The following is a 56723-nucleotide window of genomic DNA, read 5'->3' as shown; positions in this document are numbered from 1 at the left end:
TCTCGTTTTGTGTAAAATTCATTTGGGATGACCTCCGTTATTTTGATTGGATTCTGTTGGCCAACAGTCCTTTCAAATTGTAACGTGAGGTCTTCTTTTTGACAAAGCTCATTTTTGACTACTACAGGAATGCTCCTCGAACTCTTCGGGAGTAAGAGGTCCCCTTTTGTTAAGAATTTCAGGCGGAACCTTGATCTTCCCCACGTCATGCATGAGGACACCCATACCCAATTCCAGCAGTTTAGTGTTGGGCCAGCCCATAGAAATAGCCATAATCAAAGCGATGATTGTGGTATTCAAGGAATGATGAAAAGTATAATCATCATAACCTTGTATATCTATAACATTTCCCAGCATATCCTTGCTATAGAGAAGATCGCTGATAATATCCTGAACGGCTTTTTGAATCTCATGCAGATTAACGACATGAGGTTGGGACTCATTGATGTTTTTGCTGAGGTTTTTGATTGAGTCATAAGCAATTTCCCTAGTTCTCGTTGATACTGCCGAATAAATCTCCACATCTTGAAAGTCATCATCGATGATGAACATAGTATCAAAACCTAAGCTGGATAATTTATCTATATAGCTACGAGTGAGCTTTACTCCTGCCTGCAATAAAACTCTACCGTTAGGGCTTACCAGTGGCCTAGCAAGCACTTCTCCATCATCCACATAAGCAATATTGACTAAACGCATACGACAACTCCTATTTGTTTTATGACATCATCTTCTGGTATCGTAAAGTAATCCAAAAAACTTTATAGTTTTTCGACTAAATCCCCCCATATCCTCTTCAATTTTCACCACAAAAAATATTTTCCCTTTAGTCCTATGACCTGCGTTATCTCTGCTTCCAACAATCATGCAAGGAAAATTAGAGACTGAGTCACATCTGATCCGAATATTTTATTGACAATCATGCTCGGTTTGCATATAATAATCATGTTACGCGGTCGTGGCGGAACTGGCAGACGCGCTAGGTTCAGGTCCTAGTGCTCGCAAGGGCATGGAGGTTCAAGTCCTCTCGACCGCACCATATTTTTATTTAGCTAGAAGTTGTAAAGGGTTAATATAAGCGGGTTTCAGCAATTTATAATCTGAGGGGCATGGATAATTTATTAAATAAGTACCCGTAAATCACCCGAAGTATCCGTAAGAATTCCGTCAGAATTCCGTCAAAGATAAATTATAGCGACCGTTATAAAGCGAAAAAGTTCGTTTTGTGACGGTTGTTTTGTTTATGTTTAAAGAATCTTCATTGAACATTTTAAAGAAAAAAATTCCGTCCTTAATTTTTGCTTTACAACCTAAGTAATTGTAAGCAATAAAACCTTCAAAGCAGTTTGATCTTGAAGGCTTTATTGCTTACAACTAGCTGTTTCTTCTTCCTTTATACTGTAATACCTTACGGCTTTATCAGCTAACACTTTGATTTCTTCAAATTTTTTGCTTGTAAGTTTTTGGCGTGACGTCAGCGGCGAGGGGTTACTATAATCTCCTATGATCAGCTGGTACTTATCAAAGTGCCGGCTAGTTTAGCGCTTACGTTTATACTGGCCGCATCGGAGCTTTCCAGTCTCTTCCCTGATCTGAATTCTGCCCATTTCTGAATTATAAAAAGAACCAATAGAATCAGACCCTTTTCCATATATCCATTCTATAAGATTCCCTTTCGAGACTGTATACATTTTAGATTGTATACAATGCCCTGAAAGTTGGTTATGCTCTGCTTCCAGACAAAGCTCATCAAACATGGAGACAATTCTGGGCTCGTCTTTGAGCATTTCAAATACTCCGATTTACTAAGAACAAAGAGACCTTAGCAAAATGATAGGTCTAAAATATCATTCTGGCAGGTCTCTTTGTCCATATATAAGTTGTAGGAGGACGGAAGCATGTTGATCTGCTACGCACGCATCTACCATAGCTTTTACTTCGCCATCATTTTGCATATCCATGTATTTAAAGATTGCCTTACCGCCTGCGGCGTTGATCATTTTAACAGGATAACTTCTCGGAAATTATAATCCGATCATTATGGGTATACCCTAGGCTGGTACTGTCCACAATCAGGGATCAAGTGTAATCATGGACTGAAGCAACTATAAGCTCATCGAAATATGTGAATTGTTTGCGCTATGTCCTTCAACATGCTGTTAAGCTGCCTTCTTGCCTCTATAAACCTCAGCCGGTGTATGACTTTAGATTCCATCTCACGGTGGACACCCTTGCCTTAAGCTAATGGTTGGTCGCTACATACCCCCATAACGGACTTTCACCGTCTAGTTAATCGCCATGCGTGGCGCACTAAAACACGAGGCTGTTAGCGAATCGCTTTCAGCCTCGTGTTTACCTTAACATCTCTAGGGCTTGGTTGAAATAAGTGAATCTAATAAATAGACTCTTCCTCAATCTAGGGAACCTTGAATAACATCTTCTTGAGCTTGAGTGATTGTCCCGGCTGTGACCAGACTATCTAAAGCCGTTTAACCATGGGTGGAATGAAGATAAATGGGGAGTGGAAGGTATACGACTATATACCTTTTCCAATGTGACTCTTAACCCTTCGTCTATGGTAAATATGACATGACGATGGTTAACCTGCAGAACGTCTTCGGCCATCATCCGGCTCCATTCTTCAGTCTCACCACTGGAACACGTCGTGCAGAATCTTCCCTTACAACGGTAAGGTACTCTAATCCATATGTCATGACAGCCCTCACAGACTAAAAGCTTGAATCCATTTTTGGGATTACCACAATTATGAAACTTCTCGATCTCTTTAACCACAATGGGTCTTATACGAGTTCCGTACTTCTTAACAAATCTATCCCAGTGCCTATGCTCATCGAAAAATATCTGTCTCAATATGTTTGTTTCCATAACTCCATCATACCAAATCCGCAAGTAAAGGGGAAACACCTAAAACTTATACTTTCTGATACGTCAAGAAAGGGCGGGTTACTTTGATAATCCGCCTATTTCATTTAGAAATATCCATTAAAAATAACGCTTGTTCAAAAGATTTGACAGAGCCACTTTATGATTCGCTTGGTTTCGTTTTACGATTTCTGTGTTAGCCCCAAATGCCTCCGCAGCATGATAACATCCCGGGTAGACATGAAGTTCTGCCTGTACTCCGGCTTGTTGAAGCGCCTGCACATAATTAATTGTCTCATCACGGAATAAATCTAATTGCCCGACAGATACAACCGCCGGAGGTAAACCCTTATAGTCTTTTAACAAACTCGGAGATGCATATGGCGATACATCATCAGGCGAAATTTCCCCCAAATACATCTTCCACGAATTTACAGCCATTTCATAATTGTATGGAAAATGCTTATCTGAGATTGCTAAGCATGACGGTGTATTACACCGACAGTCAAGCATAGGGCACAATAAAGACTGTGCCGCTATTTTAGGTCCGTTTTTGTCCCTTGCCATTATAGTCGTTGCAGCAGACAAACATCCTCCGGCACTTCCGCCGTCTATGATAATATTGTCAGCATCAACATCCAATTCTGTTGCGTTTTGAGCAAACCATATCAGAGTAGCATAACAATCGTTGACTGCTGCCGGGTATTTGTGTTCTGGAGCAAGCCTATACTCCGGTGAAATTACCGTACAATTCAACGTGCTTGCATACTCCACACAGTGGTACTCCTCACTTTCCGTGGAACCCATTACCAATCCCCCGCCATGTATATGCAGGATACCGGGCATTCCCGTCTTGTACTTAATTGGTTGGAAGATATATATAGTAACATCAGGATCGCCCGGCAATCCTGGAATACTGCGCCTTGATACCGTTACGTTTTCATTCTTAGGTAATAATGCTTGTATCTTCTTAAGTTGCTCTAATCTGGCGGCTCTTATCTTTTGGATATTCTCTTCTGAGTTTGAAGATTCCGGAAATAGTAAAAACGCTTCCTTTAATTCCGGGTGTATTTGATCGATTATCATATAACATCCCTCCTTGTAAGATAAAGATAGGGTTCAGGTTCTAAAACCAACCCGAGCGTTCTTTGAAAATCTAATCCTTATTGTTCAGATGGATCATTTGACATACTATCCAAAGAATGACCACTAAAAAATTCATAGTAGTCATTCTTCCTTCCGTGATGTTTGAAATGAAGCTATTTTGTTATCATTTACCCATAAATCCCCATTTGGAAACCTATAATAATTCTCAGGTTATATCTTCAAGCGATCTGCCTCCAGTCTTGGTTCCTAATAATAAAATCGATAAACCAGTCACAAACATTAATCCGGCAAATAAAGTGAATACCCCTGAAAATTTATATGCGGTAAAGACTAACGGTATTAAGGGTTGAAATACTGCCGTAAAAAAACGTGCTACGGCGTTGATTCCACCCGTTGCTGTATTGCGCATTCTAGTCGGGTATGATTCAGCTTGATAGGAATAAAGTGCATTACATAAACAGGTCATTAATCCCCCCTGGGCAAAGTAAACAATGCCGATTATTAGAATACTATTTGTTGTCAAATTTGCAAAAAGCAAGATGAATACTGCTGTCGAGAAAGCATAAATAATAAGCGGAATTTTTCGACCGCCTTTATCTGATGTTAAAGTATTTAACAAACCGCCAAATGGAGGAGCAAATATACCTATTGTAGTAATAGACAATGCTGCCGTAAGTGAAAATCCCTTGGCAGTTAATAAAGTCGGAGTCCAATTGCTCATTGACATCATTGCTATTGTTATACAAGTTAGCGCAATAAGAAGCATAACGGTTCTTTTAATGTACTGAAGCTTAAATAGCTCAATAATATTTTCCCAAACGGATTCTTTGGGAGCTATAGTTAGATCGCTTAAGTCAATCTTCTGCTTTGATATTTCTTCAACGATCTTCTCCGCTTCTGCTATTCTTCCTTTCGAAACCAACCAACGTGGGGATTCTTTCATTGTAAATATGCCTATAATAAACGGGATGATTCCTAAGGCACCAATATAGAAGAGAATACGCCAAGCGTCTGGGCTTAGTGGAATAACAAATCTGGATATAAGGCCAACAAGCGGAACGGAAAACAAACCGCACATTGCTACTAACCCTTGCCATTTACCTCTTACTTCTGCGGGAGCCATCTCTGAAATGTAGGTTATGCTGACAACCATCATCGCAAATACACCAAAACCCGTAAGTGCCCTGGCAATAATGAAAAAGTTGAGACTGGTACCTGGCAATGCATTCAAAAATGAGCCGAGTGAAAACAGTAAAACGCTGCCTAAAAATGTCTTTTTACGACCGATTTTATCTGAGACCAGACCGCCCAAAAGTGCGCCGAGCATCATTCCTATAAAATACCACGATGTTATTTGGGGAATAACGTCCATAGTTACGCCCCAGGATTTGATTAGTGCGGGAGCAACAAAACCAAAATTAGTATTATCAAATTGTTCAAAGAAAAAAGCACTCATTACAAATATGAATACTAACTTGTGGTCTCTAGTGAGTTGCATACCGTCAAAATAATTATTCTTTCTTTTTATATTATCCATTATTTACTTCCCCTTCAACGAATTATTGTATATAACCGTTTTCAGTAAAATGTGCAGTCTTACATAACACCATCTGTTTGTCAATAGTAGAGTGGAGATTTTTGACGAATGAGAAAATCTCCACTTTACCTTGCTCAGCCTGACCTGCTGCCTCGAGGACATAACCCTTCAGTGCTTTTATCTGGCTTACATGATTTCTGCATTCAGAGTATGGATAATCCTCCATTATTTCCGGAAACTCCTCGATGTTTGGAAAAAGGAAGCTTCCTTACAATTGAGGTGCGTCTAGGAGCTAGCCAGCCTTAATACTCTTCCTCCAAAATTTGATATACGGGAGCACCTTCGCATTGAGCAGGCATTCTGACACCACCGAGCACAGCCATTGTAGGTGTAACATCCACTTGCCGTATGACCCGATCCGTTTTATAGTTTTTCTTAACACCCGTCCCAGCTGCAATAAAAATTGGAGATACAGAAGTATCTGCGTGACCCCAGTATGTTGACATGGAATCACCATGCATACGGTTAACCCCTTCTTCGAGGAAATATATGATATCCCCACACTCTGGACCACTCATACCAATAACAGCAGCTTCCTTGTTTCTCATAGCGATAGAAACGACTCTTTCACCATGATAACGATAGTTGTATAAATCAGAGATGATTTTCTTCTCTAATTCATATCTTTCGGATGGATCTACTATCCCGTTTTCATTCCTCCCTTTCAAACTAAGATATATGTGGTTACCCCTTGGAGCTGTTGCTGTGGTTTTAGTCCAGTCTATTTCCCGTGTTTCCTTACCATTTTTATCACGTACCATTACGGTATAGCCTAATTCACGCAATATTTTTGTATTTACACCAAAGCCATCCCCTAAAGCTGGTTGGATATATTCTTTCTCTTTGCATAATAACCCATGGTCAGAGGTTATTATAACTGTCCATCCATCATCAAGGAGATGTAAGAAATCACCTAAATAGCGATCTGTATCCACATAAGCCATTTCCATTAAGCGTTCAAATTCATTTTCTAACTCCTGGTCTTGTCCATACTGATTAGCCTGTTCGTACCAAACATGCCCAAAGTTGTCCAAATTATGATAATGGCTAAACACCACCTCATAGCCATGCGTTTTTATCAAATGATTCATAGCTGCGGCTTGCCAATCTCCATAATAACGCCAGCTTTTAAGCATAACTTCTTGAATAAAATCTGCTCGTTTTCCAGGATTTAAAACTAGATCAATGCTTTTGACATAGCCAACATTTTCTACAACTTCTTTATATAATGATTTTGGACTAAAGAGAGTATCACATTCCATATCCATAGATCCCCCAACCCAAAGGTTGGCTTTGCTGCCATCTTCAGATATGTCATAGGCGATATAGCTACGAGTTCCGATTTTCTTTTCACCCTTAACTAAAACTTCATCGACAATATCAGCCTTATACTCTTTTTCATGTAAAACGACGATTGGTTCCAAATCCTTTTTTGATTTGTATACCGCTACACGATCATACTTGCCATCTGTGTTTTTAAGGATTAAACAGGGTCTGCGAACCTTTCCATCACAGGTATAATAAACAAATTCCTTTGCTCCTTCTGGCGCATTTGACCAACCTGTTGCTTCGGTTATTGGAACGCTATTAAAAAATGGCGGCTTCCCGTGAGCTTGACATTCGCCTTCATTTTCTTTCATCAATATTGGTCTTGCTTCCTTGCCCTGTATACTCGACATTGTATCTTCGGTTTCTTCTACTTCCATATCGGTCATGACACAACCGGCACCAGAATCACTCACTTCAATTTCAGTGTTTTGTTCCTTTTGGGTAGCAGCGTCAGCTTCTATAAATTGTTCCCAGTCAAACTGGCCAATGCCAAAATTAATGGAGGATGGTTGGGTTCCTTCAACAACATGCAATAATGGACTATCCGAAGTTGGAGGCCAAGACGTTCCTGGCCAATGCCATACTAGTGTTTTCTTACCGGCTTCTACGAATACATTCCACAAGTGTTCCGCTTTGCAATTACGAGAATCATTTGCATAAACAAATGTATCTATTTTAGTTGGATGTTGACTCCAAAAACATGTAATCCCATGTGTATTGGGATAAGCCCCTGTTGATAATGTGGTCCACATTGGTGGAGTTATGGTAGGCATACCTCCCAATAAGACTAGATCATCTCGAGAAGAACCTTTTTTCACATATTTAGCTAAATTAGGCATCACTCCTTTGTCTAAATATTTTTTCGTTAATCTTGGATCCATACCATCCACACCGAGAACAATAATTTTGTTTGTTAAAGCTTTTCTTTGCATACTTAACCTTGTCCTCACTTTCATTTAGTTATGGCAGTTAACACTCAGTTAACATATCCTTATTATATGGTCATAATCATTTCTTGCATATGACGATAAAGTTTCTGCTTGCCATATCAACTTATAGTTGATATGTTCTAATTAACTATTAAAATAACATCTATACTGGGGTGATTAAAATGCGATTTGAGGACTTAAATTATTTTATTGATCTTTCTGAGACCCACTCAATTCACCGTACTGCAGAACATTTTTTTATATCACCGCAAGGTATTAGCAAGTCTATGAAAAGCATAGAAAAAGAATTGGGCGTTATATTATTGAATCGTTCTAACACAGGGATAAGCTTAACTCCGGATGGAGAGTATTTCTTAGATATTGCGAAATCAATTACGGAGACCTATAAGAAAGCAATCGATCATTTTCTTTCAACAATTAAGTATTCCCCTGTTCTTAATGGAAAACTGGATATTATTTGTACGCCCAGAATCCTTGATACCTTTTTATATCGTATAATTAAGGATTATGAGAAATCTTATTCTCAGGTTAGCTTATCTTTAAAAACCCTTAACTCTTTAGAAGCTTTAGAAGAAGTCTCAAGTAATCAAGCAGATATTGGTATAATTTCTGTTGATGCTAAATACTATGAAGCCTCCTTTTCTCAACTGCTTAGTAAAAAAGGTCTTCAATTTAAGGTGTTATCTCTGGAAAAACTTTTTATATGTTCGAATAAAAATACTCCCTGGGCAAAAACAAGTGTGATAAGTGAAGATAAACTTTATAAAATTCCTAAGATCGTATTGAAATATAATTTCTTCACACCTGAGGATTTTAAAGCTTTTAAAAGCAATAACCTGATCTACGAAGTCAATTCTATGGATGCATGTAGAAAAATGACTGAAGACAAATTAGGAATTACTTTTATTACAAAAAGAGAGTTTGATCAATTTTTCTCAAAAGGTAAAAGTTTCATTTTATTAGAACAAGATAACCCAACGGATTATTATTTTGGTTATGTTATCCCAGAAAACGTTGAGATATCACCTCAACTTAATAAATTTATTGAGTCTCTTAAAAAATACTTTCAAATTATTCCTACCTGACAAGATATGAGTTTAAAACAGTTAAATGGGATAATTAAAATTAAATTCCGTGTTAATGCCATCCTAATTGTCTTAAATTCAGTAATAATTTATTAAAATTAGGTATGCCTCGCCTTATTACCAACAACTATGAAAACACCAATAACCGCGAAATTTTAAAATTTGTCTAGTTTCAAAACTCGTAATTCCGTACCAAATTATTTTAAAGACAATGGCAGTTCAGCCATCTGCCAAAAGTGGCTTAGCAAATCGTTAAAGCAAGTGTTAATTTCTCCATACCTTGCGACTTGTTAGTGTATTCGACGTGGTCTAAACTGCCCAACCATTATCTGTAGATGTTTAATCTAACTTCCTCTAGTATTTGATAGATAGGAGCACCTTCACATTGAGCAGGCATTCTGACACCTGTTAAGACTGCAACGGTTCGTGCAACATCAACTTCACGAATCACACGGTCGGTGGTAAAGCCCCGCTTAATACCCTTACCGGCAGCAATAAAAATTGGTGAAACCGAGGTGCCACGATAACCGGTCATTGTACTTGTAGCATCACCGTGTAAGCGGTTGAAACCTTGTTCGACAAAGTAAATAATGTCACCACACTCCGGTCCACTCATTCCAATAAGTGCTGCATCCCTGTTACGTAAGGCATGGGATATCACACGTTTTCCGGTTTCAGGAGCTCTATAGTTATAGAGTGCGCTTATGATTTAGGTTACCAGTTCATCCTTATCGGCGGGGTCAACACTACCGTTTGGATATCTGCCCTAAAGATTAATATAGATGTGATTCCCAAGAGGTACAACCGCCTTGGTCTTCTCCCAACATTGATCTCCTTAAGCGTCTTACCATTGTTGTCTTTCTTCATTACCGTATACCCCAACGTTCCATTTCATATGACTAAAGACAACCTCGTAACCTTCTTGTTTAATTAAATGATTTATGGCGTCGGCTTGCCATTGCATGTAGTTAGCCCAGCAGGGTATCATGGCCTTTTCTACCAGTTCCGGATCAACACCGACTGTACCGAATTGGGGAATTTGACCGACATTTCCAATGACATCCTGATAAAGATGCCGTGGATGCCAGACGTCTGCGATACCAATTTTTGGGGCGCCATTCATATAAACCCTAAAGTTGGAGCCTTCAGGTTCAATACTTAACAGCCTGTAGTTGCGTATTGCCGGGAAAAATTGCTCCCCAACCTGAACCTGGTCCAAAACGAGGGGAAACTCCCTTTTTTTAAGAGTTAATTCTATATTCAATTACGCAATAACATCGTCCTTTCCGTGCATTTGTTTTATCTGCATAAAGGTGCGCCGTCCGTAAACTTATAGAAACAAACACAAAATGCCAGAGATCAAACTCTGGCACTATTAATTAATAACCTAATAACATGTTTCCTCGGACTACTACTCCAGCCCAAGGGAACATCTCTTTTTTGCGTAAAAATATTAGATATAGTGTCGCCTTCACTGTCTTAACACTACATTTAGTGGGTGTGTTTTCTTTTTCAGGAGAATCACTGTCTCCACGTGAGAAGCCTGTCTAAACATATCAATAGTATATAGGGGGTCTTATCAAATACAATTACGCAAAAAATCAGTTACTTCCGCGTTAATGTATATTTGCGCGGAAAGGTATTACCCCCTTACAAAAAATTTCCCTCAGACCACGTCCAAGGGAACATAAAACACACTATTTAATTATCTCAAAACACCGAAATCCCTTGATACCAGGCTACCTCACGTTCTATCACGACGACCGTCTCAACGTGCTGCGTTCGCGGAAACATAAGAATCGAAATCTTTTTCAACAAATCAGAGCTATACCTTTTAACGATTCCTATACTTTTTAATGGAGGTAGCTTTCACTCTAAAAAGGGGTGCATCTTTCAACGATTAGGTACAAAAAACAAAAAAGCACCGTCAAAAACAGAAGTTATATTAACCCCCAAATGCGAAAAAGCCCAGTATTACTGGACTTTTATTTGTATAAATTGCTGAGTTCTTATTTAGTGAGGCGAGGGGGTCGTAACCCCTATAATACAAATACACAAAACCCCATCTTTTCCGCGTTAATGTTTGTTTCTGCGTATTTGTACGCCCCCCTAAACAAAAAATTATCCCGTAATATAAGTCCAAGGAAACATAATTCATCGATTTATTTCCCTGCCTTCCGAGAAAGTGAAATTTATTAACGATGCCTATACCTTTTGCGGTTAGATAAGTAACCACTTGGTAGATTATGTTTTCTATATCTAAAACTCTTATTTTACCTAGCTATTTCTTGTTCATATGTGGTCTTCCATCCGGAAGCATGGCTTGTTTTTACTGGGCGGCACCATCACTGCTGGAATAATGGCTCTTTTGAACTGTAATTTTCATGGTGGTGTATCAAAGCATCATAAGTTGGTAGATAGGCATTAAGTAAGTTCATTAATTGTGTTAGAATAATTATTTATGTAAATGAGGGTTTCCCCTCATTTTTTTCTTCTCAATTTTACCTCAAATCTAATACCCACCTTATACCCGTTTTTACTGGCGAGTCAGTTGGGTTATCCACCATGATCTCGGAGAAGATTGGATATACCTCTAAACCTTTCCCCACTGTCACTAGATGCCCTCTTACCAGTATAATTGCCTTTGTAGCAATATAGTTTGGGGCGACCCCAATGCAATCCAGTAAGACCATCTTACCGTCAGATAAATGTCCGACAATTGCAGTTTTTAGAGCATTATGATTTGTATTGCCTCCGACCTTTAATGTTATTTTACTTCTGATAGAATTATTCTCCATCACTAGTCCTCCTTCATCATCTTAATAATTTGGGTATGCTTGAAGTGTATTTAAAGATTTTTCATGATTTCAAGTATTTTTTATAAAAAAATTTTAATAATTGACTTGATTATCTAGAAAATCATTTATTACAGTAAAAATGTGGTTAACACATTTTTCAAGATAATGAAGGAGGTATGATATTTTCAAAATAACGAAGGAGTTTATTTCTATCCTATTTGTACTGTTGAAAATTACAGTATTCTTTTTGGGCTAAGCTATTAGCCTAGCACACAATATCGTTCTTATATCTAGGGCGGAGGAACGTGCGTGTATTTTTGTACTGCGATGTCATCGTAGTATTTTATCTGAACAGAAGGAGCCCTATTTTTTGTACTCTTTTTATATTTATTTGTCTGGTGTCCGTATTAACGGGGCGACAGCCCCGTTAATACGGACACCCCATTATGCCAAAAAAGGAGGTGATAATATGGCCAGACACAATTTGGGATATCAGTTTCAATCGGCTATTGATTCGGCATTTAGGCCGGGTCTAGATAAACACGCTGCAAAGCATACTGGTGAATCTATGGATAAAGTTTGCAGCTTTAGCGAAAAAAAGAACTTGCAAGAAGTATCTTATCAAATAGCGAAGTATATGAAAGATCATTATCCAGATGTCAAAAAGGTCAAGGATATAAAACCAGATCATATTCAGAGCTATTTAAATCAAAAAAGTTCAACATGTAGTACAGCAACTCTGGGAAACTTTGTTTCACGCATTAATAAAATTGAAAAACTATGTCAGAGCAAATTTAAGATATCAACAAATTGGGAAAAGAACATTCTCACACCACAAAGTCAAAAAACCGTGAGGAACGAGAAGTTGAGAATCCAAACGATGGAGAAGAAGGATTTGGACAAGATATTAGATTATGGATATCGATATAGCAAATCTAAGGCAATCGTAGCCATTGATCTTGCCTATAGATATGGGCTAAGAGATGCCGAAATCGCAAATCTGAAAGTAAAAAATGTGAATTGGGAAAAGAGTACTCTCGAAGTAATAGGAAAAGGTGGAAGGCGGAGAGAGTTAACGATAAAACTCGAGGATACGGAATTCATAAAAACGCTATGTGATAATAAGAAATCCGAAGATAGATTAATCGGAATCCGTAAGGATTCGATTAATAAACAGCTATATCGGATTATGGAGAAACTGAACTTTAAGAAAAAGTATCCCGTGACAGGAATACATGCTATCCGTAAACTTAAAGCACAAGAACTATGGGATTTGAGAAGAGCTCAAGGCTTCTCCAAAAAAGAGGCCATGGATTACGTAAGCAACTACTTGGGACACGGCAAGGGCCGATATGATGTGTTAAATACGTATGTTCAAAAGCAAAATTAGAGATTGTTTTATTTACACTCCAAAAAAGGCAAAAGGTATCCAAATAATTTTGGATACCTTTTGCCTTTTTTCATTAATTTAAAGTAGTTTTACTATGAAGATAACAAGTAGCCCAATCCTCTATTTTTTTGATATGAGCGATAAATTCATTCAAGCGAACATCTCTCTTAGCCCAGTTACAATGCTTACAGCAAGGAACAACATTTTCAGAGATATAGCCTCTTGACGAATTTATGCGGTCTAGCCCATTAGTCATCACTCCATTAGCGAATCGGTTGTTATAGGAACCACAGTAATGACAGGGTTACTTTATCAAATTACTTGGACCACTGTCTGCCGTAATTCTCGATTTCGAGATGCTAGTTTAGAAATATTCTAAAATTTGATTTCCGTAGACTTTATCTGTAATCTAAAACTCATAAAGGATTTATTAAAATAAATACTTGATTTCTATAAAAATGATTTTTAGTATACCAATAATCCGAACACTATGAATAAGGAGATGATGACAATGAAAAGGAAAATTCCCATAGATGGCTTAAACAATTTCGTTCCGGCGGATAGAAAAGAACTAAAAAAGCCGAAACTTAAAAAACCACCACAGATTGAAAAGAAAGTCCACTACCGAAAATGGGGTGATGCGGGAGTGGGAATTGAAATATCGAACTATTGGGTTTTTAGATTAGAAATTAACGGGATAACCATCGATGAAAAGGATTTTGAGAAGCTGTTTCCGACCGTATATAAACAATTCAATATACGAACAGAACTAAAAACGAATCCCAAAACAAATGATTTCCAAAATTCCGTTTATCTTTATTTCCCACGGCCGATGTTAGAAGATATGCAAATCAAAATAATCTATCGCGACCTGAGGAAAAAGATGCTTCAACATATTTATGACTTAACAGTAGACAAAGATGACATATAACGGTTACAGTTCATAACTTTGTGGTTGGCGGTTTAAAACTAAGCCGCCAACCCCTACCAAGTCCTTATCTGTACATAGCAGAGTGCACCTGCTTTTTTTAAATGATAAGGAGTGATTCTATGCTTAATAACTATAAAATGGTTCATTGCTATACAGTGCCTCAGGTGGCGATCTTACTACAGGTCAAAAAGACCTACGTCTATGATCTGATTAACTCTAAACAACTGCCTGCAATAAGATTGTCCGAGCGAAGATATAGAATTTCCGAACAGGCTCTAATGGAATATTTAAAGGAAAAGTCAGAGTGGGTGGAGAATACTAACAATGTTATCCATGCCCCTTACGAGGGGGTAAAATAAATGCCAACAATTCGACCACGCGGTAAGAACAAGTACCAAATAGAATTTTTCTTGACGATGCGAAAGGATGGTGAAAACAGAAAGGTCCGCCATTATGAGACTTTTCTCGGCACAGAAGCCAAAGCGAGAGAATATTCTTATAAGCGCCAGGCAGAACTTAAAAGTAAAAACCTGCCTAACTCTTGCGGCATGACTATGGGGGATCTTTTTCAACGATTTTTACTATATAAAAAGTCGCGAATCGAGCTTAGTACGTATGAAAAATATGAAAGCCACATACGAAGGTTAACCGAGCTTTTGGGTCACCTTTATATAGCTTCATTGGATTCAATGCAGGTTGACGAGAAACTCCTTCTTTTGGATCAGGGCAAGCTTTCTCCACGGACCATCAAAAATTATTACACTACTCTGCGCACCATTACAAAATGGGGCCTTAAGAAAAAATATCTGGCGGAAGATGTCATGGATGGGCTTGAACCACCAATGGTTAGGCACAAAAAAAGGGACATACTAAATGCGGAAGAGCTTAAACTCTTTATCGAAACCGCGAAGAATTACAAGCTTTATCTTCCAATCAAAATACTGGCCATCACAGGAATGCGTGTTGGTGAAGTGATGGGGCTAAAGTGGCAGTCTGTATCTTTCGTAGACAGCCAGATAAAAATTGTCGAGGCAGTCAGCTCAAATTCTGGGTATCTCAAGGATACAAAGACTCAAGGCAGCAAAAGAGAACTTGTGTTGGATGCTGAAACGATGGCCGAGTTAAAAGAGCATAAATTGACGATGACAAAGTGTAACAGAGCAAAAGATGATGACTTTGTTTTCCAACGTGAGAGCTCAAAAGATTTTATTGGCTATGAAAGTCTTTTCCGAACAAAAAACAGGATTCTAAAAATGGCTGGCCTTAGGAGTATACGTATCCACGACCTGAGACACGGAGTCGGCTCGATCCTGCTGGATAAAGGTGCTTCCATTACAACGGTCGCAGAACAATTAGGACAGGTTCCAGCAACAACGGCAGGTAACTATAGTCACTCCTTGAAAAAGGGCCAGAGTATTTTGGGTGTCTTGTGATTTTCGACGAAAGAAATTCCGTCAAGATTCCGTCAGGGTCCCGCAAATCCAGTGATACCAAGGGTTTAGAGGATGGGGTATATAGGTTCAAGTCCTCTCGACCGCACCATATAAGAATTTAACTCCTTGAATATTCAAGGAGTTTTTTAATTATTCTGCGATAAGGTACCCTGAGTGCACTGACATGGGTTACCCGGTTTGACAGCTCAGCGAATTTTATTGATCTCCTGCTTTGCCCTTTCTTTAAGCTCATCATAAACATGCTTAAGCGGCTCCCCTGACAGCTGGGCAAGCTTACGACAATCCTCATATTCCGGGCTTATTGTGCAAACTTTTCCTTCTAAAGATGCAATTTTTGCTTTAGCAGAACCATATTTTGTTTCTAATGTGATAAACTCATAAGGAAGCATATATTTCTTAATTGGGTAGACCCGTATGCCTAGGGTTGTCGTCTCGGCAAAGAGAATCTGACGAATTGCGGATAGCTTGTCTGGTGGGATTTGCACCGTCAACATCACTGCAGGGCGATTCTTTTTCATCTGGATGGCTTGCATATAGACATCCATGGCGCCAGCTCTAAAGAGTTTCTCATAAAGATAATCATAAAATTCAGGGTTCATATCATCAATATTGGCCTCAACAGTCATGGCCTTCCCCTCTTTGACCCCGTGGTACGTCTCATTTTCACTCACCTCGAGCTCGCCGATGGTCAACCTCAAGAGGTTGGGAATGCTCAAATCTTTTTCTCCCGCCCCATAGCCTATTCGATCTACCTTGACTAAAGGAATCGAACCAAAGTCCTGACAATAAGCTGTCAACAGGGCAGCTCCGGTGGGGGTAACAAGTTCTCCCTCGATATCACGAGAGTAAATCGGCACTCCCCGCAATAATTCCAGTGTTGCAGGTGCCGGTACAGGTAAGAGTCCATGAGCAGCATTGACAAAGCCTTTTCCAACATGGACAGATGAAGAAAAAACCTTTTCTATTCCTAAACGCCAGAAGCCTATGACGGCCCCGACGATATCCACAATAGCATCCACTGCTCCAACTTCATGAAAGTGGATCTGCTCGACGGTGGTTCCGTGGATTTTTGCTTCTGCTTCCCCTAAGTGTGTAAAGATTGCCAGACTTTTGTCTTTAACCGGATTTGGCAAGGAGCTTCGTAGAATGATGTCTTGGATATCTGTTAGGTGCCGATGGACATGTCCCTCCAAGGACAGGACCTGCACCTTAGTACCGCTGATTCCCTGCTTAATCACTTTTTGCTCATAGAGCTCATATTCGTCCAAGCCTAAACCCGCTAAATCTCTTTGCAAAAGCTGAAAATCCAATCCTACATCTACCAGAGCTCCTAAGAGCATGTCGCCGCTAATTCCCGAGAAGCAATCCAAATATGCTACTTTCATATCAAATCTCCTTAGAAATTTTCTTGCAATTTGTATTTCGCTACACTATACTAGGTCAGGCTGATAATATTCTGCCTTCTTAAGGTCGAATCCTCCCATTTTTCTTTCTTTTTTATTAAAGAGGAGTGGTCACGTCAATGAATGTCGCATTTTTTTTAATACCAAAACAAGATGTGGTATACCTAAAAATCGATTCTACCATGCGCCAAGCAATCGAGAAGATGGAATTCCACCGTTATTCAGCAATCCCTCTAATCGATGAGCAGGGCTGTTATAAGGGAACGATCACTGAAGGGGATCTTTTATGGAAGCTCAAAAACACTCCCGGTCTTGAGTTTCATAACACCCAAACGATTCGACTCACCGCTGTCGAGCAACATACTCAAAACCAACCCGTATCGATCAACGCCCGTATGGAAGACCTTATCTCTCGGGCTGTGGAACAAAACTTTATTCCTGTGGTGGATGACCAGCAAATTTTCATTGGCATCGTACGCCGCCGGGAAATCCTTGAATTTTGCTCTAAAGCCTTGGGTAAGCTGGAATCATATGAACCAAATGATATGTAGCTACAGATGAATAGTATTAGCGAAAAAGGCATCCCTCATTGTGTAAAACAATAAGGATGCCTTTTTAGATACCTTACAAAAAGCAAGAACAGAGCCTACGAGCATCAGATAAAGTTGCCTCCATCGACCACCCAGGTTTGTCCAGTAACAAAGCCTGCTTGAGCGATCAGAGAATAGGCAACTTCTGCCACATCTTCCGGGGTGCATACCCTTTGTAAAGGTGTTCCTTCCGCCATTCTCGTGATATGATCTTCATTGCCTTTTATCCAACGGGTCAAAACGACTCCGGGAGCAACTGAATTAACACGAACTTCGGGAGCGAGAACTCTTGCTAGGGACTTTGTGACACTTATTTCCGCTGCCTTGGATGCACAATAAGCGATGGAACTCCCCAATCCTGTCAGCCCGGCAATGGATGTTATGTTCACGATACAGCCTTTTTGCATTTTTAAGGCTTCCGCCGCCGCACGGCAGACATTAAATACCCCTTTGACATTTACACTGAAAATTTCGTCCCAATACTCATCCTGCATACCTTCCAGATCAGCATGCTGTACAAAATAGGTCATCCCTGCACTATTCACGAGGATATCTAGTTGCCCAAAATCCTCGATCACTTCCTTGACCATCTCCCTGACTTCCTGATCCTTTGCCACATTGGCCTTATAGATACGACAGGATACATTTAACTCCTTAATTTCATCGCGAGCTTTTTTCGCATCATCCAAAGAACGCGAATAATTAATCGCAATATGAACGCCCTCCTGAGCAAGCTTTAAGGCGATTGCTCGACCAATTCCTGTGGCCCCCCCAGTAATCAGGGCTGTTTTACCTTGTAACATCATCTGTACCTCCTTAGTTCGCTATCAAGAGCTTATTTTCCAGTATAGCCTAGAAAGAGTAGCCGTTCAAGGATATTCTAGACTGGAATCGCCTTTCACGTATCCTTTTACTCAGCCATGGAATACTAATAAAAAGAATACGCAAAGGACTGATTTCATTGGCTTCTTTTGATATGGCACCCTTAACCTCCGCAGATTCGCCTTCGATGTTAACGGGAGTAGAAGCTCCAGCTTCTGATCCCGTTATTTCTTTTCCCGAATTACTCATTGTCGAAGAAAAGCTACGAGAATCCTTTCAGCGAGCTGATAGCACGATCAAAGACTCCTGTCTTCAACTGCTCTCCTCGGGGGGGAAGCGGTTGAGACCACTGTTAACACTTCAGAGTGCTCAGTGCTTTGGCAATCTCAATTTAGCCACTATTGATGCCGCTGTCGCTGCCGAATTGATCCATATGGCCTCTCTTATTCATGATGATGTGATTGACTTTTCAGAGCTAAGGCGAGGGGTCCAGACAATCAATGCCCAACAAGGAAATCAGATTGCCGTTCTCGCCGGCGATTATGTCTTTGCCGAAGCCTTTCGCATCTTAGCGAATAAACATCTGCACACCTGCATGTCCTATCTTGTGGACGCCATTCAGTCCATGTGTGACGGGGAGGTTCAACAGGCTTCCGACCACTTTAATCTGACAGTTGACTCTAACCAATACTTTACCCGAATCGCTCAAAAAACCGGAATCCTTTTGTCCAGCTGTTGTGCCTGCGGTGCTGCCAGTGCCGGCGTGAGTCAAACAGATATTGATTCCATGGGCCTTTATGGAATGAATCTCGGTTATGCTTATCAAATCATCGACGACATTCTGGATTTCACCGGTAATCCCTATGTTACCGGGAAGCCCGTGGCTGCCGACCTCAGTAACGGCAATATTACCTTACCGATGATCTATCTTTTAGAAAAGCCCCTCTATGGTCCTTGGGCGGCAGAAATTCTCCAGAAAAAGGAGCTATCTCCCCGGGATAGTGAAAGAATTCTGCAAGCTTTAATCTCTTCGGAAGCACTGGATGAGGCCTTTAGCGCGGCCTTGCATTGTGCCCAGACAGCAGTAGCCTCCTTAAATTCTCTTCCCGCTTCATCAGCCAAAACTTTCCTCATCAAGCTCACTCAGACTATCCTTTATCGTAAGGCTTAGTTCACAGCTTCCCCTTGCCACGCAATTGGCTACATATCCAATAGAGAATCCTGACCTTCATCCCCCCAACCCCTATCAAACTTTCGGTGACCTGAGCACATTCTTCGGAATTTCCTTTCGGATCGGATAGGTACATCGCTAATAATCCCTGAACGATCGCTTCATGAAATTTAGGATAGCTTAGCCCCTTTGCTTGCAAGGAGGAAACTTCCACAAAATGCTTCAGCCGTTCTTCACGCTCCCTTGGCGAAGCATAATACTCCACAAAATTCAATTGAGCGGTTTCTCTATCTTCTTCTAAGTCGATAAAATAATCCAAGAGTATATGTAACCCAGCAATCCAGGGGAAGTAAGCATTCTTTGCTTGCTCCGCTTCCTTCTTAGTTAAATCCGGACTGTAGGCAAGGGCAAAGAGATAAAAAATCCCTAAGGTTGATCCCGTAGCTGCCGCCAGCTCCCAAGGGGATAGATCGGGATAATTGCACATACGCTGATTCAACCAGCTTAACATTTTCTCTTCACGTACAGATGGATGAAGATGCTTAGTCGTTTGAAGCATAGAATAAAGCTCTGCCAACCCTAGCATGAGAGGCTTAACTTTAGGATAGGAAGGCAGATCTCTCACCCTCCGCTGACAGGACTGGACGAGCGCTTTAAGATAACCACCATCCGCATGATATGGATAATAGGCGTAATAATCCGAGCACTCAGCTTTGTCATCCAAAGCTTCCGTCATGGCCAGATGCAATTGTCCAAAAGCTATTTCATCTTGTATTTCTAAGGCATCGACCAGATTATCCAGATAGTCACTGATGGTTTGGTAGGCCACCACAAACTCAATGACCTCCTTGGTTCTTACGCCGGGATACAAAGCATAAATACTACCGCCTAGACAGTGAAATTCTTTATGACTAATACTGGCGATTGCTTGATCCGTCAATACCTTATCTGGGCAAAGGTTTGCTCTGTGCTCCCAATTTTGTAACTGGGTCTTCACCTCAGGAAACACTGTTTTAACAAATGAATATATCAACCGGGGATTAGATACTTGCTTAGCGATCTCCACGAAGACACTCCCTTAATGGGTTCGATTCAGTGCTCCCTATTTGAGTTGCATGCTATGATCGAACCCTTAATTCTATAGCTAGTTTAACCAGTACCCCAGCCCCTAATCACCAGAGCCCATTTCTCGCAAAAACAACAAAACAACAAAACAGGAAGGGCAGACAGCTTGATCAGCTGTCTGCCCTTCCCGTTCCTAGAATACCTAAGACTTCTTATCTTAAACTTCTTAAACTTCCTTACTTTCTACACTATCTTTCTTTTCTTCTTCGCCATTGGTTGCTGATTTAAATTCCGAAATTCCTCTGCCTAAGGCTTTACCTAATTCAGGGAGCTTTCCAGGTCCAAAAATTACTAATGCAATAATTAAGACAATAATCATCACCGTTGGGGTTACCATACCAAAGGTCACAAGCATCTCCACACCTCCCTAATCTCACTATACCACAACTAATAGCTACAACAAAATCTTAATAAATAAACTAAAACAAAAATCTTAATAAAACCCAAGAGTACGTAAATATTATTACAATTATCTCTCTACCAATTATCGTACATGATTGTGTCCATTTTTTCAATATGATTTAATTGGATATCGCAAAAATGAGCCTCTTTTAGGCTCACTGTTCACAGACAGACAACTCACTTATCACTTGTATGACTAAAAAGCTCTTCATAGCCTCGATATAAACTCCAGATGACATCCCAAAGCTCGCCCTCTGCTTCTGTTACCCTAAGTCCTAATTCTTTCGCCTCTTGACGTCCGATGGGGTAACCATGTGAGAAATACCCTTCAGTTAAAGCTTGCGTTACGATTGGAACGAGTTCGGGGGTTTCCTTTAACATATACCGAGATAAAAGTGCTTCTGCGTATTGATGAGAGGCTTTGAGAGCCTTCTCATAGTCGCCGATTAACCAAGGATCAAGCTTGTTTAACATCGGGGTGATAATTCCGGTAACCAACTCAGGGTTAGGGTTATCTTCGATAGAGCGTTGCAGATAATCAATGCAATACCGTATGGCTTGGACCGGTACCCAAAGATCCTTATACACAGGATGCTTAACGAGTGGATCTATCGGCCCGAGCTCAGAGAAAGGTCCCATTACAACCTCATCGGCACCTAAAACTAGCATTGAGGCCGCGGATTTGGCCACAAAGGGAACAATCACTCCAAACTCATTACAAAATTCACGAACCAGCATGACAACCTTATACGGAGTGTCTACCGCTCCTCCATAGCTGTGCAAAAGTAGATCAATTTTCTCCGTATGACCGATAACTTTAAGTTGCTCGTAGAGGGGCACCAGAATGCTATCGTCCAGAGGTGTATAAGCAAAATAGACTAATACCTTTGAACCTCTAAGTTGTTCGAGCCGATCTAGATAATGAATTCTTTCATCCGTTTTCATAAGATACCCCCACGCAGCCAAAATTATATTCCATATTATTCCACAATCATAATCCCTGTGACGCTTTGCCAAATATTAATCAAAAGTCCTGCTTCCTCAAATCTTGTCCTATTGCCCATGTGTCCTTAACCTACGGTCAAGGCCTTAAGTGTAAGAAACCGCCTAAGAATTACGTAATTCCACGCAATTCCAGGCGGTTTCTTATTGTTATGGCTTCACACACTGGCAACTTAGTTTGAGAATTAATATTTCTAGGCATCAAAGACTCAATCTGGTAAATTATAATTCACACCGGATTGGTCGTGGCAAGATTGGCAATAGGCCTTCCCACCTAATCCTTGCTTTGCATGGCATTCATAACACTGCTCTTGGGGATTTTGATTATTAAGCACCGCAAATCCATGACCCTTTTCCCCACGAAGCCACTCCTCCTTCGGAATTGAAGCATGCGGGTTATTCGGATCATGGCCTTGGGAGACGATAATGACAGTAATCAAGGCAACCAAAAGACCTAGAGTAATCAGTGCTCGTAGTACTTTCTTCCCTTCCATTGAATCAATCTCCTTTAAGCGAGTCTAGCGCAAGGATTTAAGAACATCCTTGGCCTGTTCTAAGGTATAGTCTAGATCAGCATCACTGTGAGCAGTAGAAAGGAAGACTGCTTCATATTGGCTTGGCGCTAAATAGACTCCTTTTTCTAACATCCCACGAAAGAATGCTGCAAAGCGTTCACTATCAGAGGTACAGGCACTCTTAAAGTCGATGACCGGCTGACTAGTAAAGAAAGCAGAGAACATGGCTCCGACGGAATTCACCCAGATCGGGAGCTGTAGTTCTTGAGCAATAGTTTGTAAACCCTCAGCTAAACGGGTGGTCTTGCGTTCCAGTTCCTCATAGACCCCATCTTTTTGCAATAGCCGCAAAGTAGCAAGTCCGGCGGCCATGGCCAAAGGATTTCCGGATAAGGTTCCAGCTTGATAAATAGGACCACTGGGTGCTACCTGCTCCATGTATTTTCTTTTACCGCCATAGGCTGCCACCGGTAATCCTCCACCGATAATTTTACCTAAGCAAGTTAAATCCGGATCGATATTGAATCGTCCCTGAGCTCCTCCATAACTCACTCTAAAGCCTGTCATGACTTCGTCAAGTATAAGTAAACTGCCATATTCTTCAGTCAGCCGACGTAAACCCTCTAAGAAGCCAGGTTGAGGCAAAACAACCCCCATATTGCCGGCGACGGGCTCCACAATCACTGCTGCAATATCTTCCCCGTAGAGTTTAAAGATTTCAGCTAATCCTTCTAAATCATTGTATTGAGCTGAAAGGGTCTCTGAGGCGATAGAGGTCGGTACACCTGGGGAAGTAGGCACTCCAAAGGTCAAGGCCCCGCTACCGGCCTTAATCAGCAGGGAATCGCCGTGTCCATGATAGCACCCCTCGAATTTTACAATCTTATTCCTTCCCGTCACACCGCGGGCTAAACGCAGGGCACTCATGGTGGCCTCTGTCCCGGAGTTTACCATTCGCACCATCTCCATGGAAGGAAACGCTTTGATTACTTCTTCGGCAAGATCTGTTTCAATTTCTGTAGGAGCACCATAACTGGTCCCACGTTCAGCAGCCGCCTTAATTGCTTCGACGACCACCGGATGGGCATGTCCAAGAATCAACGGACCCCAAGACAGAACATAGTCCAAGTAGGAGTTTCCGTCAATATCCCATAATCGTGCACCCTGCCCGCGCTCGATAAACACAGGCTCCCGCCCCACGGATTTATAAGCCCTGACCGGAGAATTCACCCCACCAGGCAGGACAGAATTAGCCCGGGCAAAGGCTTCTTTACTACGTTTGTCTTGGAAACTCAAGATTAAACCCTCCTAATCGTCTTCTTCCCTATAATATTGCATGCTGCTCTTTTTCAACTCTTTAATACTAAAAAGCATCGAATAATCTTTGATCCCCGTGGCTCGGGAAATATTCACCATCACTTCGCCACACTCCTCTTTCGAACGAGCATGAATCATGGTAAACATGTTATAAGGCCAATCAGCAAGAGTTGGTCTTTGATAACAATGACTTACTTCGCGAAAGGTGGCCATAATTTTTCCGATCTCCTCCGCTTTTTCTTCAGGGACCTGCCATACGCCCATGGCATTAGCAGTAAATCCGGCCTTTTGGTGACGAAGGACAGCTCCAAAACGGCGCAGCACCTTGTTTCTTTGCAAACTCTCGACCCTTTCCAGCACCTTATTTTCTGACCAAGCTAAGTTTTCGGCTATCTCAGCGAAAGGCGTCAAGGATTCGGGAATATTTCCCTGCAGTTCCCGAATTAACAATTTGTCCGCTTCATCTACTGGGTAGGGTTCAAGTATTGCTGAACCACGAGGACTACTCGTGGAAGATTCCTCCCCTGACTCTGCTCCCGCATTTCGCTGAAGACCATCTTTCTCACCTTTGTTTGCCATGTCGGCACTATCCTCAGCATCATCTTCGGAATTGAAATCAAAGTCTACACTAATCTTAAACAAACGCTGGGCCGGTAATGAATATACTTCTTCCGTACCAATTATCCCCTTGATGGTCGTGAGCGTCTTCTCTACTTCTCTTTGGGAAGGGGCGATGAGGGTAAACCAAATATTATAAGCGTGGTTCCGCAGGTAATTATGAGTCACCCCTGGTATTCCCATAAGCAAATCCGTGAGGATTTGAATTTTATCCTCCTGCACTTTGGCGGCACACAAAGTACTTTTATACCCCAGACGATGGGAGTCAAACACCCCTCCCAAACGACGAATAATCCCCTCCCGGCGAAGGAATTGAATTCTTTGCCACGCTTCTTGCTCTGTGGTCCCGGTGAGATTGGCTAAAGTCTCGTAGGGACGGCCTGTGACAGGAAAATCCGTTTGCACGATATTCAGCAAATCGCGGTCGAGAGCATCCATTATTTTACCCCCTTACGCCCATGATACAGGCACCAGGGCTCTTCTGCCATATAATCTCCTTGTTCATAATAAGCAGCTCGGGCTCGACAGCCTCCACAAATTCTTTTGTATTCACAGACCCCACAGCCGCCTTTGTAGTCCAAGGTGCGCAGTTCATTAAGTACCTGATGGTTTTTCCAAAGCTCATCAAAAGGAGTCTCGCGCACATCGCCAAGGGGGATATTAAGATAAGCGCAGGGCTGTACCTGGCCCTTGGGGTTGATGATGCAATAAGAGGTACCGGCCAAGCAGCCTCGGCCAAAGCGAGTATTAACCCCCATTTGCTTGGCAATCCGCATAAACTGAGGGGCACAGGTAGGCTTAAGCTCAATATCGACCTCTTGTTGCTTTTTCATAATACGGGTTAAGGCATCTTCATATTCCTCAGCCCGCAGTGATTCCTCTTCGATGGAAACTGCTCTTCCTGTCGGCACAAGGAAAAAGAAATGATGGGCGACAGCCCCTTCAGCCACAGCAAAATCAGTGATAGCTTCCAATTCATGGCGGTTCCAATCCATCACCGTGGTATGGATTTGGAAAGGAAGTCCTACTTCACGACAGTTGCGCATACCTTGGACAGCTTCTTCCCAAGCGCGAGGGTACTTGCGGAATTCATTGTGTTTTTCGATGGATAAGGAATCTAACGAAATTCCCATGCCCATAGCCCCAGCCTCTTTCAGACGGCGAGCCATGTCGACGGTAATCAATGTCCCATTGGTACCAAAAACCGGACGTAAGCCTAAAGAAGTGGCATGAGCTACTAACTCCACGATATCAGGGCGCATCAGAGGCTCTCCACCGCTAAAAATCATTATTTTAAAGCCTGCTTTGGCAATCTGTTCAAGAAGAGTTTTTGCCTCACTCGTGTTTAATTCCTCATCGGCCTTACAACCTGCATCTCGATAACAATGATCGCAATACATATTACAGGCGTTCGTTGTATTCCAGGAAACAATCATAACTGATCCTCCTTAATCCAGCGTGCTGCATCAAGCGCATGGTAGGTGATGATAAGATCTGCCCCGGCTCGTTTCATACTAACCAGACTTTCCATGACGACACGCTTTTCGTCGATCCAACCCTTCTCAGCAGCGGCTTTAACCATGGCGTACTCCCCGCTCACATTATAAGCTGCAACAGGTAGTCCGAACTGTTCCTTCGTTCGATAAGTGATATCACCATAGGCAAGGGCTGGCTTGACGATGATAATATCCGCTCCCTCTTCGATATCCAAAGCCGTCTCCAGCATGGCTTCATTACCATTGGGTGGATCCATCTGATAAGTACGGCGATCGCCAAATTGCGGAGTGGAACCGGCTGCTTCACGAAAAGGTCCATAGAATGCTGAGGCAAATTTAGCCGAGTAAGACATAATGGGAATATGGCTATATCCCTCATCATCTAAAGCCTCTCGAATAGCCGCAACTCGACCATCCATCATATCGGAAGGAGCTACCATATCTGCTCCGGCCTCAGCATGGGATACTGCAGTCTGAGCGAGCAATTTTAGGGTAGGATCATTGAGAACCTTCCCCTCTTGAATAATTCCACAGTGTCCATGATCAGTGTATTCGCAAAGACAAACATCTGTAATGACATAAAGATTGGGATAATGAAGCTTGGTTAAGCGAACCGCCTCTTGAATGATGCCATGGTGGTCGTAAGCCCCCGTACCGACTTCATCCTTCACCTCGGGAATACCAAAGAGTAGAATTGCCGGAATTCCTGCTTCAGCTACCTCTTTTAGAGCCAGTAGGTACTCATCTAGCGAGTAATTATACACTCCGGGCATCGAGGAAACGGGTATCTTCTTTTTCTCTCCGAACATGACAAACATCGGGTAAATCAAGTCCTCAATGCGAACATGATTCTCCCGAACCATTCTACGTATAGCTTCACTGCTTCTTAATCTGCGTGGTCGATTAATTAGGTTCATTCAAGCCCCTCCATCCCTATTATACGATCCCGATCTCTTCATCGGTCAAGTAGCAGGCTGGATCGGATTCCCAGAAGTCTCCGGTCACCGCCTCTGCGCGGGTACGGAAATTGCCGTTACAGTTGTTTAGATATTGGCATTTCGAGCAACGTCCTTTGAGAAGAGGTTTGCGATCCTTTAACCCCGCCAAAATTGGATGGGAAAGATCAGTCCAAATATCTCCAAATTTCCGTTCGCGGACGTTGCCAAAGGTGATATGTTGGGTAAATTGGTCCGGATGGACATAGCCGAGAGGATCTACTTCAGCAAAGGCAATCCCTGAACGATTTCCGCCATTCATACTGATTAATTCCTTGACCTCCTGGGCCTTCACCGGGTCTTTCTGCAAAGTTCGCAGATAGAGATAGACGCCGTCACAGTGGTTATCCACGGTCAATATCTCTTTCTTTAAGCCCCGCTCTTCAAAGTCGATGGTGCGACGAACAATTGTCTCCATGGCTTGCCTGGACTGCTCGGGTGAGACGTCCTCTTTAATCATTTGATTGCCTCGTCCAGAGTAGACCAGGTGATAGAAACAGACACGATTAATATTCTCTTCTTCAATAAAATCAAAAATTTTATCTAGCTCATTAAAATTATGGCTGTTAATGGTAAAACGAAGACCTACCCGTTGTCCCACGGCAACACAATTCTGAATACCCTCCATAGCAGCTTGAAACGCCCCTACTTTGCCACGGAATTGATCATTGACCTCCCGCAACCCATCCAAAGAGATCCCTACATAACCGACGCCAATGTTTTTAATCCGTTGTGCTACTTCTCGGGTAATCAAGGTCCCATTGGTGGAAAGGGTTGGCCGGATACCCTTGGCGGCCGCATATTCTGCCAGCTCAAAAAAGTCAGGACGAATTAAAGGCTCCCCTCCCGAGAACAGGAGCACAGGTACTCTAAAGTCAGCTAAATCATCAATAAAGCGTTTGGCTTCTTCCGTTGTTAGTTCACCTTGGTATTTCTGGGCATCGGATTCCATATAACAGTGAACACACTTTAGGTTACAGGTACGTGTAGAATTCCAGACGACTACCGGGCCGGAGCCAGCCGTCGTGCCATGCAGCGAACCCTTGGCGCCTTTAGTGTAGCGCAGAGAGTCTCCGAAGTATTCTGTATTAAACAGCAATTTGGTTACACTGATCATTCTTTTCCCCTCCCGGCGAGAGCCTCAAGAAGCCCTTTAATTGTATACTGCTTTGCTTCGGCATCGATAGTCAAGCCACATTCTGTCGCGGTCTTACTGGTAATCGGGCCGATCGAATAAAGCTTCACCCCATCTAAGAGGCTTTTTTCGCCATCAATCAATTGCATAAAATTGCGAACTGTTGAGGAGCTTGTAAAGGTAACCGCAGATACTGCCTTTTCCTTCAAGAGGTTTTGCAGTTCTTCCTTATTAGCATCGCCAAGTACCGTTCGATAGGCAGGAACATCCCAGACATCTGCCCCAAGAGCTTTCAAAGACTCAGGAAGAATATCCCGGGCTTCCTCAGCTCTTGCTAACAAGACACTTTGGCCTGGGAGAACTCGGCTGGCCAGTCCTTCAATGATTTTTTCTGCCCGGTATTCTTCAGGTACAAAGGAAACCTTCAGGCAGCGCTTCTCAAGCGCATCTCTGGTCGCCGGACCGATCGCCACAATATCCATACCAAATAAATCCCGTACGTCTTTACCCTGCTGTGTTAAGGTTTTGAAAAATTCTTCCACCCCGTTAACACTAGTAAAGATAACCCATTCAAAACGCTTCAAGTTTTTAATTGCATCAATCATCTGCTTAGGGTCGGTTGGCGGAGCAATTTCAATCGCCGGAAATTCCCAAGGTTCCCCACCAAGATCCTCAATCCCTTGCGAAAGGGCACTTGCCTGGTGTCTAGCTCGAGTCACAATAATCCGCTGTCCAAAAAGAGGTTTCTTTTCAAACCATTGTAGTTTCTCTCTTAATTGAACAACCTCTCCGACAATAATAATTGAAGGATTCGTAAATCCTTCAGTCTTTACTAGTTCAGCAATATTATGAAGTTCACCCACAAGAACCTTCTGTTCAGGTCGAGTGCCCCATTGAATGATCCCTACCGGGGTAGAGGGTGAACGGCCATTTTCGATAAGTTTAGAAGCAATCAAGGCTAAATTTTCCATGCCCATCAAAAAGATCAGGGTTCCATGGGCTGTCGACAAATGCTCCCACGCCAAAGCCGAGCTGTTTTTTGTCGGATCTTCATGTCCGGTAATCACTGCGAAGGAAGAGGTTAAATCACGATGGGTTACGGGAATACCGGCATAAGCAGGTACTGAGATCGCCGAAGTAACGCCTGGGACAACTTCAAATGGTATACCCGCTTTAAGAAGGTCTTCAGCCTCTTCTCCCCCCCGCCCAAAAACAAAAGGATCTCCACCCTTCAAACGTGTGACAATCTTTCCTTCTAATCCCTTTTGCACCAAAAGAGCATTGATTTCTTCCTGACGCAGGGTATGCCGATCAGGAGATTTACCAACATAGATGAGCTCACAATCGGGACGTGCTAGAGTTAAAAGGCGGCGAGAGGCTAGGCGATCATAAATAAGCACATCAGCTTTCGCGATGCACTCAGAACCCTTGACTGTAATTAATTTCGGGTCTCCCGGCCCGGCACCGACTAAATAGACATATCCCTTGTCCAAATTAGAACACTCCAATCCAATTAATATGTTAAGCTACGCTCATTGGTCTAAGCTAGTTCGAATCTCGCTTAATATATCCATAGCCCCCTGAGCAATAAGTGCTTCAGCGGCTTCTTTTCCTAGTTTCTCGGGATCATCTCCCGATAATGTGACCTTTAAAATTCGTTGCCCATCCAAGGAGGCAACCATTCCCTTGAGAGTTATCTGTTGAGCATCCGTGACGGCCAGAGCTCCGATTGGGATCTGACAACCTCCCTCCAAGCAAAGAAGGAGGGCCCGCTCTGCTCTGACTGCACGCTCGGTTTCCCGGTGATTCAGTGCCGAGAGCAAATCGCGTACGTCCTCACGATGTGAGGCAACTTCTATAGCAATCGCCCCTTGTCCAACGGCCGAAAGCATTAAGTCTTGGGGTATATATTCTGTGATGCGCTCTTCCCAGCCCAATCGTATAACTCCGGCAGCTGCCAGTACAATTCCGGCCATAGACGATTCCTGCAATTTGCGCCAACGGGTTTGCAGATTCCCTCTTAAATCAGCAAAATTCAAATCGCTACGATAGTTCTGTAACTGGGCTTTGCGTCTTAAGCTACTGGTGCCAATGATTGAGCCGGAAGGCAAGTCAGCTAGCTGTATTCCCTCCCTACTTAGGAAGACATCCCTCGGCTCCTCTCTTTCACAAAAGACGGCAATTTCTAAACCTGTCGGTAAAACCGTGGGTAAATCTTTTAAGCTATGGACTGCACAATCAATTTCACCGCTAAGTAAGCCGATCTCCAGCTCTTTCGTAAAAAGGCCTTTGTCTCCAATTTTGGCTAGGGGAACATCAAGTATCTTATCCCCTTTTGTTTTCATAGGTACAAGTAGAAAATCCACTTCTGGGTAAAACTCTTGCAACTTATCTTTTACCCATTCTGCTTGCCAAAGTGCAAGCTGACTATCTCGAGTTCCAATCTTAAGTTTCTGCATGTGCTCCCCCTCTTAACCTTGGTTGGAATGATGACCCACTGCGTGGTGAACACTCCGTCCTGCATGGGGTGATTCCTGATCCACGTCCAGATCAAATAGGTTTTGTAATATTTCCGTATATAGATGCCCTTGGCTAGTATGGGCCACTTCTTTCAAGTTAGCTATGGGTTGATGGAGAAGATGCGTAATTATGGAGTTAGCCATAGTGCGGATCACCTTCTCCTGCTTCGCATCGATGGGTCCCAATTTATTAAGGGCATTCTTTACCATTACATCACGAACCTGTTCACCCCGACGCTGTAAAGCGATGATCGTTGGTACGACAAATAAAGAATTGTGCCACTTCTTGAAGCGGCTCATTTCTTCTTCAAGGATCTTTTCTGCCTGAATGGCCGCCTCTTCTCTAGCTTTTTGATGTGCATCTACCACTCCACGCAAATCATCGATATCAAAAAGTGTCACGCCTTCACATTCATTGACACCAGGGTGAATATCCCTAGGAACGGCTATATCAATCATCAACAAGGATCTATATTCCCGCAATTTCATAACTCGCCGCATGCGTTCCGGTAAAATAACAAAGTGGTTGGCAGCTGTTGCGGAAATGACAATATCCGTTTCAACTAATGCTGTATCGATATCTTCATAGGGGATGGCCTTTCCTGAAAACTCTTCAGCAAGGGCTTGGGCCCGCTGAAATGATCGGTTAGAGACCATTACAGTAGATGCCCCGTTAGCCACAAGATGCTTGGCTGTTAGGGCGCTCATTTCGCCTGCTCCCATGATCAGGATGCTTTTATCCTTCACATCCCCAAAAGTCTGCTTGGCGAGTTCAACCGCTGTATAGGAAACTGAAGTGGGATGCTGGTCGATTTGTGTCTCCGCACGTACTCTTTTGCCAATAGCTAAAGCATTCTGAAAAATAGTATGGATCACCTTATTCGACGCATTCATTTGTGATGATCTTTCGTAGGCCTCTGCCACTTGACCTAAAATTTGCGTTTCTCCCATAACCATGGAATCTAGGCCCGCAACCACTCGAAACAAATGACGTACTGATTCATAAAGGCCATGAACATAAAGATATTGGTTAAGGTCTTCTTCTTGAAGATTCCCGTGTCGAGCGAGGAAACTCCTAATGGCACTAACTCCTGACTCAACCTCAGGGGTAGCTGCATAAATCTCCAAGCGGTTACATGTATTCAAGAGGACCACGCCATTTAAGGCAGAGAGGGTATTCAATTCAGCTAAGGCTTTGTTAACCTGCGAAGGATGAAAGCTAACCTTCTCACGAATCTCTACTGGAGCCGTTCTATGGTTCAAGCCAACAGTGATCGGAAACACTTTTCCATTACTCCCTTCGCGTCATCAAGCTGACCATTTTTTATAAGCTGAAGTACTCCACCATCGGTAACCTGGGCCCAGAACTTTTCCTTCTGTTCAGCTGTCAGTTGGTCTTTGACATCTTTTCGCCAGCTTTTCAGCAATACCAAATAATCCTTATAGGCCTCTCCATAACACTTTTCCAGTTCAGCTCGGATCTGGCGAGCTACGATAGGGCTGCTGCCGCCCGTTGAGACAGCAATGCTCAAATCCCCTCTCTCGAATATGGATGGCACAATAAAGGTACACTTATCCGGATCATCTACCACATTGATCAGACGAAAAGCATCATTAGCATTCCCCGCAACAGCCTCGTTAACCGCTTCGATTTCTGTACAGGAAAATATCAGCAGCGCATCCTGTAAGTCATCGGCAGCATATTCTTTATCTATCCATATACATCGAACACCATCTACCAGCCTTTTGATCTCTGGATTGAGCTTCGGTGATACGATGCGAACGATGGCCCCATGCTCCAAGAGGGTCATTACTTTTCGGAATGCTACTGTCCCTCCGCCCACGACTAAAACTGGTTTATCCTGCAACTCTACATAAATGGGGTAATAATGTGACACTCTTTCAGACCCCCCGCTTCATATTATCAATCAAGATCGAGTTAATAAATAATTCTAATCTAATCTTACAACGAAACACCTAACTTAAAAACAATCATTTTCTTATGGGGTCATTAAGTGTTATTATGAACAAACTCTTGATTAAGCGTAAGAATGAAGCCCTGGGAGTAAGTAGTTCACGCCAAAGAAGGTGAACAGTACAGCTACAAAGCCAATAATCGCCATCCAAGCAGCTCTCTTTCCCTTCCATCCATACATCAGCCGTGCGTGAAGGTATGCTGCATAAATAATCCAGGTAATCAATGACCAAGTTTCTTTGGGATCCCACGACCAGTAGGTCCCCCAGGCATAGTTTGCCCAAATAGCACCGGTCACAATGCACAGTGTCAGCATGGGGAAGGCGAAACCAATCATTTTGTATGCTAACTCATCCAGAACGTTTTCGTGTGGAAAATGACTTAACCAAGAGTCCTTGGTATTCTTCTCGTTAGTATTGGCACTGGTTTTAATTAAATACATAATCCCTAAACCAAAGGAAATCGCAAAGGCTCCATAGGCCAGCATGGCTGTAAATACATGAAAGGTCAACCATTGACTTTTCAAGGCCGGAGGGATAGCCCCCGACACTCTTTCGGTGGGACCCATCTTCATAACGATAAACATGAGCAATAGAAAGGGTACCGGCATCACAAAACTGCCCAGCGCTTTGAATTTATAGCGAAACTCTACAAATAAGTAGATCGCGACTATTCCCCAACAGAACGTTAAAATAAATTCGTAGCCATTGGTCAATGGTGGTCTTTGGGTAATAACCCAACGTAAGACAATAGCGCCGGTATTGGCAATAAGTCCGATAATGGCAGCAAAAGTAGCCAAGTGGTTAATGATGTCCTTTTTTATGGCCATTCCTAACCAATATAAGACAGTGCTTACCACAAAAGCTATTACCATGATGTAAAACATAACAATTTCTAAATTCTCCAGGGATCCACCCAATGCAATCCACCCCTTATTTCGTAACTTGATTTACGTCCTTTAGTTCAGCCACAATACTGTCAAATTCTTCTTTAATTCCCATATTAAACTTTCCGGTAAATGCTCCTAAGGCTAGTTCATATTCTTCATGATCTTTTTCTAAATTCATAATACCAGCAACGCGAACCGGTCGCCAATAAAATGACAACAGCAATCCCAGCATCAATAAGCCACTGCCAAGCCAAACAATCCATACCCCAGGATCTTCTTTGACTTGTAACCCAGTGAATCCGGCAGCCTTCTCAAAGGTTATGCTGTAATCATCTTGAATCGTTTCAGTTTGCCCTAGTGTCAGTTGTCCCATCTTTACCTGCTTGGTCTCATCAAAAACTTGATAGAGAATGACTGGTTCTTGGGGATCTGTCTTCATGGCCGACATGACCAAAAAAAGATTCGTTCCCGGTGCGTTAAAGAAATTACCCCCACCATTTTGAAGAACCACCGGGTATTCTTCTCCCTTCACCTTCACATTAAATAACCCACCAGGTGCATAGCTGGCTTGATAAAAGGTTATTCCCTTGTAGGTAAGGGGATGGTTTACTGATATAGATTTGCGTGCAACTTCCTCTCCCGATTCAATAATACTCAAATCCGTATACCAATTATCCCGCTCGCCGTTAGGTAGGATCCTATCTTCCACAGAATTAATCTTAACCATGAAATCATCTTTCACTTGGCCTTTAGAGATTTCAATCTGTTGAATGGGAGTGACACTTCCTTCCCCAGCCATCAGATAGCCCTTAAAGCCGCCGAGGGATCCAATCAAGGCTCCAATAACTAAGATGACAAAGGAGATATGTGTTACAAATGATCCCCAATTACCGAGACGATGCTTCTGGGCGATAAAGTTCCAGCTTCCCTCTTTTTCCAACTGAGTCACATAATAGCCTTTTTTCTTAAGGACTTTTTGAGTTCTTTGTTTTAGTGCCTCACCATCCTTACTGGTAACCTGACTATAAATCTTTTGCGGAAGTGCAGAGTGCTCTTGCGGGGGCTTAGGCTGAAAGCTCAGCTTATAGATTCCCCCAAAACGTTGTACGCTACACACAATAAGATTGATACAGAGCAACCCTAATAAGAACTGAAACCAGGGGGATGCATAAATATTGGTAAATCCCAATGTTTTCCAGATATCTGCAACAGCATCAGCTCCCTCCGGATCAAGGGAGACTTGGGGTACCAAGGTTCCTATTCCCGAGACCAGAGCAACGATACCGAGCAGAACCAACCCTGTTTTCATAGAACTAAAAATGTCCCAGATCTTTTCCACAATTCCATCTGACTTATTACTCATGATGCCCTCCCGTACAGTTTTGGGTAATCCAAGATTTACAAAGACTTATTTTATGTATTATTTTACACTATATACGCTACTTATTCCTAGATGGGAGGATTGTTTCACAGAAAAAACATAGTTCATTGAGATTTAAGTAAGATATTATTAAGAAATCAGTAATATAATAGTGAATTTTTACACTTTCTTACATAAAATCCCCTAGGCAAATGCTCTAGACAAATCCTCGCACTTGTCTTATTATACCACTCATTTTTCGGGAGGGTAGCTATTGAGACATGGCTTTGGGTAAAACAGTCGTTGACGTAACTAAGAAGTGAATCCGCTATACATTACCTATATTGTAAATTGATTTAATAAAAAAAGAAAAGGCAAAGCTCTTCAAATTATGTCTGTTACGTAGCGAGCTTTGCCTGCATTGAATTATTTATTAGACTATAAACTTAGCTTAAGATTCCGTTCCAAATGGGTAGAGCTGCAAAAATAACCACATAACGTAATACAAAACCACCCAAAACTACGAAAGCATCGCTAAGGAGAAGAACCTTTGCAAATCCATGCTCCTCGTGCACAGCTACCGAGCTACTGCTTCCAGCTGCTGCCTGCACATGACCGCTATGAGCAGAACTGCCAAGCTTTCTAACTCCATAAGCTGAGACGAGAAGAGGAACCACAAGTCCTAATCCGACTAAGAAGACCCAGAACCAAAGAGCGAGATCACCAGAGATTGCTTTACTGGCGGATTCAGCTGCAACTGCACCTTTGTTTCCTGCATTTGCCAGGCTAAAGATAAAGGCCACAAGAACGATTTCCAAGCTTACAAGATAAAAGTGAAGCTTTGTCGTCTTATATTCATCTGTCGCCAGACCTCTATCAATAATATTAGCCACTAAAAGCGTGATAGAGAGACCAGTAGAAATAGCAGAAATAATAAATAGTATGGGCATCGCATAGGTATTCCAGAAAGGAATCGCTTCAACAACGGCAACAAGAAGACCGGTGTAAGCGCAAGTAGCTAGGGCTAAAATCGCACCCAAGCCTTCAAGGCCCTTGGGAATTTCTTTTTTCTTAAGAGTGAAGAAAGCAACAACCAGTCCTACACAGATAAATAAGGCCAGAATATAAACACCCCAAGTCATGACAGAGGAGGTGAAGTTTCTTAAAAGCCCAATTAACAGCCAGGGTTTTCTTAAGCCTTGACCTAAGTCAAACACCAAGAGTGCTGTACCAAAGGCGACGATAGGTGCAGCCATAAAATATCCTGCGCGCTTCAAAGCAGGCGAATTTCCTAACCAACCTTTTCCGGCAGCATATGAAGTTAGGTATGCTCCAGCACCTAAACCTCCTAAAAAGAGATATATGACGATTAGCCATCCCCAATGAAGTTCCATGTTTCTATTTCCTCCTTACTTCTTAAGCTTTCGGAATAATGACAAACGAAGGGTTAGTAATGCTGGCTGGCGGAAGACCATTGACTTCAGGAGCAACAGCACCCGGTATCTTGCGAAGCTCAGTAATATCGCCATAGTTAAGTGCATCAACTGGGCAAGCAGTTACACAAGCAGGTTGGCCGCCTGCGTCTTGAATCTCGACACAGAAGCTACACTTTGTAACTGCTCCAGTACCGGACTTAATAAATTGTGGCGCATGATAAGGGCAGGCATACACGCAATAAGCACAGCCTACGCATTTTTTAGTATCATGCATTACGATGCCATCTTTTTCACGTTTTGTGTAAGCTTTTACAGGGCATACAGTCATACATGCCGGCTCCGCACAGTGATTGCAGCTCATGGACAAGAACACTGATCCCTTTTCGGTCTTGGCTGAACGCACTTTACGCCATTCTGCGCCTGGCTCCCAATTGTTCGTTTGTTTACATGCCTTGGCACACAACTTACAGTTAATACATTTGTTTTGGTCATACGAGAAACCTAATTGCTTAGACTCACCCGACTCCGTTCCTGCGGCTTTAACACTCGTTTCTTTTAAGCTTCCCATTGGGATACCTACGGCTACGGCGGCAGCAGTTAACGCCCCAACCTTTAAAGCTGTACGACGTGTTAATTTTACATCGAGCTTTGACAAATGGAACAACCCCTTTCTCTAAATCCCTCACTTGTACTTACCCATTTTTTCACCACAAAGAGCATACGACCATGCTTGTATATTGATATATGAATATATTAGTTCTATGGTCGGACGACGCTCATTGTTCTGCAAAAAGAATACCATAGAAATTATTTATTGCAAAGTACAAGTTTTCGGTAATTTTTACATTTAACACGCTATTTCACGAAAATTTCATAATTAGGATCCGAGTGTATCTCCCGCTCGCTATATTTTCAGCTAATATTGTCTCACCCCTTATTATCCATAGGTAGAAAACCCCACTGAGATAAAAAAGATCAAAAGAATTGCTGACAATCCCTTCGATCCAAATACTTTTCATCATAATAAATCTAAAACTTTCGAGCCTTGATAAAGCTAGCCAGTTCCACCAACGCTTTACGAGTGGGCACATTAGGAAGCTCTTGTAAGTGAGTATTTGCTTTGTTTATGTATAGGTCGACATAATGCATTGATTCTCCTATTGCACCTGATTCCTTAATCATGCGAATTGCCTCAGCGACCTCTCCATCGGTCTTTTCTGTCTTAGTAAGAATTTCGCGCAATTGGTCTTTTTCCTTAGATCGACTTAAAGCGAGAATCAGAGGCAAGGTCATAATTCCTTGACGGATATCTCCCCCCACAGGCTTACCCAGTTCAGAGGCTTCGGCTGTCACATCCAATACATCGTCTACGACTTGAAAAGCCATTCCCAAGGCATGGCCATATGCTCCCAATGCCCACACTTCACGGCGCGGTGCGGAAGAGACTATAGCCCCTAATTTACAGCTTGCTGAGATAAGCATTGCGGTTTTGCGCTTAATTCGATAATAATATTGTTTCAGATTTTGATTTATATCATTGGATGCTTTAATCTGCTGTATTTCACCCTGACTCATTTCAACGCTTACTTCAGCAAGGATCCGCGAAACATCGGGGTGATTAATCTGAGCCAGCAACTCGAGTGCTTTGGCTAGTAGATAATCCCCCGTTGCTATAGATACAATGTTTCCCCATTTTGCCTTAACAGTAGGACGGCCTCGTCGGGTGGTTGAAGCATCGACCACATCATCATGAACAAGGGTAGCCATATGGATCAGCTCCAAAGCCATAGCCACCGGAAGAAGCTTATCAATAGGATAACCATAAAATTTTCCCGCTAAAAGAGTAAAGGCTGGACGTAGTCTTTTCCCACCAGCTTCTAGTAATTGAACTGCAGATTGATCCAACACAGGGAAATCTGTTTCAATGTAGGCATGAAGTTCTTTTTCAACTCTCTGCAAATCGGAGTTGATCTGATTAAAAAGCCAAAGTTGTTTCAATATTGGTTCACCTGCTTGCACCCTATTTTTCGTGGGAAACCATATCTTGTGGAAGTTCCGCAAGGGGATCCTCATCATATGTTAATAGTTCTTCCTCAGAGGTATCGTTCTCACCAGGGGTGGGATTTGTGGTTTCGAAATTATCCGTTGCTACAGTAGTTGATGCGCCTGTCGATGCCTGCGTGTCAGCCTGGCTAGATTTCTTCGGCGTGGTTGTTGGTGTCTTTAAAGTCTCATCTAGTGTCTTCTTAAGCGCATTACTCGGAGTATTGACAACATCCTGAAATTCCTTGGTCATATCCCCGGCAATCTTCTTTATCTCAAACACCACTTTACCGACGGCACGAGCCACATCAGGGAGATCTTCCGGTCCGAATAATACTAAGGCGATAACCATTAATACAATAAGTTCATTGAAACTCATTTCTTACCCCCCTATCCTTGTAGTGCCTTTTCTCGATTTCGCGCAACAATATAACCGAGCCAGATACTAACTTCATACAGTAAATAGGTAGGTAATACCATAAGACTCTGAGTCATGATATCAGGAGTTGGTGATATGAGCATGGTTACAACAACAATGCCAAAAAAAGCATACTTCCGCTTTTTAGCCAAACTAGCTGGAGTAATTAGCCCGATGCGGATCAAGAGCAGCAAGACAACCGGTAGTTGGAATACTAAGCCAAAGGTTAGGACAAACCGAATGATAAATGTTAAATAAGATGACTTAGTTAATAAGGGTGTGGAATCTACAGCAGCTCCACCGGCGAAAAGGAGAAACTTAAGTCCGATGGGAATAACAAAAAGAAAAGCAAAAGCCAAACCAGCCATAAAGAGAATCAAGGAACTGGGCACAATCATATACAAATACTTCTTTTCGTTCTGCTTTAATGCCGGGAGAACAAAACTCCATATTTGCCAGATAATAATCGGCAAAGCGATAACAACTCCAACAACTAAGGAAACTTTCAATTTCACCATGATAGGTTCCATTGGTGTTGTGGTAATAAAATCTACTGTACCTATCTGAAGAACCGGATTAGCGAGAAACCGGTAGACTGGATCGCTATAGACCCATCCAACGACTGTTCCCAATACGATTCCGTAGGCAGCAAATAAAAGCACTTTGCGTAATGCGCTGATATGCTCCATGAGTGGCATATTCTCGTCCACACTTTTCCGCCTACGCATTCCCACACATCCTTCCTTACTTCTTCAAACACTGATTAAGTATATTTATAAGTACAAAGCAGTAAAACGTTCGCATGTAATTTTACCATGGAATAACTGTGGTTACAAAACAAACCTATTCATAATTCAGTTTCAGAGCTCTTATTTGCAAATGACTTTCGATATAATCGATGAGATCCCCTAAAGAGTGACCTTTAGGATTAGGTAATTCTAGCAGGACATTACGAGCCTCATGCAAAGCATGATTAATTACTTTCTCCTCAACATGATCCTGAGAGGCAGCCCAAGCAAGCCCTAAGTTCCATCCGATAACTTCACATTGGTTTTGAACTTTTACTGGGCAGCCTGCCAGTTCTGCTCCTAGCCGTGCGGCAAGTCCTGTCAAGACGGCTCTTTCCATCTCAAGAATCTTGATAAATTCAGCTTGATCTACATCTTCATCTTTAGCCAACCAACGATTAATAGCACCCTGATTCATGCTCTCAATAATTTTTGCTAAAGGTGCCAAGAAATGAAGCATCTTTTCTTTACACAAATTCAGGAAGAACTTCCCATAGAGGAAATCTCCGACAAGAACCGGAAATTGCCGTTTACTTTCTTCTAAATCAGGATCATCAGTCATTAAACGATGAACTTGGTCTGCCATAAATATGTATTGAAGAATTATTGCTAAGCTAATCGCTGAACGGTTACGTCCTCCAAAGGCCTGACTTATTGAAAGGACAATCAGAGAGCAGGCATTATTCTCCAGCTCACCAAAATTCAATTCTACAAGGTCGTCAAATTCCGCAGCCTTGAGCTTGATTTCACGTCTGAGTGTTCTACTTATTTCTTCAAGTTCCTCCTTGAAGTGTTCTGTCAATAGCGCCAAGGCAATCTCTCCTTAATATTTGAGGCTAATCTAGGAAGTATTCTAGGCTTTTTGTAAAAATCCTGCCCCTATCTTTTATTTCGCAATTCACTTTCTTATTTTTTACCGGTTCAGACAAATCATCCTCTTATGAATTAGCAAATATTTACATTAGAGAGATTCAAAACAATAGACCTTGCAACTCTCCGTCACAAGGCCTACCTTGCTAGTCTTATCCTAGTCTGGAATAAAATAAATACCCCTCCTAAAGATTTACCGCTTCCTTTGAATCTTCTACGATACCACGCTTCATTTCCGTAGCTGTCATATGACCTGCCATAAACTGCTCGGTCAAATAATTACAGGCGTCCCAGGGATTGACTCGATCCCCACAAGTGAAGACGTCGACGGCTGCATAACCAAGTTCTGGCCATGTATGAATGGCTAAATGGGATTCAGAAATCACGACCACACCACTCACACCTTGAGGACTGAACTTATGAAATACTACTTCGCGTACTTCTGCGCCTGCTTCCAGGGCTGCGTTGACCATGATTGCTTCGACTTCTTCGCGGTTGTTAAGAATGTCAAAGTTGCAACCATAGATTTCAGCCAACACATGACGTCCCAGAGAATTGTTCATCTTGTCATCGTTGCCCCCTTTTTAATTGCAATATACAAGGAATTCTATCGAAACAATTGTAGCACAATGGTGGTGCATGTCAATAAAAAAGTGAACTAGCTCGATCGCTCTACTCAGCGACATCTAAGGTGGCGAGCGCCATCCAATACCCTTGCCAAATCGCAACGACTTGTTTGCCGATATTATTATAGTCTAAATGTATGGCCATCAAATCGTCGATCATAACAGCAAATTCTTTTTCAACCCGTTCCCTTATTCCTAAATGATCTTCCTGCTTCGCTACATGAAGCAAACGTAAACAGACAAAATCTGATTCTACAAAACGATTAAACTCAAGTCGTTGCAATACTAAAACCGCCCTTCCTTGTTTATGGGCCATGTTCAGTTAAATTTTATCAAAGTGAATATATACCCATAAGCTATTCTACCATGAATTTTTCCATTTTCACGGCCGAAGATGCCATCTAGGACATAAATTACGGTGAATTATTGTCTTGCTTTTTGGGTTAACATATGTTATTTTATATAAGTCCCTCAAATACGGGGATTTAATCGGGGCGTGGCTCAGCTTGGTAGAGCGCTACCTTGGGGTGGTAGAGGTCGCACGTTCAAATCGTGTCGCTCCGACCATATTTAAAATATGAACCTACAAACTTGCTTGTCAAGATTTGTAGGTTTTGTTTTCTTATCTAGGTTTTGTTTTTATCGTGGGTACCTTTTAGTTCTGCCCAATAACTTCAATTTTCCGAACTCCTTGAATCTCACCAAGACCATCAAGTAGGTTTTCTGGGGTATCCACCATCCCTGTATTCTCCACAGAAATTGTTACGTTAGCAATTCCTTGAAGAGGTATTCCTTGGTTGATTGTCAAGATATTAGCGCGGAAGCAAGCTATGGTATTTAGGACATTTGATAAAACCCCCGCTGTATTTTCCAAGGTCAAAGATAAGGTGATGATTTTCTCTTTACTAGCTTCGTAAAAGGGAAACACCCCATCCTTGTACTTATAAAAGGCACTTCGACTAAGCTGTACTCGATCTACAGCCTCATTAATAGTATGAACATCGCCTTTAACCAAAAGCTCCTTCGCCCGAGCCGTTTTGAGAATTGCCTCCGGCAGAATATTCTTACTGACGATTAAGAAATCCTTATTCCGATTCTGACCAGCCATCTTTCTTCGCTCCTAGCACCTATATCAACTTCAGGTAACCTCATTGCTTCTGTAAGGTTATTATAAGCAAATGTCCATTGCATGGCAACATTTGTTTTTCTCCAATATACTTTTTTCTCCAATATACATATTTTAAATATTTATAGAAAACACCAACAAAAAAAGAGGGCTCCCGCAGGAACCCATCTCGTGTCTAAATGATGATGCAGATTAGACCACCATTGCCGTCGTTAACAATTCGTTGTAATGTATCCTGGAGCTTGTGTTGGGCATTCTCTGGCATCCGATAGAGCTTGGTTTGAACGCCTTCTCGCACAAGATCATGTAGTGATTTGCCAAAAATATTAGATTCCCACACCTTCTTGGGATCAGATTCAAATTCATCGAGAATGTAACGAACGAGATCCTCAGCCTGCTTCTCTGTACCAATCAGGGGGGTGATTTCCGTAGTAACATCTGCGCGTAGGATATGTAAAGATGGCGCACTGGCTTTTAGCTTAATCCCATAATGTCCGCCGGATTTTACTAGTTCAGGCTCTTCGAGGAACATTTCATCGAGATGAGGTGTTACTACCCCATAACCATGGGCGCGAACTTCGTCAATGGCCGGTGCAATTTTGTCCCATTCCTTCTTCGCCTTGCTATAGTCAAGGACCAATCTCATAAGGGTATGTTCCCCTTCGACGTCAACTCCGGTCATTTCCTCGAGGACTGTCTTAAAGAGTCCATCAATGGCTGTCATCTCTATTTCGGCAGTTCCTGTTCCCAAATTCATCTGCTTGAGCAGAACATCTTGGGCATTAGGGCATTCGCCAAGTTTATCCAGAGCCATGTCAATATCCCGTATGCGCCGAATCCCCTCGACGGATTGGCGTACTGCCTCTTCAAAGCTAGTCCGGACTGGGTGACTGGATTCAAGCTCTTCAACCCACTTAGGAATCTCAATATTGACCTCAGCCACGGGGAATTCGTAGAGTACTTCTTCGAGAATTTGCGTAATATCCTCAGGGGTCATTTCCAGGCAATTGACGGGAATCACTGGTACACTATACTTTTCCTCAAGAGAACCGGCTAACTCCATGGACATTTCTGAATACGGTCGAGTTGTGTTCATGACGATTACATAGGGTTTCCCTAATTGCTTTAATTCACTGATTACTCGTTCTTCAGCATCCAAATAAGCCTCTCTGGGGATGTCTGTAATAGAACCATCTGTGGTGATCACGATACCGATGGTTGAGTGATCTGTGATGACCTTGCGCGTGCCAATCTCAGCTGCTTCTTGGAACGGGATGGGCTCATCACTCCAGGAGGTTCGAACTAGTCGCGGCTCCTCCCCGTCTTCCGACTCATAGCCAATGGCCCCCTCCACAGCATAGCCCACACAATCCACTAGACGAACTTTCATTTGAATACTGTCTTTGACTAAGATTTCCACTGCATCCGCTGGAATAAACTTGGGCTCTGTCGTAGTAATTTGTCTTCCCGAGCCACTTTGAGGAAGTTCATCGTTCGCCCGCTCCCGCTCAAAAACATCCGTGATATTGGGCAGGACCAGGAGGTCCATGAAGCGTTTGATAAAGGTGGACTTCCCAGTGCGGACTGGTCCAACGATTCCCAGGTAGATATCGCCCCCTGTACGCTCGGCGATATCTTTAAAAATGTCCACTTTTTCCACAAAAATTCCCTCCCTTTTGAGTGCTGTCCCAAAACCGGGGAAGGGCCCCCACCTTATCCCCCACCTCCCTATCACAAGATGATGGATACCGGATAACTGGACTAGCACGTTACGCAGTATAAGTATATTGACTGGCTTGGGCAATTATGTCAAAATTTCTTTTGCCCTAATAATTTTCTGTAATGTGGAATTCCGACGATACCACTACCCAATCCTTTATCATTGCTATGTTAAGCTCAAACAATATATTCCATTTATTAAAAAAAGACGTAAGGAATTATTTTTCCATACGTCTTTTATGCTTGCTAAACCCATTTTTCCAAAACTACACAGTGAATTTAGGCAGCTGATCTATTGATTTCGCTGCAGCCTCGCATTGTAATCACTATTCTCCATAGCGATTTGGGCTACTTCCTCAATCTCATGCTTTTTCCCTCGCATCATAAGGGCTGATACTGCAGCTTTAGGATCCGCTCCCTCAAAGACAACTTGATAAGCTTGTTCCACAATTGGCATAGATATCCCATATTGACGACTCAACTCATAAGCTACCTTTGTGGTGCGAATACCTTCTACCACCATGCCGACCTCTTGCAAAACCTGATCCAATGGCTTCCCTTGCCCCAAGGCAATCCCGGCGCGACGATTACGGCTATGTTGACTGGTACAAGTCACGATGAGGTCCCCTACTCCAGACAAGCCAGCAAAAGTCAAGGGATTCCCTCCAAGCGCCACACCCAAACGAGTTATTTCGGCAATTCCTCGTGTCATAAGTGCAGCCCGCGTATTATCGCCAAAGCCTAACCCTTCCGCAAAGCCGGCGCACAGTGCAATAATATTTTTAAAGGCTCCTCCCAGTTCCACCCCGATCGTATCCGGGTTGGTATAGACGCGGAACTTAGGAGTCATCATGATATCCTGAACCGTTTCAGCGGCTGTCGTATCCTGAGAGGCTACCACAACTGTAGTCGGCATATCCTTACCCACCTCTTCAGCATGGCTAGGCCCGGATAAAACGACAATCGGATTATCAGGAAGCTCTTCACTTAGCACCTCAGAAAGGCGCTTATGACTACCTTCTTCCAATCCCTTAGCCGTATTAACAATGATGGTTCCTTTATTAAGGAAGGCCCTGATCTTTTGTGCAGTCTCTCGCACACTATGGGAGGGGACACTGAGGATAAGCATATCGGTATCCCCGAGGGTAGCGTTATCCACCGTAGCTTTCACAGTCTGAGGCAATACCACTCCCGGCAAGTAGTGAAGGTTTTCGCGCCGCTCGTTCATGAGCCTCATCTCCTGAGGGTTACGACCGATTAACGCAACCTCATGACCTGCTTTACCCATAGCTACAGCTAAGGCAGTCCCCCAGCTCCCGGCGCCATATACAGTGATCTTAGCCAAAACAATTCTCCTTCCCTAGCAAGCTATGTAAAACAAAGCAAGATATCGTAAAATATCCTAAGGTGTCTATTTAAAAATAATTCGATTCTCTGTTCCCTTGAGAACTCTTTGCATATTTGTGCGGTGGCGAATAACCACCCCACTAACAGCAATTACCGCAAAAACCTTGTAGGCCAGGGGCTCGTTAAAGATAAAAACTAAAACGCCAACTGCTAAAGCTCCTAATACCGAGCCCATCGAAACATAACGAGTGAGAAACACAACTAGGACAAATATGATAATCGCAATAATGGTGATTTCCGGCATTAAGATCAAGATAATACCAAAGCCAGAAGCCACTCCTTTACCACTGGGCTTGAAGCCGAAGAAGGGATTCCAGCTGTGCGCTGTCATCGCCAAGAGACCAGCCACAATTCCCCCCCAAGGTCCAAAAAAATGATACCCTAGATAGGCCGCCAAAGCACCTTTTATAGCATCTCCGATGAGAACAAGAACACCTAGCTTCGCCCCCAACAAGCGGAAGGCATTCGTCGTGCCCATATTACCGCTACCATGCTTGCGAACATCAATCCCCTTATAGCGACCTGCAAAATAGGCAAATGGAATTGCCCCCAGCAGATAAGCGATAACGAATATCGCATACTCCCCCATGATTACTCCCTCTCTTCGTCCTTTTGTCTCACTATCATTCTGATGGGCGAACCTTCAAAACCAAAGTTTGCCCGCACTTGGTTCTCTAAATAACGACGATAAGAAAAGTGCATCAGCTCATGATCATTGACAAAAAAGACAAAGGTTGGTGGTTTCACCCCTACTTGAGTAGCATAAAGAATCTTAAGACGTCTCCCCTTATCAGTGGGAGGCGGATTGAGATGAATCCATTCTCTGACTAAGGTGTTCAACGTCGCCGTAGCCACCCGAGTAGAGTTTTGCTCTGCTACAAAATCAACCAAATCCAGCAGTTTGGTAACCCGTTGCCCAGTCTTTGCCGAGATGAAGAGGGTTGGAGCATACTGCATAAAGCCTAACTCCTCCCGAATCGTCTTCTCAAAACGATTCATGGTCTTATCATCCTTTTCGACCAAATCCCATTTATTGACCACCAGAACGATCCCTTTGCCTGCCTCATGGGCATAACCGGCGATTTTCTTATCCTGCTCTGTCACACCTTCTACCGCTTCGATAAGCATAAGAATGACATCAGAGCGATCCACAGCACGTAAGGAACGAGCTACACTGTATTGCTCCGTTAACTCTTCAATACGACCCTTTCTTCGCATCCCCGCAGTGTCGATAATCACATAATGCTTACCATCATGCTCAAAGGCTGAATCGATAGCATCCCTTGTGGTGCCGGGAATATTACTGACGATCACTCTTTCCTCACCCAGCAAGGTGTTGACCAAGGAAGACTTCCCCACATTTGGGCGACCGATAACAGCAATACGGATAGTATCAGGATCCATCTCCTCATCCAGTTCATCGGGAAAATGGGAAACGACTTCATCCAGCAAATCGCCGATATTCATCCCATGGACTGCAGAAATAGGAATAGGTTCGCCTAGACCAAGTCCATAAAACTCGTAGAGCTCAGCCTTCTCAAAGTGCTCGACTTTGTTAGCGGCTAGAATGACCGGCTTACCCGAACGCCTTAGAGTATTAGCAATCATATCATCATCCGGAGTTGGGGAGACTTGGGCATCCATTACAAAAACAATGACATCGGCTTCTTCTATGGCAATCTCCGCTTGGCGACGCATTTGCGAGGATATCGGAGTATTTTCATTGACAAATTCAATTCCTCCGGTGTCTATAATCGTAAATTTCCGACCTAACCACTCAGCATCGCGGTATAAACGATCTCGTGTAACTCCCGGGCGGTTTTCAACTATGGCGACAAGCCCACCTGCCAAACGGTTAAATAGGGTGGACTTTCCTACATTGGGTCGACCCACGATGGCTACTACTGGCTTACTCAATTTCTTCACCCTCCAAACTCAATCCAGTCACTGCTTCCAGAAATGCTTTCCCCTGGTTTTTAACCACTAAAGGTGTTCCTTGCAGCGCCTGACTCAACCATTCCACACTTAGATCATCGAGAAAAATATCTTCATCCGCTTTAAGCATAACCTCGGGAATCAAAAAAATCTCACCTTTAATATTGCCAACCTGATTAGCAATATCCTGCGCTGTTAACAACCCTGCCACCGTCACCGTCAGTCCAAAAAATTCATTCGTTATCGTATGTAGCTCAATAGCCAAGCCTTGAATAGTGGCTAACTGATCTATCAAATGTGCAAAAAAGGGAGTAGCCGAAACTCCGGTTATCAGGTGGACCTTCCGCTCGGGGACAATCTGAGGAAGGCGCTGAAGAAATTGATTAAATTCATGGCGGAATTTGCTAGCCATTCCCACCCCATTTTCTAACTGAGAAAAATCATCATAACTATCTATAGATGGAAAATCCCAACCCGCTAAAGCATAAAACTCATCAGAGAAATACACCAGACTACGACCCGTTGCCTGGCGGTATTCTCTCTGCCAAGCTTCACCCTTTGTCAATATATCCTGGGACTCCTGAGGAGTAAATGGCCGAAGGCCCGGCAGATTCTCCCGATATTTCGTTAATCCCACCGGGACTACAGCTATAGATTGAACCGCTGGATGTAGTCCACCTAACTCCTTAACGGTATGTTCCAGAACGTCACCATCATTATAACCCGGCACCAAAACAATTTGTGAATGGATCTGAATTTCTGCCTCCGCCAATTGTGCAAGCTGCTTAGACAAATCTCCTGCCTTGGGGTTCTTCATCAAACGGACGCGAGCTTCCGCATCCCAAGCATGCACAGAGATATATAAAGGACTTAGATGAAACTTGAGAATGCGCTCAAACTCATCTTCAGCCAAGTTAGAGAGGGTAATGAAGCTTCCTTGGGTTAAAGAAAGCCGATAGTCATCATCTTTATCATAAAGGCTTCCGCGCATTCCCTTCGGCATCTGAGCTACAAAGCAAAAGACACAATTATTTTTACAAAGCTTTAAACCTTGAGTGCTTATAGCCTCAACCTCAAGACCGAGTACTTCACCGTAAGACCTTTCAATATCTATCTCCCATAGTTCTCCATTAGCCTTCTCCACGAGCATGATAAATTCATCCTCAGCAGTTAAGTATTGGAAATCAATAATATCTTTGATCTCCTGTCCATCAATAGCAAGAATACGATCCCCGCATTCAATCTCCATCTCTTCAGCAATACTGCCTTCATGGACTGTAGCTACGACTAAACCTTCTTTCAAGCTAGTCATCCTTTCTATATGTCCCTCCATCGTCCGTTATGGACTCCTGCACCACTATCATCCCAGTTCTTAGGCTTTTCTTAATCTGATTATACTCACGAATCTGCCTTAAGGCGGCAATCATAAGGCATGCTGCACTGCTAAAATGCCAAAGAAATGCATTCGGAAGGCTGTAGTATCTGACAACTCCATCAAATAAAAACATGACTAAGCCCATGTTGATGAGCATTCCACCGGAAAGGGCTAAAGTCATACTCCAAAGGTCATGAGTGCTGAAAAATGCCGCTGCTAAAAAAACTACAGCAAACAACCATCGATCATAGGAAAGAATCCCCGGTTCATTCAGTACAAACAGATCCTGAGCCAATAAGCATATTGACGTTACGAGTATCCCCGGAAATTCGCGACACTTAGCTCGCTTCCAAGCAATCCAGGATACGGCAACCAAGACTAGGACCCGCGGAAAATCCCAATCCCAGGTAAGGGAAAGAGTAAAGCTATCTTCAATAATCCACCCCAAGATCCAAGCCAGTGGAAGAACTCTCAAACTTTTATCAATACGAAAAATCGGCCACTCTGCCCATGCCAGAAACCCGACACTCAAGAGCAACCACTCGCCAATCGGGAACACCAACTCTTATCGCCTCCTCGAGCTTGTTCCCTTATTATTCCCGCAAAGTCTGTCCTTCAATCGGAGGCATGGAGAAGGAACTTGGATGAGGCGAATTTATATGACTATAGCGAGAAATATTCAGTAAGATACCTATCTCGACTAAGGTAATGACTAAGGAACTACCACCGTAGGATACCAAGGGCAGAGTGATTCCTGTTACCGGTAATACTCCAGTCACTACAGAAAGATTAATCCCTGATTGCATCGCTAAAGAGAAGGTGATGCCAAAGGACAACAAGCGTCCAAACCGATCCGGGCATTTTCTTGAGATATAAAAAGCCCTGCCAAAGCAGAATATAAACAACCCAATCAAGAATACGGTACCCATTAAGCCTAGTTCCTCACCGATTAAAGCAAAAATCATATCCGTATAGGTTTCTGGTAAATATCCGAACTTTTGCAAGCTTCGACCTAATCCTACCCCAAAGATTCCCCCTGACCCAAAGGCAATCTCAGCATTGGTGATTTGATATCCCATTCCGGAGGCATACTGCCAGGGGTCCAACCAAACAAGAATTCGGTTCCATTGATAAGGTGTATTATAGATGAGATACAAAAGAGGTCCACCAAGCATAGGAACTGCCAGCAGAAACCAGCCGGTGCGTAGTTCAGTCTGCCAAAGAAGGGCAGCAGCAGTAAACACAAGCACTAGTGTTGTTCCTAAGTCAGGTTGCTTGTAAACCAAGGCTAAGAGTGGAATAAGAACGAGGGCCGGCCAAGCAAGGTCCTTTAACTTCTTCACCGGATAACGGTCAAGGTAGTTTGCTAAAAAAAGTATGAGTGCAATTTTCGCAATTTCCGAAGGTTGTACATTGACTGGCCCAATTTTCAACCACCTAGATGCTCCATTGGCTTCTATTGCACTGTCGGAATTCAACACTAGCACCAACAAAAGCAAAGTGACACCAATTCCTAGGCCGGCAAATTTCCTGAAAACAGGAAAAGGAATCCTTGTGATAGTCAACGCCAAAAAGCTCCCGAGCACTGCCCATTTTCCTTGCTTCAGCACGTAGAAGAATGTATTATCGGTCTCATTATATCCCCTGACAGAACCTGCCGTAAGTACCATTACCAACCCATAGGCGAGAATTGCTAACACCGAGATCAGCAAATAAAAGTCTACCTCGTGGAGTGGCTTGGGTAACTTTCCGAGTAGTGAGCGTTTTCGTCTTTTCGGCACTGCTAATCCCTCGCTTTAACTTCCATGAGAGTAATATTCTATGGACAGCAAATGACTTCCTGCATGCTTGCAAGAAGTCATAGATGCTCATTGGTTCTATTTTATGTGAATTTCCTTTATTCTTCGGATTCTGTTTGGATAGCATCACCGATCGTAACTTGAGGGGCTTCGGGTTGACTCGCTAGGAGTTCTGCATCTTCAGTCGCTTGAGCTTCTTCCGCAGCTTCGCGAATACTTAAGCTAACGCGTTTTTCCTCGGGCTTGCATTCGATAACCTTAGCTTGAACCATGTCGCCGACCTTCACAATATCTTCTACCTTATTCACTCGCTTTTCGGAAAGCTGGGAGATATGGATCAAAGCATCGACCCCATCTTCCAACTGCACAAAAGCTCCAAAGGTGGCAATACGAACAACCTTTCCAGTCACAAGGGTGCCGACCGCATATTTCTCAAGGGCGTTTTCCCAAGGGCTCGGTTTCAATTGTTTAAGACCTAAGGAAATCTTGCCCTGTTCCTTGTCCACTTTGAGAACCTGAACTTCCACTTCATCTCCGACATTAACATATTCAGAAGGATGCTTTACCCGTGTATAGGCGATGTCGGACACGTGAAGCAGTCCATCCACCCCACCAAGATCAATGAATGCTCCAAATTGAGCCAAACGCTTCACAGTACCGCTGATAACGTCACCTTCCTGGAGGCTTTCGAGCAGGTGTTCCTTCTTAACAGCAAGCTCTTCCTGCAAGATTTCCTTTTGCGAAAGCACCACCCGGCGTTTCGAGGGATCAAATTCAATAACCCGCATGCGCAGAGTTTGTCCTTTGAATTGATTTAAATCTTCCACATAGCCCGGTTGAATTTGTGAGGCAGGCACGAAACCACGCATACCTACATCAACAATTAATCCACCTTTAACTACCTCAGCTACTTTACCCTGAATTTCTTGTTTGGTCTCTGCATATTCTTTGAGGCGATCGGCAGCAGCAAATTCATCAGCTCTACGCTTGGAAAGAATAGGATTTCCCTCTTCATTCTCCACGCGAAGTACAACAGCTTGGATCTTATCGCCAACTGCAACAATATCGCTGGGCTGTACATTAGAAGATACAGTGAGTTCTTTAAGGGAGATTATCCCTTCGGACTTCCAACCTAAATCAACAAACACCTCATCATGGTTCACTTTTACGACTGTTCCAGTGACTAAAGCACCGCGATGCAAACTCTGCATCTCTGCGGCCCAGTCCTCCATATTCATAATTTCATTCATTTCTTGGTTTTCCATGTTTGACATCTTGTTATAAACCTCCTCAATAATCCAATCTGGTGTCGAGGCTCCAGCCGTAAGTCCTACGGTTTCTACCCCTTCAAACCAGTTATTTTCTAATTCATCAGCCGTTTCAATAAGATATGTTTTGGTATGTTCGGCGCAAATCCCGGCCAACTTTCTGGTATTGGCACTATTTTTACCTCCGACCACAATCATCACATCAACCTTACCAGCCAATTCTCGGGCAACGGTTTGTCGCTCCTCTGTTGCATTGCAAATGGTATTATGTACCTTCAACTCCTGGGTATGTTTTCTTAACTCTTCGACAATACTGTGGAAATTCGCAGCTGGCTGCGTCGTCTGCGCCAGTACAGATAGTTTTTCATAAAACGGAAGTTCCATAGCTTCCCCAAGTGTCTCAATCGCTATTGACTTAATTCCTGCCCATCCCAAGATTCCTTGTACCTCGGGATGTTGGCGATCCCCCACTACAATGACTTGACTAGACTTGGAAGCTTCGGCGGCCAGTCGTTGTGCTTTTTGGACAAATGGACAGGTAGCATCTACCACTTCCACTTGTAAGCGTTGGGCTTCTTGATAGATATCAGGAGGAACCCCATGGGAGCGAATAATTAAAGTATCTCCGTTTTGTGTTTCCTTCACTTCCCCGACAACACGAACTCCTTGCTTTTCCATCTTCTCTACCACTTGCTTATTATGGATCAAAGGCCCCAAGGATGCGGCACTAGAAGAAACAACAGTTCGTTCAGCCATATCTAATGCTCGCTTAACGCCAAAGCAAAATCCGGCCTTTTCCGCCCGGATAATTTTCAATTTTGCTCCTCCTTAACTCGCATTACGCTTAAAATTCGCTATAATTCCCAAAATTCCTTCATTAGAATTAAATTGCCCTCTCTAAGAAAAATAATGCATTGTCCTGCTGTCTCATGCCACTTGCTTAACAAGCAAGTGGCTTAGTGGAGATTTGCAACAGACAAATTATCGATAGCCTTCATTATTTGGTCTGCAGCCCATTCCCGGCGATTTTCTACCCCTTCAGGGGCTTTGAGTTGCTCGGGACTGATGGGGGGGCCGACAAAAACTTCAATATGACCCCATCCTCGAGTCAAGAGATTCTGGGTGCCATTCACACGCATAGGCACGATGGGTGCTTGACTTTTTTCCATTAATAAAATCATACCAGAAAAACCTTTTTGTAGCTCACCGGACTTCGAGCGTGTACCTTCGGGAAACAGACCCAAGACTTTCCCTTCCTTGAGAACCTTCAAGGCATTCCGGATGGCACTGGTGTCACCTTGGCCTCTCTTCACAGGGAAAGCTCCTAGGTAGTTACGAAAGACTTTTCCTAGAAGTGGATTAGAAAATAGTTCTTCTTTTGCCATGAAGGAAACATTGAGCGGCACACTACAGGCGGCCACTATCGGATCCCAATTGCTGACATGATTACTTACTAAGATCACCGGTCCGTTCTTCGGAAAGTTTTCTACCCCGTGAACTTTCCAGCCCATCGCTCGAAACTGTAAGCGAAATAGTTTTTTTAAAAAATGATATAGGCTCATTGTCCTTTCGCCTCACTTTATGGCGTTTCATCAGACTTAATTATTGATCAGGCTGATGATACGCTCGATAATTTCCTCCACACTCAAGCCAGTGGTGTCAAGGATAATGGCATCGGCAGCCGGAACCAAGGGTGATACTTCTCGCTGTTGATCGGTTTGGTCACGCATCTGCATATCCCGCTTAACCTCTGCAAAGGAAATCTGCTTGCTTGTTTTTTGCAACTCCAGCCAGCGGCGTCTCGCTCTCTCTTCAGCGGTTGCTGTCAAAAAGATTTTAAGATCCGCTTCCGGCAAGACATAGGTTCCTATATCTCGTCCGTCCATCACGACGCTTCCTCGTTGAGCTTCACGTCGTTGTAAGTCCACCAATCTTTCTCTAACCCCAGCATAAGCTGCGATGATCGATACATTACGTGAAACCTCAGGTGTCCGGATGGCTTCTGTTATATCCTGTCCGTCGCAATGTATTTTTCTAGCTTCAGTATGATCAAGAACGATATCACATTTCCAAGCTAGCTCTACAATGGCCTCTTCCTGGTCCAGGGGGATGTTTATGCTCATCGCCTTATATGTAATAGCTCTATACATCGCTCCAGTGTCCACGTAAAAAATCCCTAACCGATGAGCAATTCCTTTAGCAATTGTGCTTTTACCCGCACCCGCCGGGCCATCGATAGCAATCTGAAGATTATCTTTCACTATTCACACCCTCGATTTACATTCTTCTAAGAACGACATTTTATTATACCATAATGTCCGAAGCCATCACAATCATTGTACCTCTAAAAACCTTCGGATAAGACGACTAGAAGCAGGGCGACAATGTTGTTGAGCGCATGTAGAGCCACTGCTGGCTTGATCGAGTTATATTTCATCACAAGGGAAGCCAAAACCATCCCTAGGACAAAACGTGGAATAAACCCATAAGACTGAAGATGCAATCCAGAAAAGATGGCTGCACTTATTGCTGCAGCTGTCCATTTGCCCATGTAGCTATTCAGGCTTTTATAAATAATCCCCCTAAACATCGTCTCTTCGAGGATAGGGGCAAGCATTCCAGCTAAAATAAGATTCAAGCAGAAAGTAATAAGGGTAGCATTACCTAATAACTTGGAATAGACATCAGTATCCGGAGGAGTAAACCCTCTTTCAAACAGGTAAGCCGCATAGATGATATTCACAATCCAAGTAAGGATATAAAGAGCAACGACCCTTCCCAAGTATCTTTCTTTCACATCATGCCAGCCAAAGTCGTTCCAGCTCCATTTGCGAGTGCGCATGATGAATAAAATGATCAGAAAAAACATACCCTGCGTCATAAAACCATTAATATAAAGGAGGACGCGCTCATACTCCCACCAACTAGCTACCCAAGCCGTGATAAAGCCAAGCCCTAGGTAAAGAACGGCAATCCCTATAAGGGCATAGAGCAATTCAACCCAGGTCAATTTCCTTTGCTCTGTATCTGCCCCATTCTGTTCTGATGACCCGTTTTCTATGTCAGGCACTTGATGATCGATCGGTCTCACTCCCCTTCTACGATAGCGATCTTTGTGACATAACCTATCTCACAAACCCACATCATATAACCTACTTCAATAAACTACTTCAACGGACATGAAATGGTTTGTCTCAATAACCTATCAGAAATTTTAACTTATGTACAGAGATAATGTAAATACTATATTAGTCCAATCCTCATTCCATTGTAAACTAAAGCAATCAGGAGGTCAAAATGAGTATTATCGTTAATCATCATCGTTTGTGCATCCCTATCGCAATCTATCTTGAACAGGTTGCTGACTTCACAAATCCTTGGGACGAAAGAGCTTATCAAGCTTATACTCAGCACTACTTAGATGAAATACATGACGAGGGTATTATCGGCATGGTTCGTCAGCATCGGGATGATCAATATGTCTACCTCGATGCGGCTGTGCGATATCCCGTGGAGAATTAACATTAAAAAATGGGAGTGTCGCCCATTCACTTTCGAGAATTTTGTGCGACACTCCCAGCACCGGCCTATTCACATAATAAACAAGCAGGTTCTTAATTCAGTTGAGCAAGCCCTCTATTACATATAAACTTGCATCCATGGGAAGATATAAGCTTGAGCCCAGACCAAAGCACTAAGCATGATCGCAAGGGCAAGACTGTGCCAGATAACCGCACGGAAGATCGGGCCAACTGCAGCCATACCTTCTTGATGGTTCTCATAACAAGCAACGGTAGCAACAACGATACTTTGAGCATCGATCATTTTACCCATAACACCACCGGTACTGTTCGCAGTAACGATAAGAACAGGGTTCAAACCAAGTTGCTCAGCAGTAATCTTTTGTAGTCCACCAAACATAGCGTTGGAGGAGGTATCACTACCTGTCAAGAACACACCTAACCAACCGAGCATGGAAGCAAAGAAGGGATATGCGGATCCTGTCTTTGTGAAGGCCAAACCGAGGATAGCGTCGGTTCCAGCATAACGAGTCAGGTAACCTAATCCTAATACGGAGCAGATAACGGTGATGGGAACAACCATCCGTTTTGCAGTCATATTGAAAGCTTGGACCCATTGATCTGCTTTAAGCTTGAGGATGAAAATGTTGGAAAGTACAGCAGCCAACATAATACCTGTACCTGCCATGGTTAAGATGTTCCAGCTGTAAACTGCAGCCATTGGTTTCTCAGGATTACCTACCGGTGCAGTGTGATGAACTAAGCCATCAAGATAGGGAACTGCGATCTTTGGATTGAAGAGTCCGTTCAAGAAAGCTTTAACATCACTCATACCCCAAACGAATACTGCCAGTGCCAAGAATACCCAAGGCATCCAAGCCATGACGAGTTCGCCTGTAGTGTAAGTTGGTGCTTCAACTTTCTTCTTGTTAAGCTGGGTAGCGGCATGGGCCTTGTTTTCATGAGCATCATCATGACCCATGATATTTTTAGGCTTCCATACTTTTAAGAATAAGGCAGTAACGATCATACTTACGATACCGGAACCGATATCAACGAGCATGACGTTACCAGCTTGAGACATTCCAAACTGGGTAATGGCAAAGGATAGACCGGAGACTAAAGTTGCAGGCCATACTTCAAAGACATCTTTCCAAGATCCTTTATCCATGAAGACGAGAGTAGCAACAAGCCAGAAAGGAACGATTACGGAGAAGAAGGGAAGCTGACGACCAGCTTGCATACTGATCAATTCAGCAGGAATCCCTGATACTTGACCCAAGGTGAGAATTGGAGTACCGATGGCGCCCCAAGCAACTGGTGCAGTGTTAGCAATCAAGCAAATAACAGCAGCAGTCATTGGACGGAAGCCCAAGCCCACCATGATCGCACCAGACACAGCAACCGGAGTTCCGAATCCAGAAGCACCTTCAATGAAGGCTCCGAAGCTGAAGGCGATGAGTAAGGCTTGTAAACGACGGTCAGGAGAAAGAGAAGCTACAGAGTTCTTAAGAATTTCGAATTTACCGGTAAT

Annotated in this window: 55 protein-coding genes and 2 tRNA genes; 10 read left to right on the top strand and 47 right to left on the bottom strand. The window is 42.9% G+C overall.

Annotated elements, in window-relative coordinates; all coding sequences use genetic code 11:
- Positions 1–108: 108 nt before the first annotated feature.
- Positions 109–699, bottom strand: coding sequence for an HD-GYP domain-containing protein (locus tag AAC978_RS13950; RefSeq protein WP_341548681.1), 591 nt, complete (start codon positions 697–699; stop codon positions 109–111).
- 253 nt (positions 700–952) lie between these two features.
- Here AAC978_RS13950 and AAC978_RS13945 point away from each other — a divergent pair.
- A tRNA-Leu gene (locus AAC978_RS13945) sits at positions 953–1039 on the top strand.
- Positions 1040–1847: 808 nt separating this feature from the next.
- Here AAC978_RS13945 and AAC978_RS13940 read toward each other — a convergent pair.
- The 5 genes from AAC978_RS13940 to AAC978_RS13920 form a co-directional block, all read right to left on the bottom strand.
- A complete protein-coding gene (locus AAC978_RS13940; protein ID WP_341548680.1) occupies positions 1848–2000 on the bottom strand; it encodes a hypothetical protein in 153 nt (50 codons plus the stop codon).
- Between the two features lie 475 nt (positions 2001–2475).
- A complete protein-coding gene (locus tag AAC978_RS13935) occupies positions 2476–2871 on the bottom strand; it encodes a transposase zinc-binding domain-containing protein (protein ID WP_341548679.1) in 396 nt (131 codons plus the stop codon).
- 132 nt (positions 2872–3003) lie between these two features.
- The gene (locus AAC978_RS13930) at positions 3004–3969 is read right to left on the bottom strand and encodes an alpha/beta hydrolase (RefSeq protein WP_341548678.1); all 966 of its coding nucleotides are present in this window, start codon (positions 3967–3969) and stop codon (positions 3004–3006) included.
- 226 nt (positions 3970–4195) lie between these two features.
- Entirely contained in the window at positions 4196–5527 is a 1332-nt protein-coding gene (locus AAC978_RS13925) for an MFS transporter (protein WP_341548677.1), read from the bottom strand.
- A 302-nt stretch (positions 5528–5829) separates the two neighbouring features.
- On the bottom strand, positions 5830–7848 hold the full coding sequence (locus tag AAC978_RS13920) for an alkaline phosphatase family protein (protein WP_341548676.1): 2019 nt from the start codon (positions 7846–7848) through the stop codon (positions 5830–5832).
- 179 nt (positions 7849–8027) lie between these two features.
- Here AAC978_RS13920 and AAC978_RS13915 point away from each other — a divergent pair, with 179 nt between their 5' ends.
- Complete coding sequence (locus tag AAC978_RS13915) at positions 8028–8951, top strand: LysR family transcriptional regulator (protein ID WP_341548675.1); 924 nt, start codon at positions 8028–8030, stop codon at positions 8949–8951.
- 325 nt (positions 8952–9276) lie between these two features.
- On the opposite strand, the gene AAC978_RS13910 is transcribed toward AAC978_RS13915, so the two are convergent.
- From AAC978_RS13910 to AAC978_RS13900, 3 genes are all read right to left on the bottom strand, one after another.
- The gene (locus AAC978_RS13910) at positions 9277–9567 is read right to left on the bottom strand and encodes a hypothetical protein (protein ID WP_341548674.1); all 291 of its coding nucleotides are present in this window, start codon (positions 9565–9567) and stop codon (positions 9277–9279) included.
- Between the two features lie 228 nt (positions 9568–9795).
- Positions 9796–10074, bottom strand: a complete 279-nt coding sequence (locus AAC978_RS13905) for a hypothetical protein (protein WP_341548673.1) — start codon at positions 10072–10074, stop codon at positions 9796–9798.
- 1378 nt (positions 10075–11452) lie between these two features.
- Positions 11453–11749, bottom strand: coding sequence for a stage V sporulation protein S (locus AAC978_RS13900; RefSeq protein ID WP_341548672.1), 297 nt, complete (start codon positions 11747–11749; stop codon positions 11453–11455).
- A gap of 469 nt (positions 11750–12218) precedes the next feature.
- Between AAC978_RS13900 and AAC978_RS13895 the strand changes: the two genes are divergently transcribed.
- The 4 genes from AAC978_RS13895 to AAC978_RS13880 all read left to right on the top strand — a co-directional run bounded on the left by AAC978_RS13895 (position 12219) and on the right by AAC978_RS13880 (position 15503).
- On the top strand, positions 12219–13139 hold the full coding sequence (locus AAC978_RS13895; protein ID WP_341548671.1) for a tyrosine-type recombinase/integrase: 921 nt from the start codon (positions 12219–12221) through the stop codon (positions 13137–13139).
- A 511-nt stretch (positions 13140–13650) separates the two neighbouring features.
- Positions 13651–14070, top strand: coding sequence for a hypothetical protein (locus tag AAC978_RS13890; RefSeq protein WP_341548670.1), 420 nt, complete (start codon positions 13651–13653; stop codon positions 14068–14070).
- A gap of 119 nt (positions 14071–14189) precedes the next feature.
- Positions 14190–14429: a helix-turn-helix domain-containing protein gene (locus AAC978_RS13885; protein ID WP_341548669.1), complete on the top strand. Its 240-nt coding sequence runs from the start codon at positions 14190–14192 to the stop codon at positions 14427–14429.
- Complete coding sequence (locus AAC978_RS13880) at positions 14430–15503, top strand: tyrosine-type recombinase/integrase (RefSeq protein ID WP_341548668.1); 1074 nt, start codon at positions 14430–14432, stop codon at positions 15501–15503.
- A gap of 206 nt (positions 15504–15709) precedes the next feature.
- Here AAC978_RS13880 and larC read toward each other — a convergent pair whose 3' ends face one another.
- Positions 15710–16909 (bottom strand): nickel pincer cofactor biosynthesis protein LarC, encoded by a 1200-nt coding sequence (gene larC, locus AAC978_RS13875; protein ID WP_341548667.1) that lies wholly within the window; start codon positions 16907–16909, stop codon positions 15710–15712.
- Positions 16910–17046: 137 nt separating this feature from the next.
- Here larC and AAC978_RS13870 point away from each other — a divergent pair, with 137 nt between their 5' ends.
- Positions 17047–17478, top strand: a complete 432-nt coding sequence (locus AAC978_RS13870) for a CBS domain-containing protein (protein WP_341548666.1) — start codon at positions 17047–17049, stop codon at positions 17476–17478.
- 104 nt (positions 17479–17582) lie between these two features.
- Here AAC978_RS13870 and AAC978_RS13865 read toward each other — a convergent pair whose 3' ends face one another.
- Positions 17583–18320, bottom strand: coding sequence for an SDR family NAD(P)-dependent oxidoreductase (locus AAC978_RS13865; protein ID WP_341548683.1), 738 nt, complete (start codon positions 18318–18320; stop codon positions 17583–17585).
- Between the two features lie 173 nt (positions 18321–18493).
- Here AAC978_RS13865 and AAC978_RS13860 point away from each other — a divergent pair, with 173 nt between their 5' ends.
- The gene (locus tag AAC978_RS13860; RefSeq protein WP_341548665.1) at positions 18494–19510 is read left to right on the top strand and encodes a polyprenyl synthetase family protein; all 1017 of its coding nucleotides are present in this window, start codon (positions 18494–18496) and stop codon (positions 19508–19510) included.
- A 1-nt stretch (position 19511) separates the two neighbouring features.
- Here AAC978_RS13860 and AAC978_RS13855 read toward each other — a convergent pair whose 3' ends face one another.
- The 23 genes from AAC978_RS13855 to AAC978_RS13745 form a co-directional block, all read right to left on the bottom strand.
- Positions 19512–20576, bottom strand: a complete 1065-nt coding sequence (locus AAC978_RS13855; protein ID WP_341548664.1) for a tetraprenyl-beta-curcumene synthase family protein — start codon at positions 20574–20576, stop codon at positions 19512–19514.
- 225 nt (positions 20577–20801) lie between these two features.
- A complete protein-coding gene (gene tatA, locus AAC978_RS13850; protein WP_341548662.1) occupies positions 20802–20990 on the bottom strand; it encodes a twin-arginine translocase TatA/TatE family subunit in 189 nt (62 codons plus the stop codon).
- A 224-nt stretch (positions 20991–21214) separates the two neighbouring features.
- On the bottom strand, positions 21215–21982 hold the full coding sequence (locus AAC978_RS13845) for an SDH family Clp fold serine proteinase (protein ID WP_341548661.1): 768 nt from the start codon (positions 21980–21982) through the stop codon (positions 21215–21217).
- A gap of 266 nt (positions 21983–22248) precedes the next feature.
- Positions 22249–22533 carry a hypothetical protein gene (locus AAC978_RS13840; protein WP_341548660.1) on the bottom strand — a complete coding sequence of 95 codons (285 nt, stop codon included), beginning with the start codon at positions 22531–22533 and terminating at the stop codon, positions 22249–22251.
- A 24-nt stretch (positions 22534–22557) separates the two neighbouring features.
- The gene (hemL, locus tag AAC978_RS13835) at positions 22558–23850 is read right to left on the bottom strand and encodes a glutamate-1-semialdehyde 2,1-aminomutase (RefSeq protein WP_341548659.1); all 1293 of its coding nucleotides are present in this window, start codon (positions 23848–23850) and stop codon (positions 22558–22560) included.
- 12 nt (positions 23851–23862) lie between these two features.
- On the bottom strand, positions 23863–24927 hold the full coding sequence (ahbB, locus tag AAC978_RS13830; protein ID WP_341548658.1) for a siroheme decarboxylase subunit beta: 1065 nt from the start codon (positions 24925–24927) through the stop codon (positions 23863–23865).
- Positions 24927–25925 carry a putative heme d1 biosynthesis radical SAM protein NirJ2 gene (gene nirJ2 / locus AAC978_RS13825; protein ID WP_341548657.1) on the bottom strand — a complete coding sequence of 333 codons (999 nt, stop codon included), beginning with the start codon at positions 25923–25925 and terminating at the stop codon, positions 24927–24929. The genes ahbB and nirJ2 overlap by 1 nt, the downstream gene beginning before the upstream one ends.
- Positions 25922–26902, bottom strand: coding sequence for a porphobilinogen synthase (gene hemB, locus AAC978_RS13820; protein ID WP_341548656.1), 981 nt, complete (start codon positions 26900–26902; stop codon positions 25922–25924). Before hemB ends, nirJ2 begins: the two co-directional genes overlap by 4 nt.
- 19 nt (positions 26903–26921) lie before the next feature.
- Entirely contained in the window at positions 26922–28097 is a 1176-nt protein-coding gene (gene nirJ1, locus AAC978_RS13815) for a putative heme d1 biosynthesis radical SAM protein NirJ1 (RefSeq protein ID WP_341548655.1), read from the bottom strand.
- Positions 28094–29608, bottom strand: coding sequence for a uroporphyrinogen-III C-methyltransferase (cobA, locus tag AAC978_RS13810; RefSeq protein ID WP_341548654.1), 1515 nt, complete (start codon positions 29606–29608; stop codon positions 28094–28096). The genes nirJ1 and cobA overlap by 4 nt, the downstream gene beginning before the upstream one ends.
- Positions 29609–29647: 39 nt before the next feature.
- Positions 29648–30574 carry a hydroxymethylbilane synthase gene (gene hemC, locus AAC978_RS13805; RefSeq protein WP_341548653.1) on the bottom strand — a complete coding sequence of 309 codons (927 nt, stop codon included), beginning with the start codon at positions 30572–30574 and terminating at the stop codon, positions 29648–29650.
- A gap of 12 nt (positions 30575–30586) precedes the next feature.
- Complete coding sequence (gene hemA / locus AAC978_RS13800) at positions 30587–31918, bottom strand: glutamyl-tRNA reductase (RefSeq protein WP_341548652.1); 1332 nt, start codon at positions 31916–31918, stop codon at positions 30587–30589.
- Entirely contained in the window at positions 31894–32532 is a 639-nt protein-coding gene (locus AAC978_RS13795; protein ID WP_341548651.1) for a precorrin-2 dehydrogenase/sirohydrochlorin ferrochelatase family protein, read from the bottom strand. The genes hemA and AAC978_RS13795 overlap by 25 nt, the downstream gene beginning before the upstream one ends.
- Positions 32533–32673: 141 nt before the next feature.
- Entirely contained in the window at positions 32674–33528 is an 855-nt protein-coding gene (gene ccsB, locus AAC978_RS13790) for a c-type cytochrome biogenesis protein CcsB (RefSeq protein WP_341548650.1), read from the bottom strand.
- A gap of 13 nt (positions 33529–33541) precedes the next feature.
- Complete coding sequence (gene resB, locus AAC978_RS13785) at positions 33542–34861, bottom strand: cytochrome c biogenesis protein ResB (RefSeq protein WP_341548649.1); 1320 nt, start codon at positions 34859–34861, stop codon at positions 33542–33544.
- 443 nt (positions 34862–35304) lie between these two features.
- Entirely contained in the window at positions 35305–36252 is a 948-nt protein-coding gene (nrfD, locus tag AAC978_RS13780) for an NrfD/PsrC family molybdoenzyme membrane anchor subunit (RefSeq protein WP_341548648.1), read from the bottom strand.
- 22 nt (positions 36253–36274) lie between these two features.
- Positions 36275–36949 (bottom strand): 4Fe-4S dicluster domain-containing protein, encoded by a 675-nt coding sequence (locus AAC978_RS13775; protein ID WP_341548682.1) that lies wholly within the window; start codon positions 36947–36949, stop codon positions 36275–36277.
- 374 nt (positions 36950–37323) lie between these two features.
- Positions 37324–38292: a polyprenyl synthetase family protein gene (locus tag AAC978_RS13770; RefSeq protein ID WP_341548646.1), complete on the bottom strand. Its 969-nt coding sequence runs from the start codon at positions 38290–38292 to the stop codon at positions 37324–37326.
- A 22-nt stretch (positions 38293–38314) separates the two neighbouring features.
- Positions 38315–38716 (bottom strand): twin-arginine translocase TatA/TatE family subunit, encoded by a 402-nt coding sequence (locus AAC978_RS13765; RefSeq protein ID WP_341548645.1) that lies wholly within the window; start codon positions 38714–38716, stop codon positions 38315–38317.
- 11 nt (positions 38717–38727) lie between these two features.
- Positions 38728–39483, bottom strand: coding sequence for a twin-arginine translocase subunit TatC (gene tatC, locus AAC978_RS13760; RefSeq protein ID WP_341548644.1), 756 nt, complete (start codon positions 39481–39483; stop codon positions 38728–38730).
- A 115-nt stretch (positions 39484–39598) separates the two neighbouring features.
- Complete coding sequence (locus tag AAC978_RS13755) at positions 39599–40354, bottom strand: geranylgeranyl pyrophosphate synthase (RefSeq protein WP_341548643.1); 756 nt, start codon at positions 40352–40354, stop codon at positions 39599–39601.
- Between the two features lie 244 nt (positions 40355–40598).
- Positions 40599–40976, bottom strand: coding sequence for an adenosylmethionine decarboxylase (gene speD / locus AAC978_RS13750; protein WP_341548642.1), 378 nt, complete (start codon positions 40974–40976; stop codon positions 40599–40601).
- A 109-nt stretch (positions 40977–41085) separates the two neighbouring features.
- Positions 41086–41355 (bottom strand): hypothetical protein, encoded by a 270-nt coding sequence (locus AAC978_RS13745; protein WP_341548641.1) that lies wholly within the window; start codon positions 41353–41355, stop codon positions 41086–41088.
- A gap of 174 nt (positions 41356–41529) precedes the next feature.
- Between AAC978_RS13745 and AAC978_RS13740 the strand changes: the two genes are divergently transcribed.
- Positions 41530–41606, top strand: a tRNA-Pro gene (locus AAC978_RS13740).
- An 88-nt stretch (positions 41607–41694) separates the two neighbouring features.
- Here the strand turns inward: AAC978_RS13740 and AAC978_RS13735 are convergent.
- The 12 genes from AAC978_RS13735 to AAC978_RS13680 all read right to left on the bottom strand — a co-directional run bounded on the left by AAC978_RS13735 (position 41695) and on the right by AAC978_RS13680 (position 54738).
- A complete protein-coding gene (locus AAC978_RS13735; RefSeq protein ID WP_341548640.1) occupies positions 41695–42147 on the bottom strand; it encodes an ACT domain-containing protein in 453 nt (150 codons plus the stop codon).
- A 193-nt stretch (positions 42148–42340) separates the two neighbouring features.
- The gene (gene spoIVA / locus AAC978_RS13730; protein WP_341548639.1) at positions 42341–43825 is read right to left on the bottom strand and encodes a stage IV sporulation protein A; all 1485 of its coding nucleotides are present in this window, start codon (positions 43823–43825) and stop codon (positions 42341–42343) included.
- Between the two features lie 351 nt (positions 43826–44176).
- Positions 44177–45229 (bottom strand): NAD(P)H-dependent glycerol-3-phosphate dehydrogenase, encoded by a 1053-nt coding sequence (locus AAC978_RS13725; RefSeq protein WP_341548638.1) that lies wholly within the window; start codon positions 45227–45229, stop codon positions 44177–44179.
- 66 nt (positions 45230–45295) lie between these two features.
- Positions 45296–45880: a glycerol-3-phosphate 1-O-acyltransferase PlsY gene (plsY, locus tag AAC978_RS13720; RefSeq protein ID WP_341548637.1), complete on the bottom strand. Its 585-nt coding sequence runs from the start codon at positions 45878–45880 to the stop codon at positions 45296–45298.
- Between the two features lie 2 nt (positions 45881–45882).
- Complete coding sequence (der, locus tag AAC978_RS13715; RefSeq protein WP_341548636.1) at positions 45883–47208, bottom strand: ribosome biogenesis GTPase Der; 1326 nt, start codon at positions 47206–47208, stop codon at positions 45883–45885.
- Positions 47201–48538, bottom strand: a complete 1338-nt coding sequence (locus AAC978_RS13710; RefSeq protein ID WP_341548635.1) for a DUF512 domain-containing protein — start codon at positions 48536–48538, stop codon at positions 47201–47203. Before AAC978_RS13710 ends, der begins: the two co-directional genes overlap by 8 nt.
- Entirely contained in the window at positions 48531–49160 is a 630-nt protein-coding gene (locus AAC978_RS13705) for a hypothetical protein (RefSeq protein ID WP_341548634.1), read from the bottom strand. The genes AAC978_RS13710 and AAC978_RS13705 overlap by 8 nt, the downstream gene beginning before the upstream one ends.
- A 34-nt stretch (positions 49161–49194) precedes the next feature.
- Positions 49195–50382, bottom strand: coding sequence for a putative lipid II flippase FtsW (gene ftsW / locus AAC978_RS13700; RefSeq protein WP_341548632.1), 1188 nt, complete (start codon positions 50380–50382; stop codon positions 49195–49197).
- 116 nt (positions 50383–50498) lie between these two features.
- Positions 50499–52484 carry a bifunctional 4-hydroxy-3-methylbut-2-enyl diphosphate reductase/30S ribosomal protein S1 gene (locus tag AAC978_RS13695; RefSeq protein ID WP_341548631.1) on the bottom strand — a complete coding sequence of 662 codons (1986 nt, stop codon included), beginning with the start codon at positions 52482–52484 and terminating at the stop codon, positions 50499–50501.
- Between the two features lie 140 nt (positions 52485–52624).
- On the bottom strand, positions 52625–53230 hold the full coding sequence (locus AAC978_RS13690) for a lysophospholipid acyltransferase family protein (RefSeq protein ID WP_341548630.1): 606 nt from the start codon (positions 53228–53230) through the stop codon (positions 52625–52627).
- Between the two features lie 36 nt (positions 53231–53266).
- A complete protein-coding gene (cmk, locus tag AAC978_RS13685; RefSeq protein ID WP_341548629.1) occupies positions 53267–53929 on the bottom strand; it encodes a (d)CMP kinase in 663 nt (220 codons plus the stop codon).
- 83 nt (positions 53930–54012) lie between these two features.
- Positions 54013–54738, bottom strand: a complete 726-nt coding sequence (locus AAC978_RS13680; protein ID WP_341548628.1) for a CPBP family intramembrane glutamic endopeptidase — start codon at positions 54736–54738, stop codon at positions 54013–54015.
- A 227-nt stretch (positions 54739–54965) separates the two neighbouring features.
- Here AAC978_RS13680 and AAC978_RS13675 point away from each other — a divergent pair, with 227 nt between their 5' ends.
- On the top strand, positions 54966–55190 hold the full coding sequence (locus AAC978_RS13675; protein ID WP_341548627.1) for a hypothetical protein: 225 nt from the start codon (positions 54966–54968) through the stop codon (positions 55188–55190).
- Between the two features lie 117 nt (positions 55191–55307).
- On the opposite strand, the gene AAC978_RS13670 is transcribed toward AAC978_RS13675, so the two are convergent.
- Positions 55308–56723: L-lactate permease (locus AAC978_RS13670; protein ID WP_341548626.1), on the bottom strand; the 1416-nt coding region annotated here is incomplete at its 5' end.

The organism is Desulfitobacterium sp. THU1 (genome assembly GCF_038181555.1).
Lineage (GTDB): Bacteria > Bacillota > Desulfitobacteriia > Desulfitobacteriales > Desulfitobacteriaceae > Desulfitobacterium.
Note: the sequence above shows the minus strand (reverse complement) of the source record. Positions and strands in the feature narration are given on the sequence as shown.

Bases quoted from the DNA above. Each gene is read 5' to 3' on its own strand.
- AAC978_RS13915 (WP_341548675.1), top strand. From the start codon at position 8,028: ATGCGATTTGAGGACTTAAATTATTTTATTGATCTTTCTGAGACCCAC.
- speD (WP_341548642.1), bottom strand. From the start codon at position 40,976: ATGAACAATTCTCTGGGACGTCATGTGTTGGCTGAAATCTATGGTTGC.
- AAC978_RS13930 (WP_341548678.1), bottom strand. From the start codon at position 3,969: ATGATAATCGATCAAATACACCCGGAATTAAAGGAAGCGTTTTTACTA.
- AAC978_RS13885 (WP_341548669.1), top strand. From the start codon at position 14,190: ATGCTTAATAACTATAAAATGGTTCATTGCTATACAGTGCCTCAGGTG.
- nrfD (WP_341548648.1), bottom strand. From the start codon at position 36,252: ATGGAACTTCATTGGGGATGGCTAATCGTCATATATCTCTTTTTAGGA.
- nirJ2 (WP_341548657.1), bottom strand. From the start codon at position 25,925: ATGATTGTTTCCTGGAATACAACGAACGCCTGTAATATGTATTGCGAT.
- hemC (WP_341548653.1), bottom strand. From the start codon at position 30,574: ATGCAGAAACTTAAGATTGGAACTCGAGATAGTCAGCTTGCACTTTGG.
- AAC978_RS13900 (WP_341548672.1), bottom strand. From the start codon at position 11,749: ATGGAGAATAATTCTATCAGAAGTAAAATAACATTAAAGGTCGGAGGC.
- AAC978_RS13910 (WP_341548674.1), bottom strand. From the start codon at position 9,567: ATGAGTGGACCGGAGTGTGGTGACATTATTTACTTTGTCGAACAAGGT.
- AAC978_RS13895 (WP_341548671.1), top strand. From the start codon at position 12,219: ATGGCCAGACACAATTTGGGATATCAGTTTCAATCGGCTATTGATTCG.
- AAC978_RS13950 (WP_341548681.1), bottom strand. From the start codon at position 699: ATGCGTTTAGTCAATATTGCTTATGTGGATGATGGAGAAGTGCTTGCT.
- nirJ1 (WP_341548655.1), bottom strand. From the start codon at position 28,097: ATGATCAGTGTAACCAAATTGCTGTTTAATACAGAATACTTCGGAGAC.
- tatC (WP_341548644.1), bottom strand. From the start codon at position 39,483: ATGCGTAGGCGGAAAAGTGTGGACGAGAATATGCCACTCATGGAGCAT.
- ahbB (WP_341548658.1), bottom strand. From the start codon at position 24,927: ATGGATGCTCTCGACCGCGATTTGCTGAATATCGTGCAAACGGATTTT.
- larC (WP_341548667.1), bottom strand. From the start codon at position 16,909: ATGAAAGTAGCATATTTGGATTGCTTCTCGGGAATTAGCGGCGACATG.
- AAC978_RS13940 (WP_341548680.1), bottom strand. From the start codon at position 2,000: ATGATCAACGCCGCAGGCGGTAAGGCAATCTTTAAATACATGGATATG.
- AAC978_RS13865 (WP_341548683.1), bottom strand. From the start codon at position 18,320: ATGTTACAAGGTAAAACAGCCCTGATTACTGGGGGGGCCACAGGAATT.
- AAC978_RS13690 (WP_341548630.1), bottom strand. From the start codon at position 53,230: ATGAGCCTATATCATTTTTTAAAAAAACTATTTCGCTTACAGTTTCGA.
- AAC978_RS13745 (WP_341548641.1), bottom strand. From the start codon at position 41,355: ATGGCCCATAAACAAGGAAGGGCGGTTTTAGTATTGCAACGACTTGAG.
- AAC978_RS13920 (WP_341548676.1), bottom strand. From the start codon at position 7,848: ATGCAAAGAAAAGCTTTAACAAACAAAATTATTGTTCTCGGTGTGGAT.
- AAC978_RS13765 (WP_341548645.1), bottom strand. From the start codon at position 38,716: ATGAGTTTCAATGAACTTATTGTATTAATGGTTATCGCCTTAGTATTA.
- hemB (WP_341548656.1), bottom strand. From the start codon at position 26,902: ATGAACCTAATTAATCGACCACGCAGATTAAGAAGCAGTGAAGCTATA.
- AAC978_RS13675 (WP_341548627.1), top strand. From the start codon at position 54,966: ATGAGTATTATCGTTAATCATCATCGTTTGTGCATCCCTATCGCAATC.
- AAC978_RS13890 (WP_341548670.1), top strand. From the start codon at position 13,651: ATGAAAAGGAAAATTCCCATAGATGGCTTAAACAATTTCGTTCCGGCG.
- AAC978_RS13870 (WP_341548666.1), top strand. From the start codon at position 17,047: ATGAATGTCGCATTTTTTTTAATACCAAAACAAGATGTGGTATACCTA.
- AAC978_RS13860 (WP_341548665.1), top strand. From the start codon at position 18,494: ATGGCACCCTTAACCTCCGCAGATTCGCCTTCGATGTTAACGGGAGTA.
- AAC978_RS13925 (WP_341548677.1), bottom strand. From the start codon at position 5,527: ATGGATAATATAAAAAGAAAGAATAATTATTTTGACGGTATGCAACTC.
- plsY (WP_341548637.1), bottom strand. From the start codon at position 45,880: ATGGGGGAGTATGCGATATTCGTTATCGCTTATCTGCTGGGGGCAATT.
- AAC978_RS13710 (WP_341548635.1), bottom strand. From the start codon at position 48,538: ATGACTAGCTTGAAAGAAGGTTTAGTCGTAGCTACAGTCCATGAAGGC.
- AAC978_RS13840 (WP_341548660.1), bottom strand. From the start codon at position 22,533: ATGGAAGGGAAGAAAGTACTACGAGCACTGATTACTCTAGGTCTTTTG.
- AAC978_RS13845 (WP_341548661.1), bottom strand. From the start codon at position 21,982: ATGAAAACGGATGAAAGAATTCATTATCTAGATCGGCTCGAACAACTT.
- AAC978_RS13735 (WP_341548640.1), bottom strand. From the start codon at position 42,147: ATGGCTGGTCAGAATCGGAATAAGGATTTCTTAATCGTCAGTAAGAAT.
- resB (WP_341548649.1), bottom strand. From the start codon at position 34,861: ATGAGTAATAAGTCAGATGGAATTGTGGAAAAGATCTGGGACATTTTT.
- tatA (WP_341548662.1), bottom strand. From the start codon at position 20,990: ATGCTTGTGACCTTTGGTATGGTAACCCCAACGGTGATGATTATTGTC.
- AAC978_RS13905 (WP_341548673.1), bottom strand. From the start codon at position 10,074: ATGAATGGCGCCCCAAAAATTGGTATCGCAGACGTCTGGCATCCACGG.
- AAC978_RS13880 (WP_341548668.1), top strand. From the start codon at position 14,430: ATGCCAACAATTCGACCACGCGGTAAGAACAAGTACCAAATAGAATTT.